The sequence below is a fragment of the Bacteroidota bacterium genome, from assembly GCA_016195025.1.
Lineage (GTDB): Bacteria > Bacteroidota > Bacteroidia > Palsa-948 > Palsa-948 > Palsa-948.
Window position 1 is genome coordinate 1 of sequence record JACQAL010000042.1, and the last position, 57,671, is coordinate 57,671.

Genomic DNA, 57,671 nt, shown 5'->3' on the forward strand with positions numbered 1-57,671 from the left:
TCCCGTGTTTGTTTGAAATTGCAATGTGCCGCCCGGCTGTGCAGAGCGCATCATAAAATCAATGCTGCCTGCGGGAGAAAGTATGTCGCCAATTTCTTTCGTAACAGGATTTTTACCTGTTGGTACTGTAAACATTTGCCATAGATTATCTACATTGCTGGGTCCATCGGTGCGGAAAACCTTACCTGCTCCGAAAGTTGTATTTGTTGGCAGTAAATTTGTATTTACATGCAACGCTGCAGAAGGAGAAGTACTGAAATTTCCTATTCCAATTGCTGTTACAGCAGGGTTTGTGCTGCCACAAAGATTACCACTTAAAAATCCTTGAGTAAATTGAGCTTGAGAGAAATTGGTCTGCAAGGCAATTACAATTATTGCAATTAGTCCTTTAGTAAATGTCTTCTTCATTGTAGTTTAGTTTTAAAAGTTAATGTTGATAATCTATTTGAGTTTGATAAATTTCTTTGTTGTATAAAATCCGTTCATAAAATAAATGTTCGCTGCATAAATTCCATTTGACAACCCCGACAAATCAATACGAAAATTATTCTCTGATAATTCAAAGATTGGAACTATGATTTTTTCTCCTATATGATTAAACAAAAAAATTGAAAATATTATTGTGCCTTTTACACTAACAATAATAAAATCATTTGCAGGATTAGGAAAAAGTGTAATATTCGTGTTTATATCAAAATAATTTATTCCTGTACCAGAAATTTTTTGAAGAAATATATTGTCCACATTTGTTCCAGAAGATACAAGTGCAAAACCATTTATTGTTATCTCGGTTGAATTTGCCGATGCCTTAAAAGTTGTATCAAGGTGCTGCCAGTGAGGGGGCATGTTAACATAAGGAGCAATTATGCTATCTCCGCCATTATTAAATATAAATACTACACGATGCGGCTGTGTGTATGTTCCTTTAAAAGTTTGCAAGGAAAGATAAACGCTGAGTTGGTATAGAGAATCTTTTTGAAGCGGAGAAATTAAAGTCGTTTTACCTGATTCGGTATAAGCGAAATCCACATACGCTTTGCCTGATTGTGCCGTATCCTTATCCCAGTTACATGGAATATCACCTTCTATTAACCTGTCGGGAGAAGGTGAAACAACAGTCCAAAAGTCCGGTCCTAAAACTGTACCTACCGCTGTGCAACCAACACTGTCAATCCCATATAACCAAGCACCAGAAGAACTGTCCGGTCCTAATTCAAAATCACCGTTTGGCACAAGGTTTTGCGCGCTTGCAAAAAAAGGAAGGAAGGAAAATATAGGTAGGAGTTTTTTCATTTATTCTTTTATCAGTTTTTTTGTTATTACTCTTTGCCCATCATTAATTAGAAGAAAATAAATTCCGTTCTTTTCTCCTCTTAAATCTAAAAATAAATTATCGCCTATATTTTCCGCTAACGAAAAAATAAGTTTACCTAATTCATTATAAACATTTATAGAATAAACTGAAAAATTATTTAACCTAATATTATACCCGCCATCGGATGGGTTAGGATATATTTTTATTTTTCCCTGCATATCTTGTTCAGCAATACCTCCTGCAATAGAATCCGTAGAAACATAGACATCGTCTATAAAATAGTAAGCAATCCTATCCCAAATAGTATCTTGCATCTGAATTATTGTAGTGTGTGCATTGTCAAAAAAATTACCGATGACAACATACTTATAAGCAGAATCAGCAATAAAAGAACCAGCAATAGTTGTCCAATTCATCGTATCAGTAATCACAGCAGTAGAATAGACATGTGCAAAATTATTTATAGGGACTGGATTCGATTGGCTATAGAATATTGTTGAAAATAACATTCCTATGTTATTTGTTGCCTGATTAAGAATATGATTTGTATCAAGCGCTAAATTCGCTTTAAAGGAAAAAAAATATTTAGTGCCAATTACAAGTGGAGAAAGTAATTGCGCTCCAATACATTCTCTAATATTTATATCAGCAGGGGGCTGTGGCGTTTCATAAGTATAAATACCAGCATAAGCATTACCACTTGCCGCTTGCTGGTATCCAGTCCAGTTATGTGGGACAGATACTAAATAATTATTTGCAGTTGAGCACATATTATAATAATCAGGAGAGTATTGATTAAAATTTTTCCACCCAATAGCATGAATTATTTGACCCTGTGCATTTGGACAAGTATCAAAAATTTCAAAAGAGGGATTAGGCACAAGATTTTGCGCAATCATCGAAAAGCGAAATAGTACGAAAAATACGAAAAGGGAAAACTGCAAAACAGTGTTAGAAAAAAGAGAGCGAGTCCCGCTCATAGCGGGATGCAGAGCCATATTTTTGAGAGTAAAGTTATTCATTCATACAAGAGCGGTTATGCGAATGAGAGTACAAAGAAGCAAAAAAGTTATGAGAAAAGCAAGATAAAAAGGGAAATAATCTTACTTAAACCCCCCGCTGAAGTATCCCACCCAATGCCTGATTTTTGCCGGGGCGGTGGTTCCCATTTTCAAGTCCTCAACAGGAATGGGAGGGTGCGATAAACTGGTGGCATAGCCGATCGGTGTGCCGGTGAGTTTTGTTTTGCCTGCTTCTGCCATATAAAAAGCAGTGAGCAATCCCATAGGCACGGAATACCTGCCGCACCAGGTCCATAAATAATCTTTATAGTCGTCTTTCTTCACCGTGTATTCAGTGAACTTTTTTATTTTTTCTGTGGTGAGTTCTCCTGCAAAGCAGTTGCCGATGATTTCATGTTCGTGCGCCACTGCTTTTTCGTAGCCCGCGCTGTCGGCTCCATACGTGGCAAAGTTTTTTCCTCCCCAGTCCTCATCGCCATAATGCACCGCATCGGTGGAAAGGACAAGGGCAATATCTTTTCCCCATTCGAGTTTGTTTTCTTTCATAACGGAAGCAATGGCAGCGGCAAGCGGCTTCGCCATCTTGTTCATGTTGTCGAATGAATTATAGGGAACCAGAATGGAAACAATTTCAACGGAGCGGTTGAAATACTGAACGAACGGGAGAATTCCCTCCACCGAATGTTCAATAGTTTGCATGGAATCATTCACTTCATAGATTTCCTTTGGAAGTTGTGCAATTATTTTTTCGCGCAGCGGAGAAACTTTTATATTGCCGTAGCATCCGCGCCAGTGCGTGAACGAATCGAAAATAATTTTATCCTGCAGGTTGAGTTGCTTCGCCTTGTGTGCCACCCCGAAGAAAATCACTGTCTTCGCTTTCACGTTCCGCAGCACAAGTGGGTACAGGTAACTTGCATAGGTATGGTCATCGTGCGGAGAAATGGCAACCTTCCATGCATCGCCCGCAGAAATGTTTTTCTCTTTCCATACATCCGCCATTTTTTTTCCGAACTCTTTTTCAATCCGCTTCATCACGCTGTCCATCTGCCATTGCTGATGCGCGAAGCCCACCGTGTCGGCAAGCTGCGAGCGGAGTTTTATGGGTTGTGAGGTTGCAAGCATGGGAAGTAAAAATATAAAGAGAGAAAAAAGTTTCATTTGAAAAGACCTCACCCTGTCTTTTCCCGAAGGGACTCCTCTGAGCAGACGCCCCTCTCCTTGCACAAGGAGAGGGTAGGGGGGTGAAGTCACTGACATAATTTACTCAACTATAATTTTCCGAATCGCAATGCCCGAAGAATTCTTCACACTGAGAAAGTAAATTCCTTTTCCGAAACTATGCGCGTCAATCCGTTCAGAATAATTTCCGGAGAAACTCTTTATTTCCTTGCTGTAAATTTTTTCTCCAAGCAGGTTTCTTATTTCAATTGCATAATCATCTGCCGTTGCTGAAACAAACTCCAGCGTAAAGGCATCGCTTGTCGGGTTCGGAAATATATTCATGTTGAAATCACCCGGTGAAAGATTGGAAACAGAAACCGGAATGCAGGTAACCGTAACTGTTCCCGTAGCGGTGCATCCGCTTGCATCGGTAACTACGAGCGAATAATTTCCGGCAGAAAGCCCGGTTGCATTCTGATTGGTTTGCCCGTTGCTCCACATATAAGTGTAAGGCGTGCTTCCGCCAATTACAAACGGAACTGCCTGCCCGTTTTGCGCACCGCAGGGATTTTCGGGGAAAGCGGCAATGGTGCTAAGTTGAAGCGGAATAATTGGAGCAGCAAGTGTAACGGTGAGCGTAAGAGTTTTCGGGCAAAGAATATCCGTTACAGTAACCGTATAAGTTCCTGTGCCAAGACCGGTGGCAGTGGAAGTGGTTTGCCCCGATGGATTCCACAGGTAACTATAACTTCCGCTTCCGCCCGAAACAATCACCGTTGCCGTTCCGTTGTTGCTCGTAGATGAGCAGGGATTTGTATGCGTAACTGTTGCCGTCATTGCCGATGGTTGAGTAATGGTTACTGTTCCTGTGACTGTAACCGAACAGGTAATGTCCATAACGCTCACCGAATAATTTCCCGCGCTCAATCCGGTGGCAGCAGCAGTTGTCTGCGAAGAAGGATTCCAGAGATAAGAAAAATTTCCGCTTCCGCCCGAAGTGGAAACGGTGGCGGTTCCGTCATTTCCCCCGTTGCACGAAGCAGGAGTGGAAGTGAGCGAAATAGTTAATGCGGCCGGCTGCGTAATGCAGTTGGTGTACATAGCAGAACATCCGTTCGCATCGGTAACAGTAACCGAATAACATCCGGCAGAAGCATTGGAAAGATTTTGCGAAGTTGAACCATTCGACCACGCATAGGTAAACGCGGGAGTTCCTCCGGTAACAGAAATCATAATGGCTCCGTCAGTGCCTCCGTTGCAGGTTACGTTTGTTACCGAGCCGGTAATGGTCATGGCGGATGAATTGGTAACCGTTGCCGTTGCGGTTGCCTGGCATCCGTTTGCATCGGTAACCGCGAGCGTATAAGTTCCGGGATTCAATCCGGTGGCATCATCGCTGTTTCCTCCCGCAGGCGACCATGCATACGTATAAGGAGTAACGCCTCCTGAAACGGTGGTGTAAATTTCTCCGTTGCCCGAATTGCACGAAGTGGAATTATGAATGCTGTCAACCGAAATCATTATTGCAGGCGGAGCGGTGATGGTAAATGTTACAGTGAGCATGCATCCGTTGGCATCGCTTACGGTGGCATTGCAGTTGCCGGCACATAATCCGGTAATGACAGATGTGGTTGCTCCGTTGCACCAGGAATAGGTATAAGGCGGAGTGCCTCCGCTCACCGCTGCAGTTGCATCGCCATTGCAACTGTTGCCGCAGGTGGCGTTGTTCGAAGTAACAGTAATAGTAAGCGCGGATGGTTCAGAAATAGTTGCGGTTGCGGTGGCGGTGCAGCCGTTCATGTCGGTTACAAGAAGGGAATAGGTAGTTGCAGAAAGATTGGAAATATTCTGAGTGCTTGCGCTGTTGCTCCACAAATACGTATAAGGCGAAGTTCCTCCGGTAACTGATGAAGAAATGGAACCATCGTTCGCTCCGTTGCAGGAAATATCTTTGGGAGTAAGCATTACTGCGAGCGCTGCCGGTTCTGTAACAGCAACCGTTGCAGTGGCAGAACAATTATTTCCATCGGTAACTGTTACGGAATAATTTCCCGGGGAAAGATTGGAAATGTTCTGAGTGGTTTCCATGCCGGGCATCCACAGGTAAGTGTACATGCCTGTTCCTCCGCTCACCGATAAATTTATTGCTCCGTCATTATTTCCGTTGCACGAAACATTGGTTGCGGTAAGAGTGGTTGTAATGGCAGGAGGAGAAGAAATAGTTACAGGCGTGCAGACCAGACAATGATTTGCATCTTCCACGCAAACCGTATAAGTTCCTGCGCAGAGATTTGTTACAGAAGAAGTGGTTGCGCCCGAAGGATTCCAACTATAGGTATAAGGCGGAGTTCCGCCCGATGCAGTTACCATAGCCGTTCCATCGCAGGTTGAACTGCAGGTTGCGTTGGTGGAAGAAACCGTTGTGGTGAGCGCGGTAGGTTCAGTAATTCCTGCTATAGCGGCAGCAGTGCATCCGTTGGCATCGGCAACAACAACGGAATAAGTAGCCGGAGAAAGATTTGAAATAGCAGAAGTGGTTGCGCTGTTGCTCCATGAATACGTATAAGGTGAAGTTCCTCCGGTAACTGATGAAGAAATGGAGCCATCGTTCGCTCCGTTGCACGAAACATCTGTCGGAGAAAGAGTAACCGTAAGAACGGATGGTTGATTCACGGTGGCAACATCCGTGTGTGTGCAGAAGTTTGCATCGGTGATATTTACTGTATAAGTTCCCGGGGAAAGATTGGAAATGTTTTGAGTAGTTTCCCCGTTTGGCTGCCACGAATAAGTGTACATGCCGGTTCCACCGCTCACCGATAAATTAATGGCTCCGTCATTATTTCCGTTGCACGAAATAGTTGTAACAACAAGCGTGGTGGTGATGGCAGCCGGCTCGGTAATCACAGCAGTCAGTGTTGCCGTGCAGCCATTCGCATCGGTAACAAGAACCGAATACGTTCCCGCTGGTTTTGTATTAATGGTGGGAACTGTTTCTCCGCTCGACCATAAATAAGTATACATGGGAGTTCCGCCCGAAGTGTTCAGCATCACGTGCCCGTCATTTCCTCCGTTGCATTTCACATTATCCTGTACCGCAATGGAAACATTGAGCGCAGAGGCGGGTTCGTTCACCACAATTCCCGTAAGCGAAGTGGAGCCGCAGTTGTTCGAAACCGTTACGCTGTATGTTCCTGCGGCAAGCCCGGAAATATTCTGTGTGGTGGCTCCGTTGCTCCATGCATAACTTAAACTTCCACCGGAAGAATTTATGGTGATGGCTCCTGTGCTGTTTCCTTTGCAGGCGACATCGGTAACAGAATTTACGGATGCTGTTGGAATCGTGTTCACGGTAAAAGTTCCCTGCATCATGCTTGCGTGGTAATCGCATTGGTAACTATAAGTGGCGGCAATGGTGGGAACAATTCCCCAGTACTGCCCGAAGCCGGTGAGGTCGGGCGAAGTGGTGTCAATGGGATTATATATATGTACGTTGTGAAACCCGCTCGACCATACGAACACAATCGTATCGCCCAGGCACATGTTCACCTTGTTGGGCGAAAATTGAAAATTCATCACCTGCACCACATAAGCGGCTGCGTTTGATTTAATGGAAGTGGTAAAAAGAAAAGAAAGGGCGATGAGAAGAGAAGTAAAAAGTTTTTTCATGATAAAGTTTGATTAGAAGTATCTTCTGATTTGAGGACTCACAAATTTAATATTTTATGATAAATGGAAGTAGTAATATTACACGCCTTTTAATTTTGTACATTCACGCGGCTTTTAGAAATTTTTTGTGTTCAACAATTCTTCCAAAGCATACAGTCATATCCCCGCAGTTTCGGGTGCAGGGCTTTTAGTAACGCTCGGAATTATTTTTGGCGACATCGGCACTTCTCCTCTCTATGTGCTGAAAGCAGTCGTAGGAACAAAAACAATTGACTCCACTTTAATTATTGGCGGCATCTCCTGCATTTTCTGGACGCTGATTATTCTCACCACAGTTAAATATGTAATCCTCACTCTCCGCGCGGACAACCGCGGTGAAGGAGGAATTTTTTCTCTCTACGCGCTGGTGAAGAAGACAAAAATTTACTGGCTCATTATTCCTGCCATGATTGGCGGCAGCGCGCTCATTGCCGATGGAATTCTCACTCCTGCCATTTCGGTTTCCTCCGCGGTGGAAGGATTAAAATCGGTGAATGAAAATATAAATCCGCTTCCCATTGTCATCACTATTCTCACTGCGCTGTTTGTCATTCAGCAGTTCGGAACAAGTTTTGTTGGGAAATTTTTTGGACCCGTCATGCTCATCTGGTTTGCCATGCTCGGTTATCTCGGATTTGTTGCTATCGCAGGCACTCCTGAAATTCTCAAAGCGCTGAATCCTGTTTACGCCTATCGTCTTCTTGCCGAACATCCGGGAGGATTCTGGGTGCTGGGCGCAGTGTTTCTTGCCACTACAGGCGCGGAAGGAATTTATTCCGACATGGGTCACTGCGGAAAAGGAAACATCCGCATTTCATGGTCAATGGTTTTAACAATGCTTCTGCTGAATTATTTCGGGCAGGGTGCATGGCTGCTGAATCACCAGGGAGAATTGCTCGGTGAAAGAAATCCGTTTTACATGATTATGCCCGTGTGGTTTATCCTTCCTGGAATTTTAATTTCCACTTCGGCAACTATTGTTGCAAGCCAGGCATTAATCACCGGTTCTTTCACTATTATCAACGAAGCCATCCGCCTCAACTTCTGGCCGAAAGTGAGAATTGTTCATCCATCCGATTTCAAAGGGCAGATGTATATTCCTTCCGTGAACTGGATGCTGTTTGCGGGATGTATCGGTGTAGTACTTTATTTCCGCGAATCATCCAACATGGAGGCGGCATACGGGCTTACCATCAATTTTGATATGCTGATGACAACAATACTTCTTTCGTTTTACATGATGCTGAAAAGATATAACCCGGTTTTCATTTTTTCTTTTTTCGCGATTTATTTTTTCATTGAAAATTCTTTCCTGGTTGCCAACCTCAGCAAATTTGTGCATGGCGGATGGGTGAGTTTTATGATTGCCGGAATTCTTGTTACAGTGATGTGGATTTGGTTCCAGGCGAGAAAAATCCGGAACCGCTATCTGGAATTTGTGAAACTGGATGATTATGTTCCTGCCATGATTGATTTGAGCCGCGATACCAGCGTTCCGAAATATGCAACGCATTTGGTTTATCTCACGAGCGCGGATGACCCGCGCGATATTGAAGCGGCAGTAATGAATTCCATTCTGAACAATCACCCGAAGCGCGCGGATATTTACTGGCTGGTGCACGTGGATGTGGTGAACGAACCTTACCGCATGGAATATAAAGTGAACATTCTCGCGCCCGAAGATTTAATCCGCATTGATTTCCGTTTGGGCTTCCGCATTCCACCGCGAATCGGTTTGATGTTCCAGCGGATTGTTCATGATTTGCTGGAGTCGAAAGAAGTGGACGTAACGAGCCGCTACGATTCGAAAGGCGATGAGATTGGAGATTTCCGTTTCGTGGTGCTGGAAAAATTTCTCTCCTATGAAAACGAACTTCCCTTCTACGAAAAAATTATCATGGATGGATATTTTCTTCTGAAGCACATGAGTTTGTCAGATGAAAAATCTTTCGGGCTCGATATGGATGATGTAACGCTCGAAAAAGTTCCGCTGATAATTACTCCGGTGAAGGAAGTTAAACTCAAGCGCATCAACTGAGTTTTTAAATTCCTGGTAACGAAGTAACGAATTTGGTTACAAATATTACGAATCATACAAACGTACTATTCGTAAAATTCGTTATTGAGATTCGTTACTTCGTTACCAGAATATTTCGAATTTTTATTGTGAGCAGGTTGCCTTCGCCACGTTCGGTTCTTTCAATGCTTCTTTTGCTTTCTTGCTGTTCGGGTCAACGCCAATAAGTTTCTGGTAAATACATTTTGCGTTTGCGTAATCTTTCATAACCATATCCGCATAACCAATGGCTTCGTACGCTTCAATCACGCTTGATTTATTTTTATCCATCTCTTCCGGTTTCAATTTGGAAAGATACTGCTCGTAAAAAGGTTTTGCCATTCCTTTTTTACTGTCGGGATCGAGGCAGGCATTTGCTTTTGCTCTATATAAATATCCCATCGGAATATCCGGGCGAAGAATTGTAATTTGTTTGAACGAAGAATCCGCCAGCGCGCATTGTTTGCTTTTATAATAGGCGAGACCGAGCACATAATAATCATTTGCGTCAACTCCCTTTCCGGCTTTTATTTTTTTGTTGAAGGCGTCAATGGCTTCGGGATATTTTTTCATCTGCATATAACTTTTTCCCAACTCTCCGTTGAGTTCCGGTTTTGTTGTGTCCTGCTCGATTGCTTTTTTCAATTTTTCAATCGCCAGGGAATCTTTTCCGCACTTCGACAAAAGTTTTCCATTGTACTCATAATCCGAAGCGAGAATTTTTTTCGCAGGAGCCATCGAGAAAAATTTATCAATCGCTGTCAAGCCGTTTGTGCAATCTCCCGTTTCAAAATAAGAGTAGGCGAGAAGGCGATAGAGAAAAATAATTTGCGCATTTGTTTTTTGAATTTCCTGTATGGAAGCAATCGCATCCGAATATTTTTTGCTCAGGAAAAGAAACGAAGCGTAACGCACCTGCGCGCTCAAACTTCCGCTGTTGAGTTCTAAATATTTTTTGTAGTTCTGAATGGCGGTTTCGTATTGTTTTCCCCTGTAGAATGCTTCCGCCTTTTCGCGGTAAGCGGGAGCGAAGTTCGGATCAACCTTGGTTGCTTCGTCATAATTTTTTACCGCTTCCGGCAAATTTCTCGCTCGTGAATACAACTGCCCAATTCGCAAAAGCGCTTTGGAAGATTTTTTATCCATGTCGTATGCCTTCTTGTAATAAGTAATCGCCTGCGATGCGTCACCGGGATTTTGCTCGAGCGTTGCATCGCCAATCAGAATATAAATTTCAGGATTGTCTTTGTCTTCCTTCAGCGCCTTGTTGAGAAGATTGATTGCTTCAGCCAAATCTTTGTTCTTCGCGCGCGTGTAAGTTTCTGCAATTTTCATGTACACCATTGCTTTTTGTTTGCCGGTGGTTTTATCCGTTTTGTTAATAGGAGAAATAATTTGCACCGCATCGTAAAATTGTTTTTTCGCATCGGCAGTTTTTCCTTCATACCACAAAACTTTTCCAAGCCCCACGTAATTTATTGGATTGTTCGGATTTTTTTTCATTCCCATTTCATACATCATCCGCGCAGTATCCAAATCAATTTTCTTGAAAGATGAATCGAGAATTTCCTGCTTGAAAAAATTTTCTCCGTAGAAGAAAAAATTATCTCCGTTAGTGGGCTCGCGCTGAATCAACGAACGAAATGCTGCATCGGCTTTTTCAAATTGTTCGCTCTCGGTTAATTTGATTGCGTCAGAAAGTGATTGTGAAACTGCCAACTGCCAACTGCCAACTGCTGCTAAAAAAAATAACTTTTTCATATTTTTAATTTTTAATCCTTCGACTACGCTCAGGACATGTTTTTCTTTTTAATTACTTATTGGTGATTGTAACCATTCTTACCGGCTGTGTTGCAGGAACCATGCCGGACTTCAAAATTATTAATTGTCCCTTTTCTCCCGCCACAAAAGCAGCAAACCCCGTGCCGAGCCCGGTTCTGCCTTCGCGGTTGATGATGTAAACATTTCGTGTGAACGGATATTCTCCTGAGTAAATTGTTGCCTGATAGGGTTGAAAAAAATCTCCGGGGTTTTCTTCGGAAGCAACTCCGAGCACATTCACTTTGCTGAGAAAACTTCGCGTGAGCGTATCGTCCGCATCGCTTATCCAGTTCACGCCAATGATTCCGAGCGCGCTTTTATTTTTGCTCACATACTCCACCACTTCGGGATTTGATTTGAGAGCGAAAATATTTTTCGGAAAATTATTTTCACCAAGAATTTTTTCTTTCACCATTCTTACGTTGCATGATTTTTCGTTGTCGAAAACAATTGTTATGCTTGTGTCCTGCGCGGATTTTTCTTTTATGGCAGGGCTGAATTCTTTCCATTGATTTTTTTTTCCTGTGAAAATATCTTTGAGTTCGGAATAAGTAAGTTCTTTCACAGGATTATCCTTGTGTGTGATGAACGCAAGCGCATCTACCGCAATTTTTGTGGAAGTGGGAAAAGATTTTTTCGCAGCGAAATAATCTTTTTCTTTCCGACTTAAATCACGGCTGAGAATTGCAACACGGCAGGAATCCGCGAGCAAGTCATTCACGATTTCGCCTTCATGTTTATAAATCACTTCAATGTTTGATTCTTTGTATAATCCTTCGAATGCTTCAATCTCTGCTGTGAAAAGCTGCGAATACGATTCATCAATTTCAATTTTGAGTTTGCCTTGAGTGGGAGTGCTTTGCGGAGAACCACAAGACGCAAGTCCCAAGCACCAAATCCCAAGTCCCAAGTATTCAAAAAGAGTTTTCATTAATTTTTTTTTCTTAATTGCCGTAAGAAATATGCCATTCTAAAAAGCCCGTATGCGGTTAACACGCCTCCCAAAATTTTTCTGTACTGCGGATTTTCAATCAGCCCTTCGAAAACAGGCGTCATCAGGAAAAGCAATCCGAAAAATATGTAAGCAAAACTCATGATGAAGCCGAAAATTTTCAGAGGAGTGAGTGACATAAAAAAAATTTAATGGCAAAAGTATTACTTTACTTCAAACCGGATGGGAAGTACTAACCGTTCTTTTACGGGTTCTCCGTTTTGCCGCGCAGGTTCCCATGCTGGCATTTTTTTCACAACGCGCAACGCTTCTTCGTTCAGTTCATTATAGCGGCTTTTATTCTGAAGAGATATGTTGATGATGCCTCCATCTTTATCTACTGTAAATGCAACTCCTATTTTTTCTTTTATGTTTCCTGTTTCAATCAATACCTGAGGTGTGTGCGCATTATTTTTCAGAAAGCGGAAAAGTTCTTCCTCTCCTCCTGGGAATCTTGCTTGCTCCTGCACTGCGGTGCTCCAGTAAGTTGCAGTATCATCAATAATTTTTTTTGCTTCTCCACCGGGAAATAAATTTAATGGTTCACCTTTTCCCGTATCAAGAGGATTTCCGGAGCCCGTAAAATTGTTGATTGGATTTTTGGGAAGGGGAGTATTGTCTATGTGACTGTCGTCCACTACCGGTTTAAATCTATCAGTAGAAGGAGTTGAGCGCTGCAGCGGTTGCTCAATTTGTTTTGGCACAATGGAATTGTCTTTTAGCGGAGGAAACAAAATTACTTTTCCGCTATCCGGAATTTTTATTTCCGTCTTTGGAATTTCCCTCGCAATAAAAAATACTACTGTAAGCAAACCAATCAGAAGTATTGTTGCCGAAAATGCTTTCGCAAGCGTGTTGTCGTAATGTGTTCTGATTTCGTAGGCGCCATAGGTTTTGTTCAGGCGCTCAAATACGATTTCGTTTCGTTCCCCGCTGGTAACTTCCGACCAATCGGAAAACATTTTTGATGTTGTGTTCATGTGAAGAGAGTTTAATTGTTAGTGTTGCGTAGTTTCTCTTCATGAGGAATTTGCTTGAATGAATCAATATCAATTATGATTCCACAACAATAGTTTTTCCACAACAAATTAGTAACTGGTCGTTTTATTGAGTAACTGGTAGGAAAAAAAGATTACATCGATAAAAAAACAAGATTATACAGATTTCATCGGTGAGTCACAAATTAAAAAATCGTTGTAATCGGTGAAGTTTACTGCAACTTAAACGCAATCGGAAGAATGTAACGCACTTTAACGGCTTTCCCGTTTTGTTTTCCCGCGCTCCACTTGGGCATCATTTTCACAACACGCATTGCTTCTTTATCGCAGCCGGGTCCGCCTTTGAGTCCTTTATAAAGTTCAACACCCGTAACGCTGCCATCTTTGTCAACCACAAATGTGATGAAAACCTTTCCCTGTATTCCATTTTCTTTTTCTACTTGCGGGTACTGGATATTTTTTCTGAGGAAGCCAAAAAGCTCCGCATCGCCACCGGGGAATTGTGGCTGCTCCTGAATGGCAACCAAATCATACACGGTGTTATCATCTATTACATTATTCTTCGGTTCATCGGCAATCACCAGCGCGTTTGGATCTCCTTCGTGCGTTTCTTCGGCAACGTGCGTCTCCGTAAGTTTTTCCTGCGGAGGAGGAATCTCTTCTATTTTTTCTTCCACCACTACAGGAACAGTGAACTTAATTGTTTCCATCACCGGAGGAGGCGGAGGAGGTGGCGGTGGCGGAGGAGGTTCCGCTTTGTCAAGCGGAGGCGGAGCCATGTCTACAATTACATCCACGGGTTTATTCAGGTTTTCAACGCCAGCGCTGATAAGAGAAATAATAAACGGAATGGAAGCGGCAAGAATAATTGCAGAAGCGGCAATGATTAATGCTTTGGTTAAAAATTTTCCGTAGTTCCTGCGGATTTCGTACGCGCCATATTCTTTGTTGCGGTTTTGAAAAACCAGTTCATTGCGTCCTTCGAACACTACATTCTGCCAATCTTGTGAAAAAAATCCTTTAGTCATAATTTATTTTATTGTTCCCATTTGTTTCAGCAGCATAATTTCAGGAGGAGAAATATCTACGAGCGCATATTTTCCTACATCTGCCACATTCAATTCATCAATAATATCTATAATGCTTTTGTATTTTGCTTTTTCATCTGCTTTCACAATTACAAACCGCGCTTCTTTCGCGCTCTTCGTTTCAATTGCCAGCCGCTTGTAAGTGGTGTCTGCCATTTCGTGATGCATGAATTTTTCTTTCAGCGTTTTTATTTTTTCTCTTACACTTTTATTCATATCTCTGAAAACTTTTCGAATTCCTTCCCGTGAATAATCGGTTGTCTTAACTATAGATGGGTCCATCTTGAATTTTCCATAATAATAAAAAACTTTTTCCTGCTTGTCGGTGAGCAGAAGCGTTAACGTGGTAGTATCTACCTTCATGCTGTTCGAAGTGTCTTTCGGTTTCACAGGCATATTAATTTCCATCGTCTTCGGCTTGCTGAATTGTGTGGTAAGAACGAAAAAAGTAAGCAGAAGAAAACCTAAATCCACCATGGGCGTCATGTCCACGCGCGCTGCGTGTTTCTTCGCTCTTTTCTTCTGGTGTTTGCCGTGGCCTCCGCCACCGCCATCTATTATCTCTGCCATAATTTATTCCGGTGCTTCCGTTTTCATGTTTGTAATCAAATTGAAACTGTTCAAATCCTGGTCTTGAAAAGTTTTTATCACATTCTTGATTACTTTATAATTTGTTTGCCCGTCCGCCTTAATTGAAATGCGGCACCAATTCTCTTTCGACATGTGATTTGTCTGCTGAAAAATTTGTTTCTCCCTCCATCCGAAAAAAATCCAATCTCTTAATTGATTGTTTAATGAATCAAGCGGAATGCCGGGTGTTGTTTTATCTATCTGCAATCTTTCTTTTTCACCGCCTCTTATATAAGGAAGAAGTTGTGCGAGCGGAACTCCGAACTCGCTCATCACCGTAAAACGTTTCACATCTGATTCGGTTAATCCATCCAAAGCAGGTTTGTACTTCTCTTTCATTTTCATCAAAAGATTTCTGCGCACATCTTGTCCGTCCAGATTGTAAAAAACTCTTCCGGCAGTATCAACCGTCACCTGCAAAGTATTTTCGGGAAGAATTTTTTCTGAATGAGAAGCAGGGGGATTAATGGGCACTGCTTCGTTTACGCGGAATTTTGCCGTGAGCATGAAAAAGGTTACCAGCAAAAACGCCAGGTCAACCATCGGTGTCATGTCGAGCGATGGAGCGCTTTTCGGTATTTTTATTTTGCCCATAGTCAGAATTTCGGATTTCGGATTTTTAATCCGCAATTCGCAATCACTTTTCTATTTGTTTTTAGTTGCGAAAGTTTGAACGATAGAATATCCGGCTTCGTCAATTGCGTATGTGAGCGCGTCAACTTTTGAACTGAAATAGTTGTAAAGAATAATTGCGAGTGTTGAACCAAGAATTCCGAAGAATGTATTTACAAGCGCTTCGGAAATTCCGGTTGCAAGCGCAACAGTATCGGGCGCGCCTGCCTGCGCCATTGCGCTGAACGCACGAATCATTCCCACCACTGTTCCAATCAAACCAATCAATACAGCAATGGAAGCGCAAGTGGAAAGGATGACAAGATTTTTTGACATCATAGGAAGTTCAAGTGCGGTTGCTTCTTCCAAACCTTTCTGAATAGCAGCAATTTTTCTTTCCTTGTCCATTGAACCGTCATTTTGTACGCGTTCGTATTCACCCAAACCGGAACGAACCACATTCGCGATGGAACCTTTTTGCTTGTCGCATTCTGCAATGGCTTCGTTCACTTGATTGTTGGAAATTAAATCGCGGATGTTCCGGATGAAACTTTCAACGCTTCCTGTTCCTTTCACTTTGCCGAGCGTGATGAAGCGCTCGATGGTGAAAGAAATTACAATGAGGTTCACGGCAATCAGGAACGGAACAATAATTCCTCCTTTATACATAATGCCCATGATGTTGAGCGGGTGCTTGGTGTTGTCGCCTTCTTCAAAGTTGGAGCCGTTACCAAGAACTAAAAGATAAACTGCCCAGCCGATTATGATTGCCGCAACAATGATGATTGCATTGTTCATCGGATTTGATTTCTTTCCCATAATATTTAAGTTTAAAGTTTAAGGTTCAAAGTTTAAAGTTGAATTTATATCTATCAAAAACCGTGTCAAACTTATAAAAAATTCTTTCATGCGAAGAGATTTTTAGCAAGTGGTCTTTTATATGAGTAACTGGCATACTTTGATAAAATAATGCGAATGATGCGAATGTTTTTTTTATTCGTGTCATTCGTATCAATTCGCATTTTTAGCATTATGATTCTTTTCCTTATTATATGTTCGGATGATTGGAATGGTTGTAACGATGATTAACCCAATAACAATCCACTCCAGATTTTCTTTCACCCATTTTATTTCCCCCAAATAATATCCGAGAATTGAAAGCGAACCAATCCAGAGAATGGCGCCAACGATTGTATAAATAAAAAATATTCTGAACTCCATTTTAATTACGCCAGCCAGGATAGGAGCGAAGGTGCGGATGATGGGAAGAAATCTTCCGAGCACCAATGATTTTCCTCCGTGCCTCTCGTAGAATGAGCGCGTAATTTCTACATAGCGTTTTTTGAAAATGAGATTATCATCCTTATTAAATAAAGCGGAGCCAACTTTTTTTCCGAAATAAAATCCTGTAATGTTTCCTGCGATTGCCGCCAGCATAAGAAATCCGGCAAGAGAAAAAATATTTGTATTCATCAGTTGCGGCTCGGATGCGCAAATTAATCCGGCAACAAACACCAATGAATCTCCGGGAAGAAAAAAACCAACCATCAAACCTGTTTCTGCAAAGATGACAAAGACAAGCAGTGCAATTCCTCCATAGCGAATTATGGATTCAGGATTGGTAAGCTCTTTAATAAATTCCCAAGTGTCATGCATAAAATAGTTTGCCCCCCGCCCTAAAGGGAGCTAATGTTATTTCACCCTTTAGGGTTGGGGCAACTCATTCTCCCATTTCGCAACCACAACAGTTGCCAGACAATTTCCTGTTACGTTAATTGCAGTGCGCGCCATGTCCATTAAAACATCCACTCCAAGAATCGCAAATGCTTTTTCCGCAGGAAGTCCAAGTGATGAGACAGTACTCACTAATATAAGGAAAGAAGCGCCTCGAACTCCTGCCACTCCTTTGCTCGTGAGCATCAGCACGAGGCACATATAAATTTGCTGTCCGATGGTGAGTTCTATTCCGCACGCCTGCGCTATGAAAACGGAAGCGAGGGAAAGATAAAGTGTGCTCCCATCTAAATTGAAACTATATCCTGTAGGAAGAACGAACGCAACAATCTTGTTCGGAATTTTCATCACGTCTTCCATATTCTCAAATGCTTTAGGCAGCGCGGCTTCAGAACTTGCAGTGGCGAATGCAATCGTTACAGGTTCAGTAACTGCTTTGATAAAAAGTTTGAACGGAAGTTTTATCATGAATCCTATCGGAACAAAAACCAAAAGAACAAAGGCAATGTGCGCTCCATACAGCGTAATCACCAGCATAAATAAATCTTTCAGCACGCCAAGTCCCAATGTAGAAACCGTGTATGCCATCGCTCCGCCTACTGCAAATGGTGCAAAGCGCATCACCACATCCGTGAACTTGAACATGACTTCACTCAGCGATTCACAGAACGAGAGCATTGTTTTACGCTGTTCAGGTTTTGTAACGAGCGAAAGCCCGATGGCAAACAGCACGCTGAAGATCACCACCTGCAAAACATTTCCTTCCACCACCGCTTTGGCAATGTTCTCCGGAAAAATTTCGAGAATGACATTGTGCTCTTTCTTTTGCTCTATGAGTTTTTCCGCTTTCTGAATTTGCGCTTCGTTCGCAGAGAGCGATGCGCCTGTGCCGATGTGCGTGAGGTTGATAGTAATTAATCCAACAGCCAGCGCCAGCGTAGTAACAATCTCAAAATAGAGAATTGCTTTCAATCCCATTCTTCCAACCTGTTTTAAGTTGGAATGCCCTGCGATTCCCACAACCAGTGTTCCGAAAATCAGCGGAGCAATAATGGTTTTAATCAGGCGGAGAAAAATATCGCTGAGGATTTTCAAATTATTTCCTGCGTCTTTCCAGAAATAACCGATGGCAACGCCAATCAGCATTCCAAGAAAAATCTGCGCGACTAAATTGAATTTGAATTTCATCAAAACAAAAGTAAGATTATTTAGAAGGAGAGAAATTATATCAGCCGAATCACTAAGTCAGGGAAAATTCCAAGTGCGAGTGCGAGAACAATTGTAATGACGAGCAGAATTTTTGGGAGAAGAGAAACTTCTATAGAAGAAGTGTCTGAAGATTCTTTCAGGTACATTGAAATAATAACGCGGAAATAATAATAAACGCCAATCAACGAGCCAAGCACTGCAATCAGAACTAACCAAACATATCCGCTTGTTAAAGCAGAAGTGAAAATGTAATACTTCCCAAAAAATCCTGCCAGCGGAGGAATTCCTGAAAGAGATAACATGGCAATACACATTGCCAAAGCAGCAAGAGGATTTCGTTTTGCTAATCCTGAAAGAGAATCAAATGCAATGGTTGATGGTTGATGGTTGATGGTTGATGTATTTTCAAGGATGGTGAGAACTGCAAACGCTCCGATAGTGGAAACAGAATATGCGGCAGCATAAAATAAAATTGAACCTGCTGAATTAGTATTCATCGCGATAATTGCCAATAGCATATATCCCGCATGCGAAATGCTGGAATAGGCGAGCATTCGTTTTACATTTGATTGATAAACGGCTGTGATATTTCCGAGAAGAATTGTTGCAGCAGACATTATCCAGATAATATTCGTCCATGTTTGCCCGACTCCAGCAAAACAAATGAACAAACGCAGGAATGCGGCAAACGCTGCCGTCTTTACAATGCTTGACATAAAGGCGGTTACTTGCGTTGGCGCTCCTGTATATACATCAGGTGCCCAGAAATGAAACGGCACTGCCGAAATTTTGAATGACATTCCAATGAGCATGAAAAGAATTCCTCCCGATAATAAAACCCATTGTGCATCGCTCGGCCGTGCCTGCGATGGCATGGGAGGATTGAGATAAGTTTGAATGGTGTGAATATTGAAAGTCCCGAAGCAACCATAGAGCAGTGCAATTCCGAAAAGTAAAAATCCTGTAGCGAATGCACCCATTAAAAAATATTTCAGTGCGGATTCATTTGACGCCAAATCGTCTTTGCGGCTTCCTGCCAGAACGTAAAGTGGTATGGAAAGAATTTCTATTCCGAGGAAAAGCATCACCATGTTAGAATAAGAAACTAAAATCACCGCTCCGCATAAAGCAAAAAGAACTAATGCAAAATGATCGGTGCGGCTGGTTTCTTCGCGGAAGAAATTTCCGGACATCATGAACCATAAAAAAGCAGTTCCAATAATAACACAGGAAAATAACAGCGCATAATTATTAAAAGTGAGCATGTCGCTGTAATAATGAATATCGGTGTTCCAGTCTTTAACAACACATGCAATCGCTCCTAATAATCCAACCAATACAATCGGAAGCAGAAACTTTTTAAAGCGGAACATTTCCGCAAGCATTGCGATTACACCCAAACCGGAGAGTATGTACAAAATCTTCATAGTTGTTCCATCGGTTGAATTAATTCTGTAATGCGCGCCACGGCAGGTTCGGCAATGTCAAGCAATGGTTTCGGATAAACTCCCATCGCTATGATGAGAATCACAATTGTTCCAAAAACTATTTTTTCACTCGCAGATAAATCTGTGAAAGTTGAAGTGAGAGAATTTGTTTCTCCGAGCATCGTGCGTTGATAACTCCTCAGCATGTACACTGCTCCGAGAATTACAGTGAGTCCTGCGAATGCGGCAAACCACGCGTTGTATTGATATATTCCGTTGAGCAAAAGAAATTCTCCCACAAATCCGTTTGTGATTGGAAGTGCAACGCTTCCGAGCATTACAATCATAAATCCCGTGGCAAATCGCGGAGCGATGTTTCTGATTCCTCCGAGTTGTGAAATCTCATTTGTCTTCGTACGGTTGAATAAAATATCTGCGACAAAAAATAATCCTACCACATTTATTCCGTGCGCAAGCATTTGCATGATTCCGCCTTGAATTCCCTGTGCGGTGAGAGAAAATATTCCGGCAGAAATTAATCCCACGTGAGCGATTGACGAATACGCAATCAATCGCTTGAAATCTTTTTGCTGAATGGCAATGATTGATGCATAAAGAATTCCGATGATGGAAAGAATCATTGCCGTGTTTCCCCAGTGTTGAACTCCATTCGGAACAAGCGGCAGCAGCCAGCGAATCAATCCGTACGTTCCCATCTTCAGCATGATTCCGGAAAGCAACATTGTCCCTTGTGTTGGAGCAACAACATACGTATCGGGCTGCCATGTGTGAAAAGGAAACACGGGCATTTTAATTGCTAACGCGATAAACATCGCCCAAAAAATCCAGGTTTGTTCTGAGGAAGAAAGATTTGCTCCAGCAACATATAGCGCATGAATGTCAAAAGTTCTTGCAACTGCCTGCCCGCTTTCAAGAATTACATTATCTGTTTGGAGATAAACATAAATCAAACCGACAAGCATAAGTAAACTTCCTGTGAGGGTGTAAACAAAAAATTTGAAAGTGATTCGCGCGCGGTTTTCTCCTCCCCACAATAAACAGATGAACCAGATGGGAATCAGCGCGAGTTCCCAGAAAATGTAAAATAAAAATCCGTCCTGTGCCGTGAAAACTCCCACGAGAGCTGATTGCATTAAAAGTATCAGAGCATAAAAAACATTTTGATTTTTTATTTCTCTATTGAAAGAAGAAAAAATAATCAGCGGAACCAAAACATTTGTGAGAAGAACAAGAAGTAATGAAATTCCATCCATCGCCACTTTAAAATGAATACCGAGAGATTTTATCCAGACTAAATCCACCATCAACTGTGCGTCAGCATTGATTTTAAATTTTGTAAATGCGTAAACAGCCAATGCTAATTGTATAACAGAAAATCCAAGCGCAACTTTCTTCACTTGTTCGGAATTAAAAATCCAAACCAGCAATGAAGCGAGCAAGGGAAATCCTATGAGTGCAGCAGTATTCATACTAATTTATACAGCAGAATTAAAATTATTCCAATCACCATCGCGAAAATATAAAAGCCGATATGCCCTGTTTGAATTAAGCGTGCCTGAGAACTTGTCCACGTTACTCCTTCGCCAACAAAATTTACAATCTGGTCAATAAATTTAATTTCAACGAAGCGGTGAAGTTTATCTGAGAGCCAGTCGGTGGGTTTTGTAAAAAGTTTTGCGTAGAGTTCATCCATGTAATATTTATTGTAAATCATTTTCTGAACAGGATTGATGTGCGCAGTATCCGCAGGAGGAACATTTTTATTTTTCACGAAGAGATAATACGCGGAATAAATTGAGGCGAGCGCGGCAATCACAGCCACCGCCATCAGAATAATTTCTGTAGAATGAGAAAGTTCTTTCGGAAGCATTTTTAATTCGGAAGCAGAGAAAACAGGTTCCAGAAATTCTTTCAGGAAATGTTTTCCGCCCATTACTTCCGGGATTCCGAAAATTCCTCCAACTACTGAAAGCACAGCAAGCACTATCAGCGGAATGGTCATTGTCTTCGGAGATTCGTGCAGGTGATGTTCCTGCTCGTGTGTTCCGCGGAATTTTCCGAAGAATGTTAAATAGAATAAACGGAACATATAGAATGCTGTCATCACCGAACCAAGCACGCCCATAAGCCAGAAAAATTTATTGTACGCAAATGCGTGACCGAGAATTTCATCCTTCGAGAAAAATCCTGAGAAGGGAAAAATGCCCGAGATGGCAATCGTTCCCATCATGAACGTAAGAAAAGTAATCCGTAAAGATTTTTTCAAACCGCCCATTTTGCGGATATCCTGCTCACCGCTCATCGCGTGAATTACACTTCCCGCTCCGAGAAATAATAATGCTTTGAAGAATGCGTGCGTCATCACATGAAACACTGCGCCTGTGTATGCGCCAACTCCTAATCCTAAAAACATATATCCGAGTTGGCTCACGGTAGAGTAGGCGAGAACTTTTTTAATGTCATTCTGAAATAATCCGATTGTTGCGGCAAAAATTCCAGTGAACAATCCAACGCCAGCAACAATATCCATCGAAATGGGTGCGAGCGTGTATAAAATATTTGAGCGTGCAATCATGTAAATGCCTGCTGTCACCATTGTTGCTGCGTGGATAAGCGCGGAAACAGGAGTGGGGCCCGCCATCGCATCGGGAAGCCATGTATATAAAGGTATCTGCGCGCTTTTTCCTGTGGCGCCAACAAAAAGCAAAAGTGTAATTGTAATCATCACCGCCTGGTTGGAGGGAAAAGAACCTGCCGTGTCAAATACTTCAGAATATTTTATGCTTCCGAACGTGAGGAAAATGAGAATGATTCCGAGAATAAAACCTAAATCGCCAACGCGGTTCATGATGAATGCTTTGTTCGCGGCTTTGTTGTATTCCGTGTTCTTGAACCAGAATCCAATTAATAAATACGAACAAAGTCCAACTCCTTCCCATCCGACAAACATTACGAGATAATTATCTCCCAGCACCAGCAGAAGCATGAAGAAGATGAAAAGATTCAGGTGAGAAAAAAATCTGCTGAACGCAGGATCATCGTGCATGTAGCCGATAGAGTAAACGTGAATGAGAAATCCTACTCCTGTGATGATGAGAAGAAAAATTACCGAAAGAGGGTCGATGAGAAAAGAAAAATCAGCATTGAAGTTTCCCGCGTGAATCCAGTTGAAAAGATGAACGGTATAAGATGGATTTCCTTTTCCGACCTGAAAAATTTCTCCGACCGCTTCATCTCCGAATAACTGCCCGAACATTCCGCAGGACATAATAAAACCAATTCCAACAGTTGCGCATGCAATAAGCCCCGCCAATCCTTTGCTCATTTTTTTTCTCCGATGGAATACGGAGTCCGTAACTTCGTTCGGACCGAAAAAGCCAATGAGTAAAAACCCGATGAGCGGAAGAAGCGGTACGAGCCAGCTGTAATTTATTGCTTCAATCATATTCTAACAACAGATTCAACGGATGAAGACGGATTCAAACGGATGTTATCTGTCTGCATCTTTTTTATCCGTATGAATCTGCATTTAATCAGTTCTTCAATTTATTCAACACATCAATATCGGTTGAGCCGGTATTTCTGTAAATCATTATCAATATCGCCAAGCCAACTGCGACTTCCGCAGCGGCAACGACCATTACAAAAAACACAAAGACCTGTCCTGCAGCATCACCCCAGTAAGAAGAAAACGCAACGAGCAAAAGATTTACCGCGTTCAGCATTAATTCAACCGACATAAAAATAATTATTGCGTTCCTGCGGAACAAAACACCAAGTACACCAATGCAAAACAACACTGTGCTCAGCAGGATGTAATGATTGATGTGTATGTTTTGTATCGTGTTCATTTAATATCGCGTTTACCCAGCATCACCGCTCCAACCATTGCCGCTAAAAATAAAATGGAAGCGATTTCAAACGGAAGAAGGAATTGTTTGAATAAAACTTTTCCAAGATTTTTTACAAGACCAATATCTGCGATAGCAGAATGAGGAGGAGCCGGAAGTGCGTTTGTAGTTCTCATGGCTCCGATTAAAACGATGAGAAGTATTCCGGCAGAAATCACAGCAGCAAATTTCCATGCAATACTTTTATGCGGCTCGGTTTCTTTGTTCAGATTCAAAAGCATGATGACGAATAAAAACAAAACCATAATTGCCCCGGCATAAACTATGATGTGAACTGCTGCAAGGAATTGAGCGTTCAATAAAATGTAATGCCCTGCAATAGCGAAGAAAGTAATGACGAGATAAAGTACACTGTGAATCGGATTCTTTTCGAGAATGACCATCAGGCCGCATAGAATCGCGAGGAAGGAGAGAAAGTAAAAAAGATAAACAGTCATATTCTATTCAACTCGAAATTATTTTAATCTGTTGTGCTGAAGTTCTTTATTATTTTTGAATTCCAAAACTTCTTTTGTCTGTCTTTTCGAAATATCCACGCGTTTGTTTTCTTCAACTCCTTCTACCAGCAAATCTTTTCCGTACACGAATTTTTCACGCAAAGAATCGGAAGGAACAATTCTGTCCGTAAGAAAAATGGCTTCCTTGGGGCAGGCATCTTCGCAGTCACCGCAAAAAATGCAGCGGAGCATATTTATTTCATAAACACTTGCATATTTTTCTTCGCGGAATAATTTTTCTTCTCCGGGTTTTCTTTCCGCGGAAGTCATCGTGATTGCTTCGGCAGGACAGGCAACTGCGCATAACCCGCAGGCAGTACATCTCTCAGCTCCGTTCTCATCGCGTTTCAAAACATGCATTCCTCTATAGACAGGAGCAAATTCTCTTTTTACTTCAGGATATTTTATCGTTGCTTTTTTTCTGAAGAAGTGTTTTATAGTAATTAGCATGCCGTTGAGAATGGCAGGGAGATATGCTCTTTCAATCAGAGTCATTTCCTTATTTGAAACCTGTTTGCTTCTATTTGTCAGTGATTGCATTTCGTTAATTTATTTTTCCAGTCAGCCACATTACAATTCCTGTTATCGCGATATTCAAAATTGCCAGCGGAATCAATCCTTTCCATCCGAGATTCATCAGTTGGTCATAGCGGAAACGCGGAAGCGTCCAGCGAACCCACATAAATAAAAAGATGAAGAAAAATATTTTCGAGAAAAGAAAAAATGTTCCGAGAAGTACGAGCGTATTTGGCTCGTGAATAAATCTTCCGATGAAAGGCATATTGAATCCGCCAAAATAAAGTGTTGCGATTATCGCGGAAGAAATAAACATGTTGATGTATTCCGCAAAAAGATAAAAACCAAGTTTCATCGAAGAATATTCGGTGTGATAACCTCCAACCAATTCGGTTTCGCATTCTGGTAAATCGAAGGGTGCGCGGTTGGTTTCCGCAAATGCACAAATGATAAAAATTAAAAATCCGAGCGGCTGGTAAATAATATTCCAATGGCCTCCGTGCTGTTGCGCTGCGATTTCGCCAATACTCAACGTTCCTGTGGTCATGACCAATGCGATGATGGCAAGACCCATTCCAAGTTCATAAGAAATCATTTGTGAGGAAGCGCGCAATGCGCCAAGCAGCGCGAACTTATTATTGGAAGCCCATCCTCCAATCATGATTCCGTAAACTCCAACAGAAGTTACTCCAAGCAAATACAAAATTCCAATGTTTACATCCGCCACCTGTAAAGAATATTCTCCTCCGCCAATATGCAGCGAACTTCCCCATGGAATCACAGTGCCTGTCATGAGGCAAGTGAGCATGGAAAGCGAAGGACCGAGAATGAAAAGAAATTTATTTGAAACACCGGGAATGATTTCTTCCTTCATGAACATTTTTAATCCATCGGCAACGGGTTGAAGAATTCCAAAAGGTCCCGCACGATTAGGTCCCAGCCTATCCTGCAGGAATGCGGCAATTTTTCTTTCCGCGTAAGTAGAATACATCGCTATGAAAAGCGTAATTCCAAAGACGATTAGAACCAAAATGGATTTATATATAATTAATGACATCATTATTTCAATCTGAGTTTTTTGGGATTCTGTCTTCCATCCCAAACAGACAATATTTCTAAAACATCCGGCTTCAATTCATAAAACAATAAATAATTTCCGCAAACTGTCACTCTAACATTGTCTTCGTCAGTTGCTCTTCCTAAGTAATTATATTTTGCTATGTATCTCACTGTTTCTCTGAATTGTTTTGATAATTTCCTGCTATAGTTTTTATTTCCATTGTGTATAAACCAATATTCAAGAATTGAACGTCTTTCATGTTTTGCTTTGACTGACCATATTATTCGCTTAGCCATTTGTCTTCGTCTTTTTCCAGTTGCTCATTCGTGATGTATTCCCCGTTTTTGATTTGTTGTTTTCCCTTTCGAATTGCTTTGCGCTGTTCGGCAGACAACCTGTAAATATTTTTGCCAGCGCTTGAGTCAAGAATTTTCTTAATTGCTTTAAGAAATTCTTCGTCATTGATTTCAGAAATCTTATCAATGACCTGATGTTTTAATTGTGCTGTTGTCATTTTTTCTTTTTTAATTTTCTAACTTCTAAATTTATTTTTGCCCACTTAAAAGTGTGTTTAATTTTTGACTTCGGATGAATCCAATGCTTGTGATCTGGAGGTGTCCAACTTGCTCCAAATCCTCCATATGATTTTCCTCCGGCATATTTTGATTTTCCATCACTATTATTTCGCCACTGAATAAGAGTTCCATCTGTATCATAATACCAATGATGTCCTTTATGTTTCGCAATTCCCTGGCAATTTCCTTTTCTCAAAACAAAAGCATATTTCGAATTGCATTTTCTCATTCTATGCATTATTCGGATTCATTGCTCCTTCTCCCAGTTCCATTTTATTTGCTTCTAATCTTTTTTGCTGCTTCGAAACATCTGCTTTCAGATTCTGCAATGCGTTTGCAGTTTCATAATGATTGGCAGAGATTACCGAATGCCTGTCAATGTGCGAAGGCGCTTCAATTGTCCAGTCGCTGGTTTTCTTGTGGTCGTATCGGCAAGAATTACAAATCCATTCTGTTACTTCTCCGTATTTATCTTTTCTTGCAGTCACGCGAAGCACATCTTCACCTTTATACCAAAGGCGAACTTTCCCGCAACACTTATCACAATTGCGGTGGGCGTCCACAGGTTTTGTAAACCAAACTCTTGATTTGAAACGGAAAGTTTTATCCGTGAGCGCACCCACAGGACAAACATCAATCATGTTTCCGCTCATTTCATTTTCCACCGCGCTTTGTATATAGGTAGAAATTTCCGAAACATCTCCGCGATTGATTACGCCATGAACTCTGCCCGGACATAATTGTTCCGCCACTTTCACGCAGCGATAACAGAGAATGCAGCGCGTCATGTGTAATTTTACTTTATCGCCAATGTCAATTTTTTCAAACTCTCTGCGCTTGAACTCATAGCGGGTTTTCATTTTTCCGTGCTCGTAGCCGAGATTTTGCAAATCACATTCACCCGCCTGGTCGCAAATCGGGCAGTCGAGCGGATGATTTATCAAAAGAAATTCCACCACTCCCGCGCGCGCTTCAATCACTTCGGGCGAAGTAATATTCTGCACTTCCATTCCGTCCATTACCGTTTGCCTGCAGGAGGGAACAAGTTTCGGCATCGGGCGCGGATCTTTCTCCGAACCTTTTGAAACTTTCACTAAACACGTTCTGCAATAGCCACCGCTTGTCGCAAGTTTTGTATAGTAGCACATCGCGGGCGGAACAATTTCTCCTCCTATCATGCGCGCGGCATTCAGGATCGTTGTTCCTTCCGGTACTTCAATTGTTTTTCCGTCTATGGTGACTTTTGCCATTTACTTTTTTTCTTTGGGCGTGTCCCTCGAAGACTCGGGTCGGGCTTTCTGCTTCAATCTTTTTGCGAAACGCAAAAAGGATTTCCACTTCAATCCCTCACGCAAAACTCATTTCATATATATTATTTTTCCCAAAACAATAATACTCCTTCTGTGAATGAACCTCCCAAACCATACGCTGTTCTTTCGTATCTACTTGCACTTTCTGTTCCCATTGAAGCAAATCCTGTATTAATGCCTTGAACTTGTTTTAATTTCCATCCATCATCATTCATTTTTTGAATGTGGATATTAAGTCTTTCAGTTTCATTTACATGAATTCTTGGAGATAAAGAGCCATCAATTGACTTTAAATTAAGAAGACTTTCTTCCGATGTTTTAATATCCCTCATCGTATCAAAAATGCTATGACCAGCCCATTCATTTTTTTCCCACCACTGTCAAATTTTTTAAATAGTTTATTTTCTTCACTAGAAAATTCTTTTTGCTTAAATAGAAAATGTTTTTTCTTTTCTTTTAATAATTCTAACAACATTATATTCCTTTTCTTTTTATGATAACTATTGTCATTAGGATAATGATATTCCATAGCATTTATCTTGCTCAAAATATCATACAATTTGATTTGCCACTTTATGAACCTATCAAATAACTTTTTATCTTCAACAAAAAATTCTTTTTGCCTAGATAATATATGCTGTTCCATTTCTTTTATTAATTCCTCTAATCTCAATATGGAATTTCCTTTCTCTTTCTTTACTTCATTATCTTTTTCTTTTTCTTTGATTATATTATCTAAAGTACTTAAACTGAGTATTTGTCTTTCTTCAAGTTCAAAGGAGAAAAATGTAACAGTGTTTTTCATTTCTTGTTATTTAACTATTTGTGACTTCTAATTGATTCACTCTGTAATAATGTTTCACATCTTTCACATTCTTTCCGTTTCTAACATACTCTTCAAACTCACTTCTGAAATGTCTGATTGCTGCGGCAACCGGCCATGCAGCGGCTTCGCCCAGCGGACAAATTGTTTTGCCTTCAATTTTTCCCTGTATGTCCCAAAGCAAATCAATATCTGCTATGGTTGCGTGTCCATCTAAAAATTTATGCAAAACTTTTTCCATCCATCCTGTTCCTTCGCGGCAAGGCGAACATTGTCCGCAGGATTCGTGATGATAGAAGCGCGTGAAGTTCCAGAGATTTTTTACTACGCTGGTGTCTTCGTCCATCACAATGAATCCGCCAGAGCCAAGCATGGTGCCAGTAATAAATCCCCCATCACTTAAACTTTCGTAAGACATTAAGCGCGGTTCGCCTTTTGCAGTTTTCAAAATTAATTCTGTGGGAAGGATTGGTACGGATGAACCTCCTGCTACAACTGCTTTCAATTTTTTCCCGTTGCGAATTCCTCCACAATATTTATCCGAATAAATAAATTCTTCAACAGGAACTCCGAGTTCAATTTCGTAAACACCGGGTTTATTAATATGTCCGCCTGCGGAAATTAATTTTGTGCCGGTAGATTTTCCTATTCCGATTTTCGCGTATTCATCTCCCGTCATATTTATAATCGGAACAACAGCGGCAATTGTTTCCACATTATTTACTACGGTCGGTCTGTCCCACACACCTTTCACAGCGGGAAACGGAGGTTTGATTCTTGGATTTCCTCTTTTTCCTTCGAGCGATTCAATCAATCCGGTTTCTTCTCCGCAGATATACGCTCCCGCCCCAACATGCATGTACACATCCAGATAGTAACCGCTTCCTAAAATATTTTTTCCCAGAAGATTTGCATCGTACGCTTCCTGAATTGCTTTTTCAAGAATGTGATACACGTACATCATTTCGCCACGTATATATATGTAGGAAACATTTGCGCCAAGCGCGAACGAAGAAATAATCATCCCCTCTACGAGAATGTGCGGCTTCATCTCCATTAAAAATCTATCCTTGAAAGTGCCAGGCTCCGATTCATCGGCATTGCAAACCAAATGGCGGGGAACTCCGGGAGGTTTTGCGATGAAACTCCATTTCATTCCCGTTGGAAATCCCGCTCCGCCTCTTCCGCGTAAGCCGGATTTTTTTACTTCCTCCACAATTTCTTCGGGCTTCATCTTCAGCGCTTTTTCCAAAGTCGCATAGCCGCCATTTGCTTTATAGCCGGAGAGAGATTGAATTCCGGGTTTGTCTAAATCGTTTATGAGTAACTGAGCCACAGATTTCACAGATTTACACTGATTATAAAATAACTCGTTTGAACTTCAAAGAATTTTCTCCGAAGTTTATTAGTAATCCAAGTTTCAATTTAGAAACTGCAAGATAGTTTATGACTTGACGATAATGGTCTTCAAGCACTCCTTCCTGCGCTTTAACTTCTAAAATAATTTTTTCGTCAATTACGAAATCGGCAAAATAATAATGAGGTAAAATTGTTCCTTTATATTCTACTTCATACTTCCTTTCTCTTTCGAAGGAGATATTTTTATTTCTCAATTCAAATTCAATCGCGTCCTTATAGACAATCTCGGATAATCCCCTCCCCAATACTTTATGAACTTCCATGCACAAGCCAATGATCTCAAAAGAATCTTCTTGCATGGGATATTTATCCTTTGCGTAGTAAATTTCCTGTGCGTCCTGTAATATCAATTCCATTGGCTGTTAATCTGTGTTCTCTGTGTAATCAGTGGCTATTGTTTTATCTCCGAATGATTTTTAATTCTTTCTTTTCTATAGTGAGAAATCTGTTCGCCTTTGTTTTTATAATCGTCCAGAATCTTTTCGCACTTTTCAAAACTTAAATTTTCGTGATACGTTTCGCCAATCTGCATCATCGGTGCTGTTCCGCAGGAAGCCAGGCATTCAACAGTCTTCAGCGTGAACATTCCGTCAGCAGTTGTTTGCCCTTCTTTTATATTTAATTTTTTCTCGATGTGCTTTACTAAATCTTCTGCGCCCATCAGCCAGCAGGGACCGGTTCTGCAAACCTCAATCACGCATTTGCCAACAGGTTTTAAATTGAACATGGAATAAAATGAAGCTACTTCGTAAACTTCTATCGGTTGAATTTTCAGAATCGAAGCCACATAATCCATCACCGGTGCGCTGAGCCAGCCGTCAAATTCCGCCTGCGCGAGATGGAGAATCGGAAGTATCGCGGACTTCTGTTTGCCTTCGGGATAGCGCCTCATCAACTTGTTGCAGAGTGCAAGCGCTTCGTCAGAGAATCTTATTTGTTTTGCCACAAATTTTTTCGTTCGATTGGAGACAAATTTAGATATTTCTTCACGCCCGAAACAAGATTTTTTTCACCCTAAAAACTTTTTCTTCCGCCTATACTTCTATCTTTGCCTCCCTTAATTCTAATATACATATTTTACATGGAAGAAAACAATAACGAAGCGAAAAAAACTGCGCAGAAAGTCGGAGGACTTCTCTTTGTCGGATGCATGTTTCTCGGAATGGCAGCTGGCTGGTATTTTCATAACCTGAATATCGGTTTGTTTGGCGGAATGGGACTTGGATTTATCATGATGGCAGTGGTGTGGATGTCTGCCGCAAATAAAAAATAAAATGTCAGAAATAAATTCATCGAAAGCGCCCGAACCCGTTGGGCTTTATCCTCACGCGAGAAAAGTTGGCAACCTGCTTTTTCTTTCAGGAGTTGGTCCCCGCGAACGAGGAAACAAAAAAATCCCCGGAGTTGAACTGAATGAGAAGGGAGAAATAATTTCTTATGACATTGAAGCGCAATGTCATTCCGTTTTCAGGAATGTGAAATATATTCTGGAAGACGCAGGAAGCAGTTGGGATAAAATTGTAGATGTGACGGTTTATCTCACGAACATGAAAGATGATTTTCCGAAATACAACAAATTATGGGCGGAATATTTCAAAAACAATCCTCCGTGCCGGACAACTCTTGAAATAAATTGCCTGCCGACTCCAATTGCGATTGAGTTGAAGGTTATTGCTACAATGTAAAATCTATAAGGTTCCAAATTGGAACCTTAGAACTCATCACATTTTGTGATGACATAATAAAATGGAACTAACAATAATTCAAAAGAAGATATTTGAAGTACGAGGGCATCGTGTTATGCTTGACCGCCATTTAGGTGAATTGTATGATGTTCCTACTAAATCCATAAATCTTGCTGTAAAAAGGAATAAGAATAGATTCCCTTCGGATTTCATGTTTCAACTCACCAAAAAAGAATATGATTCTTTAAGGTTTCAATTTGAAACCTTAAAGAGAGGAACACATTCTAAATTTTTACCGTATGTTTTTACCGAGCACGGTGTGGCAATGTTGTCATCAGTTTTGAGAAGCAAGAAAGCAGTTGAAGTAAATATTTCAATTATGCGTGCCTTTATTCTGCTCAGGCAATTAGCCATCAGCCATAAAGAACTTTTGAGAAAGATTAAGGAGTTAGAAAAGAAATATGATAAAAACTTTGCAGAGATTTATCAAGCGTTAAACTTATTACTTGACCCGCCACATCCTAAAAGAAAAAAGGTTGGCTATAAACATTACGATGAATAAGTATCCTGAATATAAAAACCTCAATCTTCCTCTCATCGGAAAAGAAATTCTTGAATGGTGGGAGAAAGAAAAGATTTTTGAGAAGAGTGTAGCCACACGCGAGAGTGCCGAGCCGTTCGTGTTTTATGAAGGTCCACCCAGCGCGAACGGAATGCCGGGCATCCATCACGTGATGGCGCGAAGCATCAAGGATATTTTCTGCCGCTATCAAACACTAAAAGGAAAGCAAGTAAAACGCAAAGCAGGATGGGATACGCACGGACTTCCTATCGAACTGGCTGTAGAAAAAACTTTGGGTATAACCAAAGAAGACATCGGAAAAAAAATTTCCATTGAAGATTATAATAAGGCATGCCGCACGGAGGTGATGAAATACCAGGACAAATGGGAAGAAGTAACTCGCCTGATGGGTTACTGGGTGGATATGAAAAATCCATATGTCACTTATGAAAATAATTACATCGAAAGCGTTTGGTGGCTTTTGAAAAAACTTTACGAGAAAAAACTTTTATATAAAGGATTCACCATTCAGCCATACTCTCCTGCTGCAGGAACCGGTTTGAGCACGCATGAGTTGAATCAGCCGGGATGTTATCGAAATGTGAAAGATTCGACTGCAGTTGCTCAGTTCAAAACGAAAATTAAAAATATTGAAGGCGACACCTGTTTTCTTGCATGGACGACAACTCCCTGGACGCTTCCTTCCAATACAGCACTTGCCGTAGGAGCGAAGATTGATTACGTAGCTGTAAAAACTATAAATCAATATTCAAAAAATGAAATAGTTGTAATTCTTGCGAAAGCACTTCGCGATAAATATTTTGGCGATGGAAAATCAAAACTTCCTGTTGGAGAAGATGTGGCGACATTCAAAGGAAAAGATTTGGAAGGAATTTCCTACGAGCAACTTCTTCCTTTCGCTCAACCGAAAGATGGCGATGCGTTCAGAGTAGTGCTCGGAGATTTTGTTACGACTGAAGACGGAACAGGAATCGTTCACATCGCTCCCAGTTTTGGTGCGGACGACTTTCGCGTGGCAAAACAAAATGGAATTGGTTCGCTCACGCTGGTTGACAAACGTGGAAAATTTTTACCTGAAGTGCAAGATGGAGTTTTTCTTTACGGAGAAGAATTCGTTAAAGCAGAATATTTAAATGAAGCAGAAAAGAAAATAGAATTTGAAAAGCAGAAAAAAATTCTTGAAGCAAAAGGAAAAATAAAAGAACTGAAAGAATATTTGAGCGTTGACGAACGAATTGTTTTGAAACTTCAGGAAGAAAGAAAACTTTTCAAGAAAGAAAAATACGAGCACAGTTACCCTCATTGTTGGAGAACTGACAAACCAATTTTATATTATCCGCTCGATAGTTGGTTTGTGAAAACCACTGCGTACAAAGACCGAATGGTTGAACTCAATAAAACAATTAACTGGAAACCTGCTCACACAGGCACAGGTCGTTTTGGCGAGTGGCTGAATAATTTACAGGATTGGAATTTATCCCGCTCACGATTTTGGGGAATTCCGCTTCCTATCTGGAGAACGGAAGATGGCAAAGAAGAAAAAATCATCGGCTCGGTAGAAGATTTGAAAAAAGAAATTGATAAAGCAAAAAAAGCTGGAATTGAAAATCCTGACATTAATGATTTACACAAACCATATATCGACAGAGTATTTCTTGTTTCCGATTCAGGAAAGAAAATGTCCCGCGAATCTGATTTGATTGATGTTTGGTTTGATTCAGGTGCAATGCCCTATGCACAATTGCATTATCCATTCGAGAACAAAGAACAAATTGACCAGAAAAAATATTTCCCTGCGGATTTCATAGCGGAAGGCGTTGACCAGACGCGCGGATGGTTTTACACGCTTCACGCGATTGCTTGTTTATGTTTTGATTCTGTCGCGTATAAAAATGTGGTGAGCAACGGACTTGTGCTCGACAAGAATGGAAATAAAATGAGCAAACGTCTCGGCAATGCGGTTGACCCATTTGCTACGTTGGAAAAATATGGTCCGGATGCCACTCGCTGGTACATGATTGCAAATGCCGACCCGTGGGATAACCTGAAATTCGATATAGAAGGCGTTGCAGAAAAGCAAAGAAGTTTTTTCGGAACGTTGTATAATACATACGCATTCTTTGCGCTTTATGCCAATATTGACAATTTCACGTATAAGGAAAAAGAAATTCCGATTTCCGACCGACCTGAAATTGACAGATGGATTTTATCAGAATTGAATTCGCTTATCAAATTAGTTGATGAATCTTTTGCAAACTATGAACCCACCAAAGCTGGGCGAGCCATTGAAACTTTTGTAGATGAGCATTTGAGCAACTGGTACGTGCGTTTGTGCAGAAGGCGTTTCTGGAAAGGAGACTATACACACGATAAAATTTCTGCGTATCAAACTTTGTATCGTTGTTTGGAAGTGATTTCTCAACTCGCTTCTCCGATTTCTCCGTTCTTCTGCGAGAAATTGTTTAAAGATTTGAATGACGTTACAAAAAAACAGAATGCAGAAAGCGTTCACCTGAGTTTGTTTCCTGTTGTTGATGAAAAAAAAATTGACAAACCGCTGGAAGAAAGAATGGATCTGGCACAGAAAATATCTTCGATGATTCTTTCCATCCGCAAAAAAGAAAACATTCGGGTTCGTCAACCTCTTACAAAAATTCAGATTCCGATTCTGGATGAATTGTTCAGAAAAAAACTGGAACTCGTTAAAGATTTGATTTTATCTGAAGTGAATGTGAAGGAAATGGATTTTGTAGATGAATCAAAAACTCAAATTGTAAAAAACCTGAAACTGAATTTTAAAACTCTCGGCAAGAAATTAGGTAAAGACATGAAGGCCGTTCAAACATTTGCTTTAGAACATTCACAGGAAATAATTTCTTCCATCGAAAAAACAGATAAGTATGAATTGAAAATTAATGAAGCAAATTATACGCTCGAAATCGAAGATGTAGAAATAATTCCGGTAGATATTCCCGGCTGGAAAGTGGCAAACCAGGGAGCAATAACTGTGGCGCTTGACATCACAATTACAGATAAATTAAGAGATGAAGGAATCGCCCGCGAGATAGTAAATCGCCTGCAAAATCTTCGAAAAGAAAAGAATTTTGAAGTCACAGACAGGATAGAAGTAAGGATGAAAGACCACCCGAAAATTAACTCTGCTGTATTAAATAATTTAGATTACATTCGCGCGGAAATTTTAGCAAATACGTTTGAAATCGTGAATGAGATTAACGGAAACGGAATCGAAATTGAAGTGGATGACGAGATAAAAACAACAGTCGCGATTGACCGCACCAAACAATTAAATTAATTACCATGGCAAAAGCAAAAAAGAAAAAGCCGGCAAAGGCGAAGGCAAAAAAAGCCAAAGCAAAAAAATCTTCTAAGAAAAAAGCAGCGAAGAAAAAAATATCTAAGAAGGTTGCGAAGAAAAAAGCAGCGAAGAAAAAAGCAACAAAAAAAGTTAAGAAGGTTAAAGCAAGAAAAGTTGCAAAGAAAAAAGCATCTAAGAAAATTAAGGCGAGAAAAGTTAAAGCGAAGAAATCCGCAAAGAAAGTTTCCGCAAAAACAAAACCGGTTGCCAAGAAGGAGAGCAAAATTTCTGATACGATTATTGACATCAAGCCAATTTCTTTTCCAAAGCCGATTGCAAGCGAAAAACCGGAGAAAGAAAAAAAGAAAACCAAAGAAGAATTGGAGGAGGAACGCGAACTTATGGGAGATGAAAACTATTCATGGGAGAATAGCAATTTTGGCGATATGAAATCGTATGAGCCCGCGCCTGTCTTCAGAAAACCTGAACCTCCCCAGCCGAAATTCAAAGGAAAAAAAGACAGCCGCACGCGGTATTCAGATAAAGAACTTGCAGAGTTCAAGGGAATCATTCACGAAAAAATTACAGAGGCAGAACGCGATTATGAACTTTTGAAAAATACCCTCGCGCACCGCGATGAGCAGGGAACGGATGATACTTCTCCTACGTTTAAAGTTCTGGAAGACGGTTCAGACGCAATGTCGCGCGAGGAAATTGCGCAACTTGCTTCCCGCCAGGAAAAACATATTCAGAATTTAAGAAATGCTCTCATACGAATTGAAAATAAAACGTACGGAATCTGCCGCGTGACAGGAAAATTAATTCCGAAAGAAAGATTGCGCAGCGTTCCGCACGCAACGCTCAGCATTGAAGCCAAGTTAATGCAGAATAGTTAGTAGTTCGTTGTCAGTGGTTAGTTGAAGCAACTGACAACTTTCCACTGACAACTAACAAATCCCCCTGTGAAAAGAGCAGCATTCATTGTATTTATAGTTTTAGCAATTGACCAATTCGTCAAAATCTGGATTAAGACGCACATGACGCTGGGCGAACAAATTTCTGTCATTGAAAATTTTTTCTACATCCACTTCACCGAAAATTATGGTATGGCTTTCGGGCTGGAACTCGAAGGCACTTACGGAAAATTATTGCTGAGTTTGTTCCGCATACTCGCTGTGTTCGGAATAGGCTGGTATTTATTCATCCTCGTAAAACAAAAAGCGCATCGTGGACTTATCTTCAGCATTTCATTAATCATGGCTGGCGCAATTGGAAATATTTTGGACAGCGCTTTCTACGGTTTGATTTTTTCTGAAAGCACTCCGATGGATGCGGCTACCATTCTTCCTGCTGAAGGCGGCTACGCAGGATTTCTTCACGGAGCAGTGGTGGATATGTTTTATTTCTACACGCATCTTGAACATGTTTTCTGGAGCAAGGAACCGTTTACTTTTTCATTTCCTATTTTTAATATTTCTGATTCGGCTATTACGATTGGAGTGATTATCATTTTAATTTTTCAGAGAAGATTTTTCAGGAAGGAGGTACAGATAACAGATGCACCCGGATTTACAGATGATAAAGACAATGCATCTTCTTCTGTAAATCCGTAATAAATCTGTTATCTGCACATGGGAAAAAAAATCAAACGGAAATATTATGTTGTCTGGAAAGGAAAAGAAAGAGGCGTGTTTGATTCGTGGGAAGAATGTAAAAAGCAAATTCAGAATTTTACAGGAGCGCAATATAAATCTTTCAGCACAAAAGAAATTGCTGAACGCGCGTTTGAAAAATCTTCTAAGGAATTTATTGGCAAAAAAATTTTTCAATCAGAACTTTCTGCTGAACAACTTGCGCGGCTCGGAAAACAGAAAGAAGAAAGCATTTGCGTGGATGCTGCTTACAACGGAAAGGAAATGGAATACAAAGGAGTTTACACAAAAACAAAACAGGAATTATTCAAGTCGGGAATTTTTGAAGATGCTACGAACAACATAGGAGAATTTCTCGCCATCATCCATGCTCTCGGCTATTTGAAAAAACAAAAATCATCCGCGCCTGTTTATTCCGACAGCATGACTGCCATTCACTGGGTGAAACTCGGGCATGCCAATACAAAACTCAAAGCAACTCCTGCCAACAAATCACTTTTCTATTTAATCGAGCGTGCTGAGAAGTGGCTGAGAGAAAATAAATATCCGAATAGATTATTAAAATGGGAAACGAAAGCATGGGGAGAAAATCCTGCTGACTTTGGAAGAAAATAAATTATTTTTTTGATTTGAGAGTTTTTGAAAACTCTAACAACTCTTTCTCCCCAAATTTTTTCCCCATCAGTTGAATTCCAAAAGGAAGTCCGTCAGATTTTTTTCCAAGCGGAAGAGAAATTGCCGGAAGCCCCGTAAGATTTGCAAGCACCGTAAAAATATCTTCCAGGTACATTTGAATGGGGTCAGAAATATCTCCATGCTTGAAAGCGGAGTTGGGAGTTGTGGGGGAGAGAATGAAATCATACTCTTTCAAAATATCATTTGCTTTATCGCGCAAAACCCTTCGCACCTTTTGCGCTTTGGAATAATACGCATCGTAATATCCTGAACTCAACACAAAAGTTCCGAGCATAATTCTTCGCTTCACTTCTTTTCCGAAACCTTCTGAGCGGGATTTTCTATAGGTAGATTCCAAATCGGTTGCGTTCTTGCTTCTGTATCCGTAGCGGATTCCATCAAACCGTGCGAGGTTGGAACTTGCTTCGGCAGTAGTCAAGACATAATAAGCAGGAACAAGATAATCGAGAAAAGGAAATTCTACCGGCTCAACTTTATGTCCTTCTTTTTTCAGTTGAGAAATAATTTCGAGCATTTGTTTTTTCACTTCGAAATTTAATCCCGGATGTTCAATGCAATCTTTTAGAAATGCAATTCGTTTTTTTTCTTTGCCGACTGCCAACTGCCGACTGCCAACTGCTGCCGTGCATGTGCTGTCAAACTCATCTGCTCCCGCAATCACTTCTAAAATTTTTTCCGTGTCCTCAACATTTTTTGTAAGCGGACCAATCTGGTCGAACGAAGAAGCATAGGCAATCAATCCCCAGCGGGAAACTTTTCCGTAAGTTGGTTTCAATCCCACCACTCCGCAAAAAGATGCGGGCTGGCGAATGCTTCCGCCTGTGTCGCTTCCAAGCGCAGCGTGACAAAGATTTGCCGCCACGGCAGCAGCGCTTCCTCCGGATGAACCACCGGGAACTCTTGATTCATCAAAAGGATTTTTTACATTTCCATAGGCGGAATTTTCATTTGAACTTCCCATCGCGAATTCATCGCAGTTAGTTCTGCCGATGATGATCGCATCTTCATTCAGCAAACGCTCGACAACCGTTGCGCTGTAAAGCGAAGTAAAACCCTCCAGAATTTTTGATGAAGCGGAAACTTTATGGTCTTTGTAGCAGATGTTATCTTTAATGGCGATGACGAGCCCTGCTAATTTTCCCTGCGACTTATCTTTTATTTTTCTATCAACTTCATCTGCTTTTTTCAGAGCAGAATCTTTGAACACTTCCAGAAAAGCATTCAGATTTTTTTTCTCGCCAATGCGTTTGAGATAATCTCCGGTTAATTTTCGGCAGGAAGTTTTGCCGGAGAATAAATCTTTCTGAACTTCTGAAATGGAGGAATACATTTATCGGATATTTGAAAAGTCATGCTGAACTTGTTTCAGCATCCGTATAGATTCCGAAACAAGTTCGGAATGACAGCCGAAAAATTATTTCTGTTCTTCTTTCTTCTCGTTGTCAACTCCGTCTTTCGCGTCTTTGAATTCTTTCATTCCTTTTCCGAGCCCGCGCATGAGTTCAGGAATTTTTTTTCCTCCGAAGAGAAGCAGAACAACAATAACAATGAGAATGATTTCGGTGGTGCCGAGCATTCCAAGCAATATAGTGGCAGTTGTCATAGTGAAAAATTTATGAGCGAAGATAAGAATAAAATACAAGTGGCAGTAGGCAGTTGCAGTAGCAGGATTTTTTACTGCCAACTGCCGCTGCTACCGCTACTTGCCTTCAAATTTCTTTTGCGCTTCTTCCCAGTTTACAACGTTCCACCAGTTGGAAATATAATCTGCGCGTTTGTTTTGATATTTCAAATAGTATGCGTGTTCCCAAACATCCAGACCAAGAATCAGATTTCCCTTCAACTCTGAAATATCCATCAGAGGATTATCCTGATTTGGAGTTGAACCGATTTCTAATTTTCCATCCTTATTTATAACAAGCCACGCCCAGCCAGAACCAAAAACTTTTGTGGCTGTTTCAGAAAATTTTGTTTTGAAATTATCGAATGAAGTAAAAGTAGATTTAATTATATCATTTAATTTTCCCGAAGGTTCATTCGCAGAAGAAGGTGAAAGCACAGAACCTTTGTTCGGCTTCATCCATTTCCAGAAGAGCGAATGATTGTAATGCCCGCCACCATTATTTCTAACAGCAGCAGAATATTTCGAAACATTTTTACAAATTTCATCGAGAGAAAGTCCGCTGAGTTTTGCATCTGCTAATGCTTTATTCAGTTTATCAACGTATGCCTGGTGATGTTTCGTGTGATGAAGTTCCATTGTTTGTTTATCAATGAAAGGTTCGAGCGCATCGTAAGCGTAAGGTAAAAGTGGAAGCGTGAACATATTGTCTTCCGGAATTCCGCTTTCGGAGAAATTATTTTCTTCTCCGAAAGATTTGTTCAGGAGTGTAAGTCCAACTCCTGCGAGCGTAACTTTTTTCAGAAACTCTCTGCGGTTTGAATTTTCTTTTTTCATTTGAAAATATTTTTATGCTGCATCCGGAATTTCGGGCTCAACTAACTTTTTCAATTTATCCAAAGATTCCTGCCATCCCAGATAACACATTTCTGTTGGTATAGCGGAAGGAATTCCCTCCTGAATAACTTTTAGTTCCGTGCCGCAGGAAACTTTTTTAAGCCAAATTGAAGTCGTCATTTCACCGGGCAAATTCGGGTCGTCAAATTTATCACTGTGCTTTATGAATTCATTCGGTTTTATTTCCAGGAATTTTCCTCCGAAGGAATGTCCGTTGCCGGTGGAAAAATTTATGAAAGACATTTTATAACTGCCTCCCGCTTTAAAATCCAATTGATGAACCACGCCTAAATATCCGTAAGGAGGAAGCCAAAACGCCTGAGCATTGGGATCGGAAAAGGCGCGGAAAACTTTTTCGGGAGCCGCTTTCAAAACCCTGTGTAATGTTACGCTGCCGCTGCTGTTGTTTGTCATTTTCGTATTGTTCGTAAGATTTCGTTTTTCGAAGATTACGCGAAGCTAATCATTACCTGATTTTTCTCAATCGCATCTCCTTTTTTAATATGAACTTTTTTTATGCTTCCTTCTGTTGGAGATTTAATTATGTTTTCCATTTTCATCGCCTGCAGAACAATTAATCCATCGTCTTTTTTCACAGCATCACCTTCTTTCACGCGAACATCAACCACTAAACCGGGCATTGGTGCTTTTACTTCTTTTACTTTTTTGGTTGACGCATTGTCTATTCCCAATTCTTTTAACAATTCATCGTATTTATCTTTTAATTGAACTGTGTATTTGTTTCCGTTTATGCGAATGACAAAACTTTTTTCTTCTTTGTTTGCTTTCAGAACTTCGGCATTGTAAGATTTATTGTCTTTGATGATATGAAAAATACCCTGTTTGATTTCAACTATATCAAAATCTTTTTCTCCTTCCAAAACAAAATCATATTTGTTATTTACTTTGGCTTTCATCGGGAGATAATTAATTTTTCTGTTTTGGAAAATTCTCCGTTTGTGATTCTGCAAAAATAAATTCCTTGCCCCAGCCCTAAAGGGAGTGTGATTTCAGTTTCTGATTTTACGGTTTGAGATTCAAAAATAAATTCACCATAAATATTAAAAACTTTAATTGCTGTTTGACTGCCGCTGCTTCCAACTGCCACTTTGAATTTGCCGTTTGATGGATTCGGATAAATCGTAAAATCATTTTCCAGAGAAATATTTTCTGCAGAAGTAACTGAAGAAGTTGTGTCCGCAAACTTTGAAAGTAATTTCACATACGCAGCATTTACATAAATCCCCACTTCAGAAATCTGCCAGGAGTTTTCGGGAAAGGAAGTGTTCCAGTCTTTATAACTTTTCTGAACGGGTTGATTTTGCGGAGGGGCAAGCGTTGGGCCTGTATAAGAAGCATCGGGAGCGAAATCTTTGTCCACGCCAGCGGGAATAAATCCGGGCGGAGGACCAACGTAAGGAGAAACTCCTCCATCGAACGCAGTTCCATCACCAAACCATCCGTGATAAATTTCGTGTGTGAAAAAATCTCCGCCAAAAGAATTTGCATTCGTCATAAAAACATTTCCGTGCGGATTCATTCCGTGGATGTAATGAATGTAACCTTCCGCGGCATTCCTATATTTTGTTTGATTCGCTGCATCCAGATTATATTGCACCATATTATATAGGATGGAACCCGTCTCACACTTGAACTGATTATTTCCCCACACATAATCGTTGTCCTGCATCTGCGCCATGTAAGCGTCCGTTTGGTTATTGTACGCAGGAAGCATTCCGGCATTGTTGGAAGAAGTTGAAGAGATGCAATTATTTTTTATCGCGTTCACCACGCTTGCAGTTGCTCCTGTTGTTTTGCAATAATAAAGAAGCGCATCCTGATAAGGAGATTCAAACGGATACCAATACGTCCATTGCATCGGTTGAATATTATAATTGTTGTCAATAAAAGTTTTGTAAGAAGAATTTCCTGTTGCAGCGAAAAGATAAATCGCTGCAGTTAACGAATGAGCATCCTGATCGTAATTTGAAACTTCAGGATTTGCGCTGGAGAAACCGGAATTATTATAGTTGGAATATCCCGGAGTATTCTGAAGCCAAGTCCACGCGAGTTGCGCTTTTGCAAGAAGTGTATTCGCATACGATTGCAAAGAAGGAATCGTGTTGTAAATTAAATATGCGTGCGCGAACAAACTTGCTGCTGTTCTTGTTGCGGATGATTGAGCAGGACCATAAAACCGTTGCGGAGTGTCGGTGCTCGGAGGCGAACCGCCCGTAAATCCCTGCGTGGAAACTTTCATCAGTTCGCTTCCATCGCTGTTCTGCATTTTCAAAAGCCAGTCGAGTTCATATTTTGTTTCATCGAGAATATCAGGAACTCCGTTTCCGCTTTCGGGAATGTTGTAATTATCTTTGAAAACTTTTGGGTTCTGTTCATATGCATCCAGCAAATAATTTACCGTTGCGAAACAAAAGTTAGTGTACTTGTTGTAATCTCCTGCATCGTGCCATCCACCTGATAAATCTTTTTCGAGAGAAGAATTGCTCGGCTGTGTAACATCGCGGCATTTTAAATCCTGCATTGTTCCTTCGTGGCAAATCACATCGGTGTAATTTGTTCCGGCATACTGCGAAGTTTTTGCCATTCCGCAGCGCTGGTAATAAAAAAACCTCAGCGCGTGCTTCAGTGCATCATTGTAAACATCATTACGAATCGAAAAAGTATAAGAGCGTTTATTATTTGTCGCATCATATATATAGTAATCATCTGGCGTAGTCACAGAAGAAAAATCAAACCACCAGCATTTATCTCCGCTCTGCATGTGAGTTGCGCCACTATTCCAGGCAACAGGCGTTCCGGAAAAAATAGAAGTGTTGTTTGATTGCTTTCTTACTTCCAACGTATTTCCCGGAGTGTAAGGACTTGGAGCATTGTAACCCGTTTGCGGATTCGAGATGACACAAATTTTTCTGTCGTTCGGCTGGTAGCCGATTTGGTCTAACTTGAAATGGTCATCTATACTTTGAGAATAAGCAAGAGAAAAAATTTCAAGGCAAACAAAAAGTAAAAAATATTTTTTCATAAAATGTTTTCAAACCTACGTAAAATTTTTTACTTGCCTTTTGAATGCTGTTAATAAATAGTTTACTCAGGAATATGCGAGAATAATACTTTCGCTCACAAACCTTTAAATAAATTAAAATATGAAAAAGACAAAAATGGTAATTTTCACATTGATACTCGCAATCGGGTTTTCAAGTTGCACATTAAACAGCAGAATGATGCGTGAGCCAAATGCGCGCATGGAATGGAAAAAAGATGACTTTACTTTTTCCGCACAGGTAACGGGCGAGGCCACTTCCACAAAAATTATTGGAATTGATTTTGCCCGCTTGTTTAAAAAAGACGTGGGCAGCACTCAGGGCGGAGAAGTTTCTGCAGGCATTCCCATTATTGGTCCTATCTTGCAGAAATTTATTGGCGATAAAACCGTTTCCTATGCTATATATGACATGATGCAAAAAAATCAGGGATACGATGTAATATTATACCCGTCTGTTGAAATACACAAAACAGGTATTCCAATAATTTATACTACCACTAAAGCGAAAGTTGCAGCACGTCTCGGTAAACTGAAGTAAAAATATTGGGGAATTATTTTTTGGAAAGGAGGGATTATAGTATCTCTCCTTTTTATTTTTTATCAACTAATAATTCCTGCAATGGTTGCTGATAAATAGGATGCGAGCGTTCCGCAGAGCAACGCTTTTAATCCAAGTTTTGCTAAATCCGCTCTGCGCTCAGGAGCCAGCGCACCGATTCCGCCAATCTGCATTCCCACGCTGCTGAAGTTTGCAAAACCGCAAATCGCTATGCTGATAATTAAATTTCCTTTCTCAGTCAGAATCGGAATAGAGTGGCTTGTAAGATTTTTAAATGCGACAAATTCATTGATGGTAAGTTTTTGTCCGAGCAGTGCGGCCGCGCTGTTCACATCCTGTATCGGAATTCCCATTGACCACGCGAAAGGGAAAAATATTTTTCCGAAGAGATAATCAAGTGATAAAACAGTTTCTCCTATGTGAATATGCCCGAGAATCCAGTTGATGAGTGCAATCAGCGCAATGAAACCGATGAGCATTGCAATTACATTCATCGAAATCTTAAATCCGTCAGATGCCCCGTGTGTGATGGCGTCAATTAAATTACTGTAAGAACTTTTCACATCCAGTTTTACTTTTCCCATTGTTTGCGATTCTTCTGTTTCAGGAAAAACAATTTTTGAAATCACCAGCGCGCCCGGTGCAGCCATCAAACTTGCAGCGATTAAATATTCTGCTTTCGCGCCCATGTTTGCGTACACAATTAAAATTCCTCCTGCGATGCAAGCTAAGCTTCCACTCATGGATGCGAGCAGTTCACTTTTTGTCATTGTCGGCAGATACGGGCGAATCATCACCTGTGCTTCAACCTGTCCGACAAACGCACTCGCCACATTGCTCAATGATTCGGCACCGCTTACGCGCATGATGAAGTTCATTGCTTTTGCAATTACTGAAACCACCCGCTGCATAATTCCAAAATGATAAAGTATTGCAACGAGAATACAAACTAAAATTATTGTCGCAGTGATGTTGAAAGCGAAAACAAAAATGTGTGGCGCAGAATAATTTTGAACACTTCCTGCCGGGTCAACTGCGGCAATTCCTCCGTAAGCAAAATCAGCGCCTTGTTTTGCGAACTGTTCAATCTTTTCCATTCCTTTTCCGAGCAACTGGAAAAACTTTGTCACAGGTTCTACTTTGAGAACTAAAATCGCTATGAGAATCTGCAACGCCACTCCGCTGATGACAAGGCGGAGATTAATTGCTTTGCGGTTGTTGGAAAATAAAAATGCGATTCCGAAAATTAAAATTATTCCTATAAGTCCGGTAAATCTTTCCATTATCTACTAATGTACTAATTTGTACGAATGTACTAATGAAAACCAAAAACGGCTGTATTAGTACATTAGTAATGATTGGTAAATTAGTAGATGTAGATGAACTAAGATTTTTTCCGCTTGTTCAGTTCATCGCGGATGCGGGATGCCTTTTCGTAATTTTCTCCGTCAATGGCGCTCTTCAGCATTTCTTTCAACTCTTCTGTAGATTTTTTTGTAAGGTCTTTATCATCTTTCTCCGAAGATTTTTTTACAACGGGTTCTTCAATGGCTGCTGAACCAATGCCGCCTTCTTTCGGCTGATCTTCGAGAATAATTCCGGCAGCGGAGAGAATAAATTCATAGGTGAAAATCGGACAATCAAACCGCACAGCAAGCGCAATGGCATCGGATGTGCGCGCGTCAATCTCCACTTCTTTTTCTCCATCGAAGCAAATAAGTTTCGCGTAAAAAATTCCTTCCACAAGATTGTAAATGATGACTTCATTCAGTTTGATGCTGAAAGTATCTGCAAAATTTTTAAAAAGGTCGTGCGTAAGCGGACGGCTTGGTGTCATTTTCTCAAGTTGAATGGCGATTGCCTGCGCTTCAAATCCTCCTATGATAATGGGTAATCTGCGCTTTCCTTTTACTTCTCCAAGAACAAGTGCGTAAGCTCCTGCCTGCGTTTGGCTGTAAGAGAGTCCGATGATGTCGAGTTTAACTTTCTTCATGGTACGGATAACGAATCTCTACGAATTTACGAAAATAAATGCAAACAATTTTTAATGTTGTGCTTTGAATTTTTTTACTTCTTCAATTAATTTCGGAACAACTTCAAAGGCATCTCCGCAAATTCCATAGTTAGCCGCTTTGAAAAACGGAGCTTCCTTATCAATATTAATTGCAACCATCACTTTCGATGAACTCACTCCAGCGAGATGTTGTATCGCTCCTGAAATTCCGATGGCGATATAAAGATTCGGAGCGATGGTGATTCCTGTTTGTCCCACGTGCTCGTGATGCGGTCGCCATCCCACATCCGCAACAGGTTTTGAGCAGGCAGTTGCAGCGCCTAAAAGTTCTGCGAGTTGCTCCACCATTCCCCAGTTCTCAGGACCTTTCAATCCTCTTCCTCCCGAAACAACAATCTCCGCTTCAGTGAGTACAACTTTGCCGGAAGTTTTTTTAATTTCTTTAGAAGTGGAATTAAAATCTGAATCGCTGAATGAAGGAGAAAAATTTTCTATCGCTGCGCTTCCTTCTGCGGTGTTTATGTGAAATGAATTCGGAAAAAGACCAATCACTTTTACATCGGAAGAAACAGTTACATCCGTTAATCCTTTTCCGGAAAAACATTTTTTACGAATGGTGAATGGAGAAGTGGAAGAGGGGAGAGCCGTTGCGCCAGCGACCAATCCTCCTTTCAGTTTCACTGCAACTCTTCCTGCAACAGAGCGACCGGAATATGTATAGGAGACAATTACAACTTTTGCATTTTCTTTTTGTGACGCCTGAACAATTGCAGAAGCAAACGCGGATGGATTGAGCGAATTCAGTTTATCATTCTTCACCGATAAAACTTTTTGCGCTCCGTATTTTCCAAGCGATATTATGTCATCATCACCTGCATTTCCGATTACAACTGCCGTCACACTTCCTCCAACTTGTTTTGCAATTTCAGAGCCGTACGAAATTGCTTCGTAAGTTGATTTTTTAAATTTTCCTTCCCAGTTTTCCGCAAACACTACTACTGACATAAAAAATATTTTTTAAATAACTTTTGCTTCCGTGTGTAATAAATGAACCAACTCTCCCACATTATTCGGATCAATCATTTTGCATTCTCCTTTTGCAGGGGGTAAATCATATTGACCAGAACCACTCAGCATTTCACATGCAGCAGGTTCAACAACTGCAAGAGGTTTTGTTCTCGCTGTCATAATTCCCCGCATATTCGGAATTCTTGGTTCTGCCATTCCTTTTTGAGCAGCGGCAACGAAAGGAAGTTTTGATTCAAGAATTTCTTTTCCTCCGTCAATTTCTCTTTCGAGTGTTGCAATTGTTCCGTTCACATCAAGTTTCGTTGCAACAGAGATGGAAGGAATTCCCAAAAGTTCTCCGAGCATCATTGGAACTTGTCCGCCATTGTAATCAATGGATTCTTTTCCTGTGAGGATAACATCGTAAGAATTTTTCTTGGCAACTTCTGCAATCTGAAATGCCACAAAGTATGCATCGGTCGGTTCTGCGTTCACGCGGATGGCATCGTCAGCGCCAATCGCAAGCGCTTTGCGGAGATTCGGTTCTGTGTTTGCCTGTCCAATATTGATAACAGTTACCGTTCCTCCTTGCGCTTCTTTTATTTCCAGCGCTCGTGTCAGCGCAATTTCATCATAGGGATTGATAATAAACTGAACTCCTGCTGAATTAAATGCTTTTTTATCGGGCGTGAAAGTTATTCTGGTGGTGGTATCGGGAACTTGCGAAATGCAGACGAGAAACTTCATAAAAATAATTTTTCAAAGGGAAGCAAAGATAAAATAAAACTACAATGGAAGAATGGAAGATTGGAATGTTGGATGGTTTGGGCTGTTGCCATTCTTCCAGATTCCATCCTTCCAATCTTCCGTAATTTTTTTTTATGGAATTTAAAAATGACTTGCATCATACTCTCAAACCAAACCTTCAAACCAATGGACACCACTACCAACTTCCGTATCAGCATTCCAAAGCCATGTCACGAGGACTGGAACAAATTCACGCCCGATGAAAAAGGCGCTTTCTGCAAAGTATGCAGCAAATCGGTGCACGACTTCACAAAAAAATCTGCCGAAGAAATCGAAACCGTGCTTGTTGAAGAAATGAGCGCGGGCAAAAAAGTGTGCGGGCGGTTTAATGAAGACCAACTGACACCTGTTCCCGCACCAATTCCTGATTTGAATCCATATGCACTTAACTTCAGAAAAGTAAAAAGATTTGCGATGGCATTGTTTCTTGTGTTTGGAGGATTTTTATTTAACTCTACAAAATCCACTGCGCAAAAGATTATGGGAAAAATGGCAATGCCGCAATATCACGAACCGGTGAAGGGAGAGATGAGAATCAAAAGAGATGAAGTAAAAGATTCTACAGTAACAATAAAAGACATCACTCCTGTTGTTCCGAAAGTTCCCAAATGCAACTCAATGATGAAAGGCGATGTTGCGATTGAGCCGATTGATGAAATCAAATCAGTTCTTGGACAAGCATCAGTTACTCAGCCAACTGTAAAAGGAAATGCAATTGTTCAACCAACAAAAGGACAAGTTGCCATTATTGAAACTCCTCCTGCGGTAACCGGAAGTGTTGCGATTTCTATAGAGCCGGAAGTGATTAAAAATATCGAGCCGACTGTTATTCACGATACTGTAATCACAGCAGTAGAAACTATAGAGAAAAGCCAAATGGTTATGGGAATGATGGTTGCGCTTCCTGAACATATTGAAACTCCTCCGTTGATTGATCCAATTCCCAACGACAGCATTCAGAATATTATTGACGGAGAATTTGCTGTACCTGAATCTACTTATGTTGAAACCACTGAACCAACAGAAATAAAAGTTATTCCTATCGATGAGAATTTGGAAAGCACTTCGCTTTCACTTTCATCTTATCCCAATCCTTCATCGAACGGAGAAATTACTTTGCGATACAATTTGAAGAAAGACGGAATGGCTTCCATTTCTCTTTTTGACTTGAATGGAAATCTGGTGAAAACATTTTTACCATTGCAATCTTTATTTGCTTCTTCTTACGAAACAAAATACGATGTGAGCGATTTGAATGCGGGAATTTATTTCTGCGAATTAATATCAGGACAAAATAAAACAACCACGAGAATCGTTATAGCAAAATAATTGTTCGCGCCTCACCGTATCAAATGCACAAACCCCTTGAACACGGAATCATCCACCGGCATTCCGTTTTTATCTTTCTGGTTGGCAAGCGCTACTATATAATAGTACACTCCGTCTTTTGCTTCCAGTCCGGCATTAGTTCTTCCATCCCAGCCATGATTGCGCAGCGAAGTGGAGAAAATCAGCACGCCCCATCGGTCGTAAATCTGCAAGGTGTAATTTTCATCGGGGCACACACCGGGAATGTAAAACACATCGTTCACGCCATCGGCATTGGGAGTGAACACATCGGGAATTAATTTCTGCTGGAAGCAGGGCTCGGAGAGAACAACCAGTTTGATGATGCCGATGCATCCGGCAGAATCATATACTTCAAACGTATATTGCACCGTATCGCCTGTTCCCACAATGAAAATGTTATCGCAACTGGCGCAACTGATACCCGTGCTTGGCGACCAGTTGAAAGTATAAGGCGGAACTCCTCCGTTGTAAGAAGTGGTTACCGCCACAATGCTGTCCTGCGGAACATGAATGATGGAGGGTTCGTTCAACGCAACATTAATTACATTGGTTACCGTAACCGCTCCGCTGAGATTGGTGGCGAGTTGCGAGCAGGGCTGTCCGGTAGGCAGCGTATATTCCAGCAGCAGTTGCGGATTCCACGAGCCGGGAACTGTATAGGTATGGCACGTATCCGCTCCGTATGAAATACCCGTAACTCCGTCTCCAAAATCCCAATAGTAATAAGAAGTGTTTATCGAGTTGGAATGAAAGCAAACCGTGAGCGGATTACATCCTGAAGTGGGAGTCAAACTGAAATTTCCGGCAGCAAACGGAACGGAAATAATACTGTCTAACACCAATGTATCAGTGCACAACCCCGCATTTGTGATTGTAAGTGTTACGCTATAAATACCACCGGACTGATAAAAAACAGTTGGATTCTGAAGCGTGGAACTGCCTGCAGAGCCAAAGTTCCAATTCCAGTTTGTAACATAGCCGGTAGATGAATCTGTAAATGTATATTGCGCAAATCCACAATAGATAGTGTCGAGCGCCCAGCCGAAATTCGCCTTGGGTTTCAGAATAAGAACCGTGTCAGTAATGGTGCTGTCGCATCCGTTTGCATCGGTAACGGTGAGCGTTATCACATATAAACTATCGCTTGCATAACTATGCGTGATGAGCGCGCTCGTGGTAGTGGCCGTGTTTCCATCGCCAAAGTTCCACGCGTAACTTAGCCCCACACCGCTTGTAGCCGAAGCATCAAGCGTAAGAATATCTCCCTTGCAGGCAAACGTATCCAGCGTGAAAGCAGGGTAGGGGAAAGTGGGATTGATGTAATTATTAACCGTAATGCTTTTCACGCAGCCGTTGGTATCGGTAATCTGCATGGTAACATTGTAATTGCCGGGAGTTGTATACGTGTGAATGATGGAATCGTTGTAGGTAGTATCAATAGTTCCGTCACCGAAATTCCAAATCCACTGGGTAATCACCGAATCGGAAACCGAAGTGTCAATAAATGTTACCAGCAGCGGGCGGCAGCCGGTGAGCGTGTCGGCATAAAAATACGGATAAGGACCCAGCGCGCCCAGCGTATCCGTTACCGTATCCTTGCATCCGTTCACATCGGTTATGATGAGCGTTACAGGATATTGCCCGGTTGCCGTGTAAGTATAAGCAGGATTATTTATGATGGAAGTGTCAGCAATTGTCGAAGGGTCTCCGAAATTCCACCAGACACTATTCGCATCCTGCGAAGTGCCGGTAAAATTCGCAGTGAACGGATAACATCCAAACGTATTCGCCACGGTGAAACTCGCAATGGGTTCTGCAATGGTGAAAGAAGCCGTGTACACATTGTTGCATCCCGAAGAATAATTATAGGCAGTGAGCGTAACCGTGAACGGTCCGCGCACTCCGTAGGTATGAACAGGATTAGTTGTATTGGAAGAATCAATAGTTCCATCGCCAAAGTTCCATACCAGCGAATCGGCTCCTTCCGAAGTGCTGGTGAAACCTACGGTGTAATAGTTCACGCAACTGAGCGTGTAAGTGAACTGCGCTTTGGGCGGAAGTATGACCACATTCTTGATGGCGCTTGTATCCGAACAGCCGTTGTTGTATGCAATGAGATACACCTGATACGTTCCGGTGTCTGCATACGTATGCGTGGGATTCTGCAAGGTGGAATTTCCTCCATCGCCAAAGTTCCAGTACCAGCCCGTAACGGGAACGGAAGAAGAATCATAAAAGTTGATTGGCAAACCGAAACAAATCGTATCGGGCACCGCGCCAAAGTTCGCCACAGGCGGAGTTCCCACTTTAATGCAGTTGTTGCAGATGAGCGTGGCGGTGCATCCGTTTTGCGTAGTAATGGTAAGCGTTACGGAATAAACTCCGGTGGCAGTATAGGTGTGAACCGGGTTTTGCAGCGCGGAATTTCCTCCATCTCCAAAGTTCCATGCATAAATTACAATCGGGTCAATGGCGCTTGAACTGGTGCTGGTAAAATTCACAGTGAGCGGAACGCATCCGCTGTCGGGAACATGAATGAAGTTGGCAACGGGAGGAGAAATTAGGATGAACGCATTTTTTGTAATGGTTGCATTGCAGGTTCCGTTTGCGTTGGTAACCGTGAGCGTAACGTTGTAAGTTCCGGTTGCCGTGTACGTATGCGTGGGGTTCTGAAGCGTGGAAGTATTTCCATCGCCAAAGTTCCACGAATAAGTTGCTCCGCCTGTGGAAGTGTTCGTAAAATTCACCGTGAAGGGAACCGAACATGCCACCATCGTATCGGCAATAAAATTCGCGGTGGGAGTTTGATTTACCACAATGGTATTTTTTATCGTGCCCGTGCATCCGCTTGCATCGGTGGCGGTCATGGTAACGGTGTATGTTCCCGCGGCAGTATACGTATGTGAAGGATTTATAGTGGCAGAAGTAGTTGCATCTCCGAAATTCCAGTTGGCGGAAACCGCAGCAGGCACGGAAGTATTGGTGAACGTAACGGTTTGCCCCGTGCAAATAACCGTGGGCGTTGCCACAAAACTTGCCGCAATGTTTTGTATAGTGATGTAATTCGTAAGCGTAATTGAATCGGTGCATCCGCCCTGGTGAACCACTAATGAAACATTGTATGTTCCCGAAGCGGTGTACGTATGCGAAGGATTGGTGGAAGCGGAATTGCTTCCGTCTCCAAAATACCAGGTGAACGTGGTGCTTCCGGTATAGGTTGAAGTGTTCGTGAACGAAACAACAAGCGGTGGCGTGCATTTGGAAGTAGGCGTGGCGCTGAACGAAGCGCTGGGTTTTGGCACCACCACAATATTCTGAACAATGTTTCCCGTGCAGCCGTTGGTATCGGTAACAATCAAACTCACCGGGTAATTTCCGGCAGTGGTGTACGGATGCGTTACCGAAGGAACCGTTACCGAAGCGTTGTTTCCATCGCCAAAGTTCCATGCCCAGGTTCCGATGGGCGCGCCTCCCGGAGAAATTACGGTGGCATCGGTGAAGGTTACAGTTTCTCCTATGCAAACTGTGTCATCGGTCATCGTAAATCCGGCAGCGGGCTTGTTGTACACGTTGATGTAATTTACTTTGATGAGCGTGTTGCTCGAAGAGCCGTTGGAAACCGTAAGCGTTACCGTGTACACTCCGGTGCTGGAATAAATGGTGGAAGGATTTTGAATCACCGGCTTGTTGCCGTTGCCCAAATCCCAGTTCCACGAAGTAACTCCGCCCGAAGACATATCGGTGAACTGCACCACCAGCGGAGCGCATCCTGCAATGGGCGATGCGGAAAAGTTGGCGGTTACCTGCGCAGCAGCAGTCGGCAGCAGGCAGTTGGCAGCCGGCAACAAATACAAGCCAATAAAAAATATTTTGCGAAGTGGATTCAAGTCAGAAGAATTTAGCGGAACAAAGATACTGTTAATGTTTCAATCAACGAAAAACTACCGCCCGTTTGTTGTGAGCAGTTGGTTGTTAATTGTGGCGAGATAGATTAAAGATGAAAAAGAAGGCGGAAAGGTTGCATCTGCGAATATGTTTCATCCCTATGGGACGAATAAAAACCGAATCTGTCCGATGGAATACGGACTCCGCAACTTTGTTCGGAGCGAATGAAACGCATAGAACAATACGCAACTCGTACATTTGTTTCATCCCGATACATCGGGGCGTGAGGATTCATATTCGCAGATGACTTGAGTATATATGGGGAAACAGACCGGATATTATTCCACCAGCACTTTCTCCGTAAAAACTTTCAAAGAAACTCTCCCTCTTTCCCTCTCTTTACAAAGAGAAGGATGTCCGTCAACTGACGGACAGGGTGAGTTACTCAATCACCACCTTCTCCGTATGGCATCGAACTTCTGTCCCCCTTTTTGAAGGGGGAATAAGGGGGATGTTCGGTGTTTCACACACCTCCACTAAAAACAATCCCTTCCCGAAAGGCGAAACATCCACTTCTATTTTCTTTTGAAACTTTTTTTCTAAAACTTTTTGTCCGAGGGGGACAGTACAGATTCATTTCATCAACGTAACATTTCCTTTCTTCGTAATCTCCTTCCCGTTTTTATCTTTTGCATTTAAGTAATAAAAATAAACGCCAGTATTACATAGTTGCCCGTTCACTCTGCCATCCCATCCTTCTTTTGGTTTATTCAGTTCGGCAACTTTTTCTCCCCATCGGTTATAAATTTCGCAATGCAATTCGTCTAAATCACCCCAGACAGAAAAAATATCGTTCTCTCCATCATCATTGGGAGAAAAAGCGTTTGGAACATAAATAATATTTGTTGCCGTATCTTCAACTTCATAAATAAAAAGATTATCGAAATAATAATAAGAAACAGCAGTAGTGGAATCGTATCCCGGAGCAAAATGGGTTTTAGAGGCAGGATAAAAATTTCCAAGCGTTACAAATTTCTCTCCGCCTTTTGCTGTGTAATAACCCGACACTAATGTCCAGTTTAAAGTATCACTGATAATATTACCTGATGGGTTAGCAATATCGGGTGTAGCATAATAAGGGAGCGATGTAATTATAATGCTGTCCGTAGATAAAATAGCATGAAAAGCATCGTGCGGTGCACACGCCCATTTTGAAGGGCAAACATAAAATCCAATGTTATATTTTTTCCCATTTGCTAAGGTATTTGGCAAAGGATATTCAATAAATTCTACTCCGCCACCGGTAGAAAAATATTGATAAGTATGGCATCCTGCAAATGCCTTACCATCTTTAGCATATAAACCTTGAACAGGAACTCCTACTGAACTTGGGTAAGCACATTCGTGGAAATAATCAGGAGAGGGGCTTGCTTCAAACCAAGGTGATGCACAATGAATATACGGTGTCGTAACACCATCAGGACAACAAACAGTATCCTCCATACTTCCATCAGGAGCAAGATTTGGTCCGATTAATTTACAGCCAAGCATGGTGCTAAGTGAATCCCGAAAAGAATCAACCGTTCCCACTGCGCCCACGTTTCCGTTCACATCGGTGGTTTGAACTGATGTAACCGATGAGCCGGAAAGAATGCTGAACGATTGCAGGTTGGCGGAGAGGGTTTGCGCTTTACATCCCCCTGCGCCCCCTTCAAAAAGGGGGAAAATGCCGCAAGAAAAAATCAGAGAGAGAGAGAACTTGCCTGCCGCAGGTAGGAGCACTCTCAGCGCGAACGCAAATTTGTTTTTCATGAAACATTTTGTTTGGTTGACGTTTTGATTTCGCACTTCAGAGCAAAACGCAACGAGCCATTGGAACAACAAAAGTAAAAATTTATTTTGCAAAAGCAAATGAATGAGCGGATGAGAAGAATTGCATTCATTTCTTTCTACGGCTTCCACCCCAGTTTATTTTTCTTCCTGCTCCATTCTTCCTCTCTCTCCTTATCTTCCAGTTCTATAATAAAGTCACGCAGGGCTGTACTTGGCTGCGTGTCGGGCGTAAATGCTTTGGTAGTTACCGCCACCAGAAACCCGTGCTTAATGAGGTCAATTTTTGCCTCGCGTATGCTTTTCGCGCCCAGCATTTTCAGCAGGCGCTTGCGTTTGTTTTTAACCGTACCCAGCGCCATGCCGGTTTTTTTCACTATTTCTTTTTCCTGTAAGCCCTCTTCGCTCAGCGCGGCAATTTGCAGCAAACGGGGTTCTTTGTCAAATAAAATAACAAGCATTTCTTTTTTTGTTAAGTAGGCCATGCGGGGAGCAATTATACTGAACGAACATTAGTTTGCAAAAAATCAATGAGTCAGCAATCCACAGTCATCAGTCGGCAATTGCTGACTGCTCCGAACAAAGTTAACTCGTCTCCGACTTGTCGGAGCGGTGCCGTATTCCATCGGACCGACTGCCAACTGCCTGCTATTTACCATTAATCTCTATTTTCTGAAAAGCCCCAAGGGCTTTGCATTGTTATTTCTCCGTTTTATATTTGCCGCTTTATTATAAAATGCAGGAATAAACATGCAGGTTATTTATAAGGGCAAACTAAAAGATACAACAAGAGAAATGAATGCTATTTTTCAAGAGCAGAAGTATGCTTTCCACACGCAGAAAGACATTTTCCACGAGCAGAAAGATGCTTTCCACACGCAGAAAGATGCTTTCCACGAGCAGAAAGACACTTTCCACACGCAGAAAGACGCTTTTCACGAGCAGAAAGATGCTTTCCACATGCTGTTGGATGCTTTCCACGAGCAGAAAGTATCTTTCCACACGCAGAAAGACGCTTTCCACGAGCAGAAAGTATCCTTCCACACGCAGAAAGACATTTTCCACGAGCAGAAAGATGCTTTCCACATGCTGGTGGATGCTTTCCACGAGCAGAAAGATACCATCAGCATTCGGATGAATTCCCTGATAAGAATGATTCTTCAAAAACAATAGACATTATTCAAAATAAGAAACTATGTGTATGTTGTCATTTCGACCGAAGGGAGAAATCTCCTCATTCAGGGGGAGATTTCTCACCCTCAAAGCAGGGTTCGAAATGACAAACCTCTATAAATATCTAATCTGAATATAAATATCTAATCTGAATAATGTCTAATCAATAATTCTTACCCAATAACCCTTACTCCTTAAAATTATGGCAACAAAAAAAGGAACTAACAAAGTGCAGGTGGTGCTTCCGGTGGAATCAAAAACCAATACCGGCATTTTCATTCCCAAGGCACAGCATATTCACGATTTGCTGCAGGGAAACAACAATTTTCCCACTATTCAGAACGACCTTCCGCAACTGCAGGCGGATATAAACCTGCTTACTGCCGATGAAGGCGATGTGCTCAACCGCAAGCCGGGCGCAGCGGCTGCTGCCAACGAAAAGAAATTAGAAGTGTATAATCAATTAGACGCCCTGCGCGCAGTGGTGCAAAAGGTGGTGAACCAGCCCGCAAACATTGCCAACGCAGAGGCAATGGTGGAAGGGGCGGGAATGGAAATAAAAGGAAGAGGTTCAAGAACCAAAGATGACCTTACCGTGCGCAACGGAGATATGAGCGGCTCGTGCGATTTAATTGCCAAAGCCGCAGCCAAAAAAGCCGCTTACCTCTGGCAGCAAAGCACCGATAACATTAACTTTACGTATTGCGACCCCATCTGCACACTCGAAACCAAAAATACGGTGTTTAATCTCGCAGTGAAAACAGATTATTGGTTCCGCTTCCGCGTCATTCTTCCGGTAAAAGCGAGAAAAAGCAAAACCAGCCGCAAATTGAAAAAAGAAAAAGCAGCCGATGCCGACTGGAGCCAGAGTGTGAAGATTACGGTGGTGTAGTTACGGATAACTAATCTTTGCGAATCTGTCCGATGGAATACGGCACCGCTCCGACAAGTCGGAGACGAGTCAACTTTGTTCGGAGCGAATAACAGCCATTCGCTTCATTCGTCTGCTCATTCGTACTTTCTTGTTTTCCCGCTTTTCTATTTCGTACTTTCGCCTTTTCAATTCTTCCCATAGGGATAAAATATTTTTCAATGGTTCACGATGCGTGGATTGGCAAATGGGCGTTTCCTTCCGATGACTCCCTGCTGGAGCAAAGCGGACGCAGGGGAGAGCAGTATAATTTTGAAAAAATTGCTGCGGATATTATTGATAAAGTCCAGTTTGAGAAAGACGATAGTGTGCTTGATGTTTGCTGCGGAAATGCCGGGCTCACCCGGTATATTGCGCGCGCGTGCAAGGAAATTCACGGGGTTGACCATTCGGAACTGCTCATGGATGCTGCCCGTAAACTGGAATTGAAAGAAAATATTTACAACCTGCGGCTTCATTTCTCCGATGTCATGCTCATTGATAAATTTTTTCCCGAAAACTTTTTTGATAAATCCTATTGCTATTTTTCGTTTCAGTATTTTACTAAAAGCAAGCGGGAAAAAATTCTGGAGAAACTTTCGCGCGTTACAAAAAATAAAGGATGGATTTTCATAGGAGATGTTCCTGATAAAACCCGGATGTGGAATTACTACGAATCTCCTGCAAAGTTTTATCGCGAAAAATTATTTCGTTTCC

The 57,671-nt window shown here is 41.4% G+C and carries 58 protein-coding genes (1 of these 58 running past the window's edge); 13 read left to right on the forward strand and 45 right to left on the reverse strand.

The genetic code is table 11. The annotated features are described in order from the left end of the window. The 5 genes from HY063_08585 to HY063_08605 all read right to left on the reverse strand — a co-directional run. Window positions 1-408: hypothetical protein (locus HY063_08585; protein ID MBI3501836.1), on the reverse strand; the 408-nt coding region annotated here is incomplete at its 3' end. 33 nt (window positions 409-441) lie between these two features. Beyond that, complete coding sequence (locus HY063_08590) at window positions 442-1,233, reverse strand: T9SS type A sorting domain-containing protein (protein MBI3501837.1); 792 nt, start codon at window positions 1,231-1,233, stop codon at window positions 442-444. Window positions 1,234-1,293: 60 nt separating this feature from the next. Continuing rightward, entirely contained in the window at window positions 1,294-2,313 is a 1,020-nt protein-coding gene (locus tag HY063_08595; protein ID MBI3501838.1) for a T9SS type A sorting domain-containing protein, read from the reverse strand. A gap of 105 nt (window positions 2,314-2,418) precedes the next feature. Next, the gene (gene amrB / locus HY063_08600; protein MBI3501839.1) at window positions 2,419-3,597 is read right to left on the reverse strand and encodes an AmmeMemoRadiSam system protein B; all 1,179 of its coding nucleotides are present in this window, start codon (window positions 3,595-3,597) and stop codon (window positions 2,419-2,421) included. A 3-nt stretch (window positions 3,598-3,600) separates the two neighbouring features. Then, complete coding sequence (locus HY063_08605) at window positions 3,601-7,167, reverse strand: T9SS type A sorting domain-containing protein (protein ID MBI3501840.1); 3,567 nt, start codon at window positions 7,165-7,167, stop codon at window positions 3,601-3,603. A gap of 127 nt (window positions 7,168-7,294) precedes the next feature. Between HY063_08605 and HY063_08610 the strand changes: the two genes are divergently transcribed. After that, window positions 7,295-9,244 carry a KUP/HAK/KT family potassium transporter gene (locus HY063_08610; protein MBI3501841.1) on the forward strand — a complete coding sequence of 650 codons (1,950 nt, stop codon included), beginning with the start codon at window positions 7,295-7,297 and terminating at the stop codon, window positions 9,242-9,244. 123 nt (window positions 9,245-9,367) lie between these two features. On the opposite strand, the gene HY063_08615 is transcribed toward HY063_08610, so the two are convergent. The 26 genes from HY063_08615 to nuoE form a co-directional block, all read right to left on the reverse strand. After that, complete coding sequence (locus HY063_08615) at window positions 9,368-11,023, reverse strand: tetratricopeptide repeat protein (GenBank protein ID MBI3501842.1); 1,656 nt, start codon at window positions 11,021-11,023, stop codon at window positions 9,368-9,370. A 52-nt stretch (window positions 11,024-11,075) separates the two neighbouring features. Then, complete coding sequence (locus tag HY063_08620) at window positions 11,076-12,014, reverse strand: substrate-binding domain-containing protein (protein ID MBI3501843.1); 939 nt, start codon at window positions 12,012-12,014, stop codon at window positions 11,076-11,078. Then, complete coding sequence (locus tag HY063_08625) at window positions 12,014-12,214, reverse strand: hypothetical protein (GenBank protein ID MBI3501844.1); 201 nt, start codon at window positions 12,212-12,214, stop codon at window positions 12,014-12,016. The genes HY063_08620 and HY063_08625 overlap by 1 nt, the downstream gene beginning before the upstream one ends. A gap of 24 nt (window positions 12,215-12,238) precedes the next feature. Next, entirely contained in the window at window positions 12,239-13,054 is an 816-nt protein-coding gene (locus HY063_08630) for an energy transducer TonB (protein MBI3501845.1), read from the reverse strand. 230 nt (window positions 13,055-13,284) lie between these two features. Further along, the gene (locus tag HY063_08635) at window positions 13,285-14,100 is read right to left on the reverse strand and encodes an energy transducer TonB (GenBank protein MBI3501846.1); all 816 of its coding nucleotides are present in this window, start codon (window positions 14,098-14,100) and stop codon (window positions 13,285-13,287) included. A 3-nt stretch (window positions 14,101-14,103) separates the two neighbouring features. Beyond that, window positions 14,104-14,730, reverse strand: coding sequence for a biopolymer transporter ExbD (locus HY063_08640; protein ID MBI3501847.1), 627 nt, complete (start codon window positions 14,728-14,730; stop codon window positions 14,104-14,106). A 3-nt stretch (window positions 14,731-14,733) separates the two neighbouring features. Then, window positions 14,734-15,384 carry a biopolymer transporter ExbD gene (locus HY063_08645; GenBank protein MBI3501848.1) on the reverse strand — a complete coding sequence of 217 codons (651 nt, stop codon included), beginning with the start codon at window positions 15,382-15,384 and terminating at the stop codon, window positions 14,734-14,736. Window positions 15,385-15,435: 51 nt separating this feature from the next. Further along, window positions 15,436-16,221, reverse strand: a complete 786-nt coding sequence (locus HY063_08650) for a MotA/TolQ/ExbB proton channel family protein (GenBank protein ID MBI3501849.1) — start codon at window positions 16,219-16,221, stop codon at window positions 15,436-15,438. 192 nt (window positions 16,222-16,413) lie between these two features. Continuing rightward, on the reverse strand, window positions 16,414-17,058 hold the full coding sequence (locus HY063_08655) for a VTT domain-containing protein (protein MBI3501850.1): 645 nt from the start codon (window positions 17,056-17,058) through the stop codon (window positions 16,414-16,416). Between the two features lie 48 nt (window positions 17,059-17,106). After that, window positions 17,107-18,324, reverse strand: coding sequence for a cation:dicarboxylase symporter family transporter (locus HY063_08660; GenBank protein ID MBI3501851.1), 1,218 nt, complete (start codon window positions 18,322-18,324; stop codon window positions 17,107-17,109). Window positions 18,325-18,359: 35 nt separating this feature from the next. Then, the gene (locus HY063_08665) at window positions 18,360-19,772 is read right to left on the reverse strand and encodes an NADH-quinone oxidoreductase subunit N (GenBank protein MBI3501852.1); all 1,413 of its coding nucleotides are present in this window, start codon (window positions 19,770-19,772) and stop codon (window positions 18,360-18,362) included. Beyond that, window positions 19,769-21,262 (reverse strand): NADH-quinone oxidoreductase subunit M, encoded by a 1,494-nt coding sequence (locus tag HY063_08670; protein MBI3501853.1) that lies wholly within the window; start codon window positions 21,260-21,262, stop codon window positions 19,769-19,771. The genes HY063_08665 and HY063_08670 overlap by 4 nt, the downstream gene beginning before the upstream one ends. Further along, window positions 21,259-23,238, reverse strand: a complete 1,980-nt coding sequence (nuoL, locus tag HY063_08675; protein MBI3501854.1) for an NADH-quinone oxidoreductase subunit L — start codon at window positions 23,236-23,238, stop codon at window positions 21,259-21,261. The genes HY063_08670 and nuoL overlap by 4 nt, the downstream gene beginning before the upstream one ends. An 88-nt stretch (window positions 23,239-23,326) precedes the next feature. Next, on the reverse strand, window positions 23,327-23,644 hold the full coding sequence (gene nuoK, locus HY063_08680; protein ID MBI3501855.1) for an NADH-quinone oxidoreductase subunit NuoK: 318 nt from the start codon (window positions 23,642-23,644) through the stop codon (window positions 23,327-23,329). Continuing rightward, window positions 23,641-24,141 (reverse strand): NADH-quinone oxidoreductase subunit J, encoded by a 501-nt coding sequence (locus HY063_08685; protein MBI3501856.1) that lies wholly within the window; start codon window positions 24,139-24,141, stop codon window positions 23,641-23,643. The genes nuoK and HY063_08685 overlap by 4 nt, the downstream gene beginning before the upstream one ends. A gap of 18 nt (window positions 24,142-24,159) precedes the next feature. Continuing rightward, entirely contained in the window at window positions 24,160-24,741 is a 582-nt protein-coding gene (locus tag HY063_08690; protein MBI3501857.1) for an NADH-quinone oxidoreductase subunit I, read from the reverse strand. Between the two features lie 4 nt (window positions 24,742-24,745). Next, complete coding sequence (gene nuoH, locus HY063_08695; protein MBI3501858.1) at window positions 24,746-25,777, reverse strand: NADH-quinone oxidoreductase subunit NuoH; 1,032 nt, start codon at window positions 25,775-25,777, stop codon at window positions 24,746-24,748. After that, window positions 25,777-26,073 carry a type II toxin-antitoxin system RelE/ParE family toxin gene (locus HY063_08700; protein ID MBI3501859.1) on the reverse strand — a complete coding sequence of 99 codons (297 nt, stop codon included), beginning with the start codon at window positions 26,071-26,073 and terminating at the stop codon, window positions 25,777-25,779. Before HY063_08700 ends, nuoH begins: the two co-directional genes overlap by 1 nt. Beyond that, the gene (locus HY063_08705; protein MBI3501860.1) at window positions 26,058-26,291 is read right to left on the reverse strand and encodes a hypothetical protein; all 234 of its coding nucleotides are present in this window, start codon (window positions 26,289-26,291) and stop codon (window positions 26,058-26,060) included. Before HY063_08705 ends, HY063_08700 begins: the two co-directional genes overlap by 16 nt. After that, window positions 26,288-26,581 carry a hypothetical protein gene (locus HY063_08710; GenBank protein ID MBI3501861.1) on the reverse strand — a complete coding sequence of 98 codons (294 nt, stop codon included), beginning with the start codon at window positions 26,579-26,581 and terminating at the stop codon, window positions 26,288-26,290. The genes HY063_08705 and HY063_08710 overlap by 4 nt, the downstream gene beginning before the upstream one ends. Window position 26,582: 1 nt before the next feature. Continuing rightward, entirely contained in the window at window positions 26,583-27,602 is a 1,020-nt protein-coding gene (locus HY063_08715) for a (2Fe-2S)-binding protein (GenBank protein ID MBI3501862.1), read from the reverse strand. Window positions 27,603-27,724: 122 nt separating this feature from the next. After that, window positions 27,725-27,994: a hypothetical protein gene (locus HY063_08720; protein MBI3501863.1), complete on the reverse strand. Its 270-nt coding sequence runs from the start codon at window positions 27,992-27,994 to the stop codon at window positions 27,725-27,727. Beyond that, on the reverse strand, window positions 27,991-28,467 hold the full coding sequence (locus HY063_08725; GenBank protein MBI3501864.1) for a hypothetical protein: 477 nt from the start codon (window positions 28,465-28,467) through the stop codon (window positions 27,991-27,993). The genes HY063_08720 and HY063_08725 overlap by 4 nt, the downstream gene beginning before the upstream one ends. 10 nt (window positions 28,468-28,477) lie before the next feature. Then, entirely contained in the window at window positions 28,478-29,821 is a 1,344-nt protein-coding gene (gene nuoF / locus HY063_08730) for an NADH-quinone oxidoreductase subunit NuoF (protein MBI3501865.1), read from the reverse strand. 22 nt (window positions 29,822-29,843) lie between these two features. Continuing rightward, window positions 29,844-30,260 (reverse strand): GxxExxY protein, encoded by a 417-nt coding sequence (locus HY063_08735; protein MBI3501866.1) that lies wholly within the window; start codon window positions 30,258-30,260, stop codon window positions 29,844-29,846. Between the two features lie 35 nt (window positions 30,261-30,295). Next, a complete protein-coding gene (nuoE, locus tag HY063_08740) occupies window positions 30,296-30,850 on the reverse strand; it encodes an NADH-quinone oxidoreductase subunit NuoE (protein ID MBI3501867.1) in 555 nt (184 codons plus the stop codon). A gap of 135 nt (window positions 30,851-30,985) precedes the next feature. On the opposite strand from nuoE, the gene HY063_08745 reads away from it, so the two are divergent. The 7 genes from HY063_08745 to HY063_08775 all read left to right on the forward strand — a co-directional run bounded on the left by HY063_08745 (window position 30,986) and on the right by HY063_08775 (window position 37,755). After that, window positions 30,986-31,177 carry a hypothetical protein gene (locus HY063_08745; protein MBI3501868.1) on the forward strand — a complete coding sequence of 64 codons (192 nt, stop codon included), beginning with the start codon at window positions 30,986-30,988 and terminating at the stop codon, window positions 31,175-31,177. A 1-nt stretch (window position 31,178) separates the two neighbouring features. Beyond that, on the forward strand, window positions 31,179-31,589 hold the full coding sequence (locus HY063_08750) for a RidA family protein (GenBank protein MBI3501869.1): 411 nt from the start codon (window positions 31,179-31,181) through the stop codon (window positions 31,587-31,589). 61 nt (window positions 31,590-31,650) lie between these two features. Then, entirely contained in the window at window positions 31,651-32,151 is a 501-nt protein-coding gene (locus HY063_08755; protein MBI3501870.1) for an ORF6N domain-containing protein, read from the forward strand. Further along, window positions 32,144-35,485, forward strand: coding sequence for an isoleucine--tRNA ligase (locus HY063_08760; protein ID MBI3501871.1), 3,342 nt, complete (start codon window positions 32,144-32,146; stop codon window positions 35,483-35,485). The genes HY063_08755 and HY063_08760 overlap by 8 nt, the downstream gene beginning before the upstream one ends. Before the next feature lie 449 nt (window positions 35,486-35,934). Continuing rightward, a complete protein-coding gene (locus HY063_08765) occupies window positions 35,935-36,384 on the forward strand; it encodes a TraR/DksA family transcriptional regulator (GenBank protein MBI3501872.1) in 450 nt (149 codons plus the stop codon). Between the two features lie 66 nt (window positions 36,385-36,450). Beyond that, on the forward strand, window positions 36,451-37,101 hold the full coding sequence (locus HY063_08770; protein ID MBI3501873.1) for a lipoprotein signal peptidase: 651 nt from the start codon (window positions 36,451-36,453) through the stop codon (window positions 37,099-37,101). An 18-nt stretch (window positions 37,102-37,119) separates the two neighbouring features. Continuing rightward, entirely contained in the window at window positions 37,120-37,755 is a 636-nt protein-coding gene (locus HY063_08775; GenBank protein ID MBI3501874.1) for a ribonuclease H family protein, read from the forward strand. Window position 37,756: 1 nt separating this feature from the next. On the opposite strand, the gene gatA is transcribed toward HY063_08775, so the two are convergent. From gatA to HY063_08805, 6 genes are all read right to left on the reverse strand, one after another. Beyond that, complete coding sequence (gene gatA, locus HY063_08780) at window positions 37,757-39,166, reverse strand: Asp-tRNA(Asn)/Glu-tRNA(Gln) amidotransferase subunit GatA (protein ID MBI3501875.1); 1,410 nt, start codon at window positions 39,164-39,166, stop codon at window positions 37,757-37,759. Window positions 39,167-39,250: 84 nt separating this feature from the next. After that, window positions 39,251-39,439 (reverse strand): twin-arginine translocase TatA/TatE family subunit, encoded by a 189-nt coding sequence (locus HY063_08785; GenBank protein ID MBI3501876.1) that lies wholly within the window; start codon window positions 39,437-39,439, stop codon window positions 39,251-39,253. Window positions 39,440-39,535: 96 nt separating this feature from the next. Then, on the reverse strand, window positions 39,536-40,162 hold the full coding sequence (locus HY063_08790) for a superoxide dismutase (GenBank protein ID MBI3501877.1): 627 nt from the start codon (window positions 40,160-40,162) through the stop codon (window positions 39,536-39,538). A 144-nt stretch (window positions 40,163-40,306) separates the two neighbouring features. Continuing rightward, window positions 40,307-40,768, reverse strand: coding sequence for an SRPBCC family protein (locus tag HY063_08795; protein MBI3501878.1), 462 nt, complete (start codon window positions 40,766-40,768; stop codon window positions 40,307-40,309). A gap of 35 nt (window positions 40,769-40,803) precedes the next feature. Next, the gene (locus HY063_08800) at window positions 40,804-41,271 is read right to left on the reverse strand and encodes a biotin/lipoyl-binding protein (protein MBI3501879.1); all 468 of its coding nucleotides are present in this window, start codon (window positions 41,269-41,271) and stop codon (window positions 40,804-40,806) included. Next, window positions 41,268-43,397, reverse strand: coding sequence for a glycoside hydrolase family 9 protein (locus HY063_08805; GenBank protein ID MBI3501880.1), 2,130 nt, complete (start codon window positions 43,395-43,397; stop codon window positions 41,268-41,270). The genes HY063_08800 and HY063_08805 overlap by 4 nt, the downstream gene beginning before the upstream one ends. A gap of 121 nt (window positions 43,398-43,518) precedes the next feature. On the opposite strand from HY063_08805, the gene HY063_08810 reads away from it, so the two are divergent. Next, window positions 43,519-43,956 carry a hypothetical protein gene (locus tag HY063_08810; protein ID MBI3501881.1) on the forward strand — a complete coding sequence of 146 codons (438 nt, stop codon included), beginning with the start codon at window positions 43,519-43,521 and terminating at the stop codon, window positions 43,954-43,956. A 62-nt stretch (window positions 43,957-44,018) separates the two neighbouring features. Here the strand turns inward: HY063_08810 and HY063_08815 are convergent, their stop codons facing one another. From HY063_08815 to HY063_08830, 4 genes are all read right to left on the reverse strand, one after another. Continuing rightward, a complete protein-coding gene (locus tag HY063_08815; protein ID MBI3501882.1) occupies window positions 44,019-45,260 on the reverse strand; it encodes a NupC/NupG family nucleoside CNT transporter in 1,242 nt (413 codons plus the stop codon). A 101-nt stretch (window positions 45,261-45,361) separates the two neighbouring features. Next, on the reverse strand, window positions 45,362-45,970 hold the full coding sequence (locus tag HY063_08820; GenBank protein MBI3501883.1) for a bifunctional nuclease family protein: 609 nt from the start codon (window positions 45,968-45,970) through the stop codon (window positions 45,362-45,364). Between the two features lie 51 nt (window positions 45,971-46,021). After that, a complete protein-coding gene (locus HY063_08825) occupies window positions 46,022-46,996 on the reverse strand; it encodes an electron transfer flavoprotein subunit alpha/FixB family protein (GenBank protein ID MBI3501884.1) in 975 nt (324 codons plus the stop codon). A gap of 12 nt (window positions 46,997-47,008) precedes the next feature. Then, window positions 47,009-47,746, reverse strand: a complete 738-nt coding sequence (locus HY063_08830; protein MBI3501885.1) for an electron transfer flavoprotein subunit beta/FixA family protein — start codon at window positions 47,744-47,746, stop codon at window positions 47,009-47,011. A gap of 147 nt (window positions 47,747-47,893) precedes the next feature. On the opposite strand from HY063_08830, the gene HY063_08835 reads away from it, so the two are divergent. After that, window positions 47,894-49,135: a T9SS type A sorting domain-containing protein gene (locus tag HY063_08835; protein MBI3501886.1), complete on the forward strand. Its 1,242-nt coding sequence runs from the start codon at window positions 47,894-47,896 to the stop codon at window positions 49,133-49,135. 11 nt (window positions 49,136-49,146) lie between these two features. On the opposite strand, the gene HY063_08840 is transcribed toward HY063_08835, so the two are convergent. From HY063_08840 to HY063_08850, 3 genes are all read right to left on the reverse strand, one after another. Then, complete coding sequence (locus tag HY063_08840) at window positions 49,147-53,043, reverse strand: PKD domain-containing protein (GenBank protein ID MBI3501887.1); 3,897 nt, start codon at window positions 53,041-53,043, stop codon at window positions 49,147-49,149. Window positions 53,044-53,674: 631 nt separating this feature from the next. Next, window positions 53,675-54,853, reverse strand: a complete 1,179-nt coding sequence (locus HY063_08845; protein ID MBI3501888.1) for a gliding motility-associated C-terminal domain-containing protein — start codon at window positions 54,851-54,853, stop codon at window positions 53,675-53,677. A gap of 137 nt (window positions 54,854-54,990) precedes the next feature. Further along, the gene (locus HY063_08850; protein MBI3501889.1) at window positions 54,991-55,356 is read right to left on the reverse strand and encodes a hypothetical protein; all 366 of its coding nucleotides are present in this window, start codon (window positions 55,354-55,356) and stop codon (window positions 54,991-54,993) included. Window positions 55,357-55,666: 310 nt separating this feature from the next. On the opposite strand from HY063_08850, the gene HY063_08855 reads away from it, so the two are divergent. After that, window positions 55,667-56,044, forward strand: coding sequence for a hypothetical protein (locus tag HY063_08855; protein ID MBI3501890.1), 378 nt, complete (start codon window positions 55,667-55,669; stop codon window positions 56,042-56,044). Between the two features lie 202 nt (window positions 56,045-56,246). Beyond that, window positions 56,247-56,936, forward strand: a complete 690-nt coding sequence (locus HY063_08860; GenBank protein ID MBI3501891.1) for a hypothetical protein — start codon at window positions 56,247-56,249, stop codon at window positions 56,934-56,936. Between the two features lie 10 nt (window positions 56,937-56,946). Here the strand turns inward: HY063_08860 and HY063_08865 are convergent, their stop codons facing one another. Then, on the reverse strand, window positions 56,947-57,117 hold the full coding sequence (locus HY063_08865) for a hypothetical protein (GenBank protein ID MBI3501892.1): 171 nt from the start codon (window positions 57,115-57,117) through the stop codon (window positions 56,947-56,949). Window positions 57,118-57,136: 19 nt separating this feature from the next. Between HY063_08865 and HY063_08870 the strand changes: the two genes are divergently transcribed. Continuing rightward, on the forward strand, window positions 57,137-57,671 hold the 5' portion of the coding sequence (locus HY063_08870; GenBank protein ID MBI3501893.1) for a class I SAM-dependent methyltransferase. The gene runs 167 nt beyond the window's last position; the window shows 535 of its 702 coding nt (coding positions 1-535); it begins with the start codon at window positions 57,137-57,139; the stop codon falls past the right edge of the window.

What these genes read in the sequence shown, in the direction of transcription:
- HY063_08595 (MBI3501838.1), bottom strand. Translation starts at nt 2,313, where the DNA reads ATGGCTCTGCATCCCGCTATGAGCGGGACTCGCTCTCTTTTTTCTAAC.
- amrB (MBI3501839.1), bottom strand. Translation starts at nt 3,597, where the DNA reads ATGTCAGTGACTTCACCCCCCTACCCTCTCCTTGTGCAAGGAGAGGGG.
- HY063_08605 (MBI3501840.1), bottom strand. Translation starts at nt 7,167, where the DNA reads ATGAAAAAACTTTTTACTTCTCTTCTCATCGCCCTTTCTTTTCTTTTT.
- HY063_08615 (MBI3501842.1), bottom strand. Translation starts at nt 11,023, where the DNA reads ATGAAAAAGTTATTTTTTTTAGCAGCAGTTGGCAGTTGGCAGTTGGCA.
- HY063_08620 (MBI3501843.1), bottom strand. Translation starts at nt 12,014, where the DNA reads ATGAAAACTCTTTTTGAATACTTGGGACTTGGGATTTGGTGCTTGGGA.
- HY063_08625 (MBI3501844.1), bottom strand. Translation starts at nt 12,214, where the DNA reads ATGTCACTCACTCCTCTGAAAATTTTCGGCTTCATCATGAGTTTTGCT.
- HY063_08630 (MBI3501845.1), bottom strand. Translation starts at nt 13,054, where the DNA reads ATGAACACAACATCAAAAATGTTTTCCGATTGGTCGGAAGTTACCAGC.
- HY063_08635 (MBI3501846.1), bottom strand. Translation starts at nt 14,100, where the DNA reads ATGACTAAAGGATTTTTTTCACAAGATTGGCAGAATGTAGTGTTCGAA.
- HY063_08640 (MBI3501847.1), bottom strand. Translation starts at nt 14,730, where the DNA reads ATGGCAGAGATAATAGATGGCGGTGGCGGAGGCCACGGCAAACACCAG.
- HY063_08645 (MBI3501848.1), bottom strand. Translation starts at nt 15,384, where the DNA reads ATGGGCAAAATAAAAATACCGAAAAGCGCTCCATCGCTCGACATGACA.
- HY063_08650 (MBI3501849.1), bottom strand. Translation starts at nt 16,221, where the DNA reads ATGGGAAAGAAATCAAATCCGATGAACAATGCAATCATCATTGTTGCG.
- HY063_08655 (MBI3501850.1), bottom strand. Translation starts at nt 17,058, where the DNA reads ATGCATGACACTTGGGAATTTATTAAAGAGCTTACCAATCCTGAATCC.
- HY063_08660 (MBI3501851.1), bottom strand. Translation starts at nt 18,324, where the DNA reads ATGAAATTCAAATTCAATTTAGTCGCGCAGATTTTTCTTGGAATGCTG.
- HY063_08665 (MBI3501852.1), bottom strand. Translation starts at nt 19,772, where the DNA reads ATGAAGATTTTGTACATACTCTCCGGTTTGGGTGTAATCGCAATGCTT.
- HY063_08670 (MBI3501853.1), bottom strand. Translation starts at nt 21,262, where the DNA reads ATGAATACTGCTGCACTCATAGGATTTCCCTTGCTCGCTTCATTGCTG.
- nuoL (MBI3501854.1), bottom strand. Translation starts at nt 23,238, where the DNA reads ATGATTGAAGCAATAAATTACAGCTGGCTCGTACCGCTTCTTCCGCTC.
- nuoK (MBI3501855.1), bottom strand. Translation starts at nt 23,644, where the DNA reads ATGAACACGATACAAAACATACACATCAATCATTACATCCTGCTGAGC.
- HY063_08685 (MBI3501856.1), bottom strand. Translation starts at nt 24,141, where the DNA reads ATGACTGTTTATCTTTTTTACTTTCTCTCCTTCCTCGCGATTCTATGC.
- HY063_08690 (MBI3501857.1), bottom strand. Translation starts at nt 24,741, where the DNA reads ATGCAATCACTGACAAATAGAAGCAAACAGGTTTCAAATAAGGAAATG.
- nuoH (MBI3501858.1), bottom strand. Translation starts at nt 25,777, where the DNA reads ATGATGTCATTAATTATATATAAATCCATTTTGGTTCTAATCGTCTTT.
- HY063_08700 (MBI3501859.1), bottom strand. Translation starts at nt 26,073, where the DNA reads ATGGCTAAGCGAATAATATGGTCAGTCAAAGCAAAACATGAAAGACGT.
- HY063_08705 (MBI3501860.1), bottom strand. Translation starts at nt 26,291, where the DNA reads ATGACAACAGCACAATTAAAACATCAGGTCATTGATAAGATTTCTGAA.
- HY063_08710 (MBI3501861.1), bottom strand. Translation starts at nt 26,581, where the DNA reads ATGAGAAAATGCAATTCGAAATATGCTTTTGTTTTGAGAAAAGGAAAT.
- HY063_08715 (MBI3501862.1), bottom strand. Translation starts at nt 27,602, where the DNA reads ATGGCAAAAGTCACCATAGACGGAAAAACAATTGAAGTACCGGAAGGA.
- HY063_08720 (MBI3501863.1), bottom strand. Translation starts at nt 27,994, where the DNA reads ATGAGGGATATTAAAACATCGGAAGAAAGTCTTCTTAATTTAAAGTCA.
- HY063_08725 (MBI3501864.1), bottom strand. Translation starts at nt 28,467, where the DNA reads ATGAAAAACACTGTTACATTTTTCTCCTTTGAACTTGAAGAAAGACAA.
- HY063_08735 (MBI3501866.1), bottom strand. Translation starts at nt 30,260, where the DNA reads ATGGAATTGATATTACAGGACGCACAGGAAATTTACTACGCAAAGGAT.
- HY063_08745 (MBI3501868.1), top strand. Translation starts at nt 30,986, where the DNA reads ATGGAAGAAAACAATAACGAAGCGAAAAAAACTGCGCAGAAAGTCGGA.
- HY063_08750 (MBI3501869.1), top strand. Translation starts at nt 31,179, where the DNA reads ATGTCAGAAATAAATTCATCGAAAGCGCCCGAACCCGTTGGGCTTTAT.
- HY063_08755 (MBI3501870.1), top strand. Translation starts at nt 31,651, where the DNA reads ATGGAACTAACAATAATTCAAAAGAAGATATTTGAAGTACGAGGGCAT.
- HY063_08760 (MBI3501871.1), top strand. Translation starts at nt 32,144, where the DNA reads ATGAATAAGTATCCTGAATATAAAAACCTCAATCTTCCTCTCATCGGA.
- HY063_08765 (MBI3501872.1), top strand. Translation starts at nt 35,935, where the DNA reads ATGAAATCGTATGAGCCCGCGCCTGTCTTCAGAAAACCTGAACCTCCC.
- HY063_08775 (MBI3501874.1), top strand. Translation starts at nt 37,120, where the DNA reads ATGGGAAAAAAAATCAAACGGAAATATTATGTTGTCTGGAAAGGAAAA.
- gatA (MBI3501875.1), bottom strand. Translation starts at nt 39,166, where the DNA reads ATGTATTCCTCCATTTCAGAAGTTCAGAAAGATTTATTCTCCGGCAAA.
- HY063_08785 (MBI3501876.1), bottom strand. Translation starts at nt 39,439, where the DNA reads ATGACAACTGCCACTATATTGCTTGGAATGCTCGGCACCACCGAAATC.
- HY063_08790 (MBI3501877.1), bottom strand. Translation starts at nt 40,162, where the DNA reads ATGTTCACGCTTCCACTTTTACCTTACGCTTACGATGCGCTCGAACCT.
- HY063_08795 (MBI3501878.1), bottom strand. Translation starts at nt 40,768, where the DNA reads ATGACAAACAACAGCAGCGGCAGCGTAACATTACACAGGGTTTTGAAA.
- HY063_08800 (MBI3501879.1), bottom strand. Translation starts at nt 41,271, where the DNA reads ATGAAAGCCAAAGTAAATAACAAATATGATTTTGTTTTGGAAGGAGAA.
- HY063_08805 (MBI3501880.1), bottom strand. Translation starts at nt 43,397, where the DNA reads ATGAAAAAATATTTTTTACTTTTTGTTTGCCTTGAAATTTTTTCTCTT.
- HY063_08810 (MBI3501881.1), top strand. Translation starts at nt 43,519, where the DNA reads ATGAAAAAGACAAAAATGGTAATTTTCACATTGATACTCGCAATCGGG.
- HY063_08815 (MBI3501882.1), bottom strand. Translation starts at nt 45,260, where the DNA reads ATGGAAAGATTTACCGGACTTATAGGAATAATTTTAATTTTCGGAATC.
- HY063_08820 (MBI3501883.1), bottom strand. Translation starts at nt 45,970, where the DNA reads ATGAAGAAAGTTAAACTCGACATCATCGGACTCTCTTACAGCCAAACG.
- HY063_08825 (MBI3501884.1), bottom strand. Translation starts at nt 46,996, where the DNA reads ATGTCAGTAGTAGTGTTTGCGGAAAACTGGGAAGGAAAATTTAAAAAA.
- HY063_08830 (MBI3501885.1), bottom strand. Translation starts at nt 47,746, where the DNA reads ATGAAGTTTCTCGTCTGCATTTCGCAAGTTCCCGATACCACCACCAGA.
- HY063_08835 (MBI3501886.1), top strand. Translation starts at nt 47,894, where the DNA reads ATGACTTGCATCATACTCTCAAACCAAACCTTCAAACCAATGGACACC.
- HY063_08845 (MBI3501888.1), bottom strand. Translation starts at nt 54,853, where the DNA reads ATGAAAAACAAATTTGCGTTCGCGCTGAGAGTGCTCCTACCTGCGGCA.
- HY063_08850 (MBI3501889.1), bottom strand. Translation starts at nt 55,356, where the DNA reads ATGGCCTACTTAACAAAAAAAGAAATGCTTGTTATTTTATTTGACAAA.
- HY063_08855 (MBI3501890.1), top strand. Translation starts at nt 55,667, where the DNA reads ATGAATGCTATTTTTCAAGAGCAGAAGTATGCTTTCCACACGCAGAAA.
- HY063_08860 (MBI3501891.1), top strand. Translation starts at nt 56,247, where the DNA reads ATGGCAACAAAAAAAGGAACTAACAAAGTGCAGGTGGTGCTTCCGGTG.
- HY063_08865 (MBI3501892.1), bottom strand. Translation starts at nt 57,117, where the DNA reads ATGGGAAGAATTGAAAAGGCGAAAGTACGAAATAGAAAAGCGGGAAAA.